Annotated in this window: 42 protein-coding genes, 1 tRNA gene and 1 pseudogene; 28 read left to right on the top strand and 16 right to left on the bottom strand. The window is 51.1% G+C overall.

Going from position 1 to position 48,130, the window contains the following annotated elements:
• Nucleotides 1–198 precede the first annotated feature (198 nt).
• Both tnpA and tnpC read left to right on the top strand, forming a co-directional pair.
• Nucleotides 199–456, top strand: a complete 258-nt coding sequence (tnpA, locus tag FT643_RS21960; RefSeq protein WP_156873567.1) for an IS66 family insertion sequence element accessory protein TnpA — start codon at nucleotides 199–201, stop codon at nucleotides 454–456.
• A gap of 73 nt (nucleotides 457–529) precedes the next feature.
• Nucleotides 530–1,623 (top strand): annotated as a pseudogene (tnpC, locus tag FT643_RS23600) (IS66 family transposase); the annotation flags it as partial.
• A 101-nt stretch (nucleotides 1,624–1,724) separates the two neighbouring features.
• Here the strand turns inward: tnpC and FT643_RS21945 are convergent.
• Nucleotides 1,725–1,801 (bottom strand) — tRNA-Pro (locus tag FT643_RS21945).
• Between the two features lie 21 nt (nucleotides 1,802–1,822).
• Nucleotides 1,823–2,791 (bottom strand): polyprenyl synthetase family protein, encoded by a 969-nt coding sequence (locus FT643_RS21940; protein WP_156873564.1) that lies wholly within the window; start codon nucleotides 2,789–2,791, stop codon nucleotides 1,823–1,825.
• 314 nt (nucleotides 2,792–3,105) lie between these two features.
• Here FT643_RS21940 and rplU point away from each other — a divergent pair, with 314 nt between their 5' ends.
• From rplU to proB, 4 genes are all read left to right on the top strand, one after another.
• Nucleotides 3,106–3,417, top strand: a complete 312-nt coding sequence (rplU, locus tag FT643_RS21935; protein WP_156873563.1) for a 50S ribosomal protein L21 — start codon at nucleotides 3,106–3,108, stop codon at nucleotides 3,415–3,417.
• Between the two features lie 26 nt (nucleotides 3,418–3,443).
• The gene (gene rpmA / locus FT643_RS21930; protein WP_156873562.1) at nucleotides 3,444–3,704 is read left to right on the top strand and encodes a 50S ribosomal protein L27; all 261 of its coding nucleotides are present in this window, start codon (nucleotides 3,444–3,446) and stop codon (nucleotides 3,702–3,704) included.
• A 140-nt stretch (nucleotides 3,705–3,844) separates the two neighbouring features.
• Entirely contained in the window at nucleotides 3,845–5,041 is a 1,197-nt protein-coding gene (gene cgtA, locus FT643_RS21925) for an Obg family GTPase CgtA (protein ID WP_156873561.1), read from the top strand.
• A 48-nt stretch (nucleotides 5,042–5,089) separates the two neighbouring features.
• Nucleotides 5,090–6,211: a glutamate 5-kinase gene (proB, locus tag FT643_RS21920; RefSeq protein ID WP_156873573.1), complete on the top strand. Its 1,122-nt coding sequence runs from the start codon at nucleotides 5,090–5,092 to the stop codon at nucleotides 6,209–6,211.
• A 91-nt stretch (nucleotides 6,212–6,302) separates the two neighbouring features.
• Here proB and rpsT read toward each other — a convergent pair whose 3' ends face one another.
• Nucleotides 6,303–6,569, bottom strand: coding sequence for a 30S ribosomal protein S20 (gene rpsT, locus FT643_RS21915; protein ID WP_156873560.1), 267 nt, complete (start codon nucleotides 6,567–6,569; stop codon nucleotides 6,303–6,305).
• Between the two features lie 251 nt (nucleotides 6,570–6,820).
• Between rpsT and murJ the strand changes: the two genes are divergently transcribed.
• From murJ to ispH, 6 genes are read left to right on the top strand one after another with little or no spacing between them, the layout of a single operon-like run.
• A complete protein-coding gene (murJ, locus tag FT643_RS21910; RefSeq protein WP_156873559.1) occupies nucleotides 6,821–8,392 on the top strand; it encodes a murein biosynthesis integral membrane protein MurJ in 1,572 nt (523 codons plus the stop codon).
• A gap of 59 nt (nucleotides 8,393–8,451) precedes the next feature.
• The gene (gene ribF, locus FT643_RS21905; protein WP_156873558.1) at nucleotides 8,452–9,402 is read left to right on the top strand and encodes a bifunctional riboflavin kinase/FAD synthetase; all 951 of its coding nucleotides are present in this window, start codon (nucleotides 8,452–8,454) and stop codon (nucleotides 9,400–9,402) included.
• A 45-nt stretch (nucleotides 9,403–9,447) separates the two neighbouring features.
• On the top strand, nucleotides 9,448–12,258 hold the full coding sequence (gene ileS, locus FT643_RS21900; RefSeq protein WP_156873557.1) for an isoleucine--tRNA ligase: 2,811 nt from the start codon (nucleotides 9,448–9,450) through the stop codon (nucleotides 12,256–12,258).
• Between the two features lie 43 nt (nucleotides 12,259–12,301).
• Nucleotides 12,302–12,817: a signal peptidase II gene (gene lspA / locus FT643_RS21895; protein WP_198043799.1), complete on the top strand. Its 516-nt coding sequence runs from the start codon at nucleotides 12,302–12,304 to the stop codon at nucleotides 12,815–12,817.
• A gap of 2 nt (nucleotides 12,818–12,819) precedes the next feature.
• The gene (locus FT643_RS21890; protein ID WP_156873556.1) at nucleotides 12,820–13,287 is read left to right on the top strand and encodes an FKBP-type peptidyl-prolyl cis-trans isomerase; all 468 of its coding nucleotides are present in this window, start codon (nucleotides 12,820–12,822) and stop codon (nucleotides 13,285–13,287) included.
• Between the two features lie 39 nt (nucleotides 13,288–13,326).
• Complete coding sequence (ispH, locus tag FT643_RS21885; RefSeq protein WP_156873555.1) at nucleotides 13,327–14,259, top strand: 4-hydroxy-3-methylbut-2-enyl diphosphate reductase; 933 nt, start codon at nucleotides 13,327–13,329, stop codon at nucleotides 14,257–14,259.
• Between the two features lie 13 nt (nucleotides 14,260–14,272).
• Here ispH and FT643_RS23745 read toward each other — a convergent pair whose 3' ends face one another.
• From FT643_RS23745 to FT643_RS21855, 6 genes are read right to left on the bottom strand one after another with little or no spacing between them, the layout of a single operon-like run.
• Nucleotides 14,273–14,686, bottom strand: a complete 414-nt coding sequence (locus tag FT643_RS23745) for a type IV pilin protein (protein ID WP_198043795.1) — start codon at nucleotides 14,684–14,686, stop codon at nucleotides 14,273–14,275.
• A gap of 8 nt (nucleotides 14,687–14,694) precedes the next feature.
• Entirely contained in the window at nucleotides 14,695–19,401 is a 4,707-nt protein-coding gene (locus tag FT643_RS21875) for a PilC/PilY family type IV pilus protein (protein WP_198043793.1), read from the bottom strand.
• A 41-nt stretch (nucleotides 19,402–19,442) separates the two neighbouring features.
• Nucleotides 19,443–19,928: a pilus assembly PilX family protein gene (locus FT643_RS21870; protein ID WP_156873552.1), complete on the bottom strand. Its 486-nt coding sequence runs from the start codon at nucleotides 19,926–19,928 to the stop codon at nucleotides 19,443–19,445.
• Complete coding sequence (locus tag FT643_RS21865) at nucleotides 19,925–21,031, bottom strand: PilW family protein (protein ID WP_156873571.1); 1,107 nt, start codon at nucleotides 21,029–21,031, stop codon at nucleotides 19,925–19,927. Before FT643_RS21865 ends, FT643_RS21870 begins: the two co-directional genes overlap by 4 nt.
• A gap of 7 nt (nucleotides 21,032–21,038) precedes the next feature.
• Entirely contained in the window at nucleotides 21,039–21,569 is a 531-nt protein-coding gene (gene pilV, locus FT643_RS21860) for a type IV pilus modification protein PilV (protein WP_156873551.1), read from the bottom strand.
• Nucleotides 21,560–22,120, bottom strand: coding sequence for a GspH/FimT family pseudopilin (locus FT643_RS21855; RefSeq protein ID WP_156873570.1), 561 nt, complete (start codon nucleotides 22,118–22,120; stop codon nucleotides 21,560–21,562). Before FT643_RS21855 ends, pilV (FT643_RS21860) begins: the two co-directional genes overlap by 10 nt.
• 193 nt (nucleotides 22,121–22,313) lie before the next feature.
• Between FT643_RS21855 and FT643_RS21850 the strand changes: the two genes are divergently transcribed.
• From FT643_RS21850 to FT643_RS21830, 5 genes are all read left to right on the top strand, one after another.
• Nucleotides 22,314–22,790, top strand: a complete 477-nt coding sequence (locus tag FT643_RS21850; RefSeq protein ID WP_156873550.1) for a type IV pilin protein — start codon at nucleotides 22,314–22,316, stop codon at nucleotides 22,788–22,790.
• Between the two features lie 182 nt (nucleotides 22,791–22,972).
• On the top strand, nucleotides 22,973–23,536 hold the full coding sequence (gene pilV, locus FT643_RS21845; protein WP_156873549.1) for a type IV pilus modification protein PilV: 564 nt from the start codon (nucleotides 22,973–22,975) through the stop codon (nucleotides 23,534–23,536).
• Between the two features lie 16 nt (nucleotides 23,537–23,552).
• On the top strand, nucleotides 23,553–24,407 hold the full coding sequence (locus tag FT643_RS21840; RefSeq protein WP_156873548.1) for a PilW family protein: 855 nt from the start codon (nucleotides 23,553–23,555) through the stop codon (nucleotides 24,405–24,407).
• Nucleotides 24,404–24,985, top strand: a complete 582-nt coding sequence (locus FT643_RS21835) for a pilus assembly PilX family protein (protein ID WP_156873547.1) — start codon at nucleotides 24,404–24,406, stop codon at nucleotides 24,983–24,985. The genes FT643_RS21840 and FT643_RS21835 overlap by 4 nt, the downstream gene beginning before the upstream one ends.
• 13 nt (nucleotides 24,986–24,998) lie before the next feature.
• Entirely contained in the window at nucleotides 24,999–28,442 is a 3,444-nt protein-coding gene (locus tag FT643_RS21830; RefSeq protein WP_156873546.1) for a pilus assembly protein, read from the top strand.
• A 10-nt stretch (nucleotides 28,443–28,452) separates the two neighbouring features.
• On the opposite strand, the gene FT643_RS21825 is transcribed toward FT643_RS21830, so the two are convergent.
• Nucleotides 28,453–29,010 carry a GspH/FimT family pseudopilin gene (locus FT643_RS21825; protein WP_156873569.1) on the bottom strand — a complete coding sequence of 186 codons (558 nt, stop codon included), beginning with the start codon at nucleotides 29,008–29,010 and terminating at the stop codon, nucleotides 28,453–28,455.
• A gap of 164 nt (nucleotides 29,011–29,174) precedes the next feature.
• Here FT643_RS21825 and thiO point away from each other — a divergent pair, with 164 nt between their 5' ends.
• Nucleotides 29,175–30,302: a glycine oxidase ThiO gene (gene thiO, locus FT643_RS21820; RefSeq protein WP_156873545.1), complete on the top strand. Its 1,128-nt coding sequence runs from the start codon at nucleotides 29,175–29,177 to the stop codon at nucleotides 30,300–30,302.
• Nucleotides 30,303–30,315: 13 nt separating this feature from the next.
• On the opposite strand, the gene FT643_RS21815 is transcribed toward thiO, so the two are convergent.
• The 3 genes from FT643_RS21815 to FT643_RS21805 are packed head-to-tail and all read right to left on the bottom strand — an operon-like array spanning nucleotide 30,316 to nucleotide 33,559.
• A complete protein-coding gene (locus FT643_RS21815; protein WP_156873544.1) occupies nucleotides 30,316–31,692 on the bottom strand; it encodes a sigma-54-dependent transcriptional regulator in 1,377 nt (458 codons plus the stop codon).
• Nucleotides 31,693–31,707: 15 nt separating this feature from the next.
• Nucleotides 31,708–33,330 (bottom strand): sensor histidine kinase, encoded by a 1,623-nt coding sequence (locus tag FT643_RS21810; protein WP_156873543.1) that lies wholly within the window; start codon nucleotides 33,328–33,330, stop codon nucleotides 31,708–31,710.
• Nucleotides 33,323–33,559 carry a PP0621 family protein gene (locus FT643_RS21805; protein WP_156873542.1) on the bottom strand — a complete coding sequence of 79 codons (237 nt, stop codon included), beginning with the start codon at nucleotides 33,557–33,559 and terminating at the stop codon, nucleotides 33,323–33,325. Before FT643_RS21805 ends, FT643_RS21810 begins: the two co-directional genes overlap by 8 nt.
• A gap of 103 nt (nucleotides 33,560–33,662) precedes the next feature.
• Here FT643_RS21805 and FT643_RS21800 point away from each other — a divergent pair, with 103 nt between their 5' ends.
• Nucleotides 33,663–35,306, top strand: coding sequence for an NAD+ synthase (locus tag FT643_RS21800; RefSeq protein WP_156873541.1), 1,644 nt, complete (start codon nucleotides 33,663–33,665; stop codon nucleotides 35,304–35,306).
• A gap of 31 nt (nucleotides 35,307–35,337) precedes the next feature.
• On the opposite strand, the gene FT643_RS21795 is transcribed toward FT643_RS21800, so the two are convergent.
• Nucleotides 35,338–36,162, bottom strand: a complete 825-nt coding sequence (locus FT643_RS21795) for an outer membrane protein assembly factor BamD (protein ID WP_156873540.1) — start codon at nucleotides 36,160–36,162, stop codon at nucleotides 35,338–35,340.
• 162 nt (nucleotides 36,163–36,324) lie between these two features.
• Between FT643_RS21795 and rluD the strand changes: the two genes are divergently transcribed.
• From rluD to clpB, 3 genes are all read left to right on the top strand, one after another.
• Entirely contained in the window at nucleotides 36,325–37,275 is a 951-nt protein-coding gene (rluD, locus tag FT643_RS21790) for a 23S rRNA pseudouridine(1911/1915/1917) synthase RluD (protein ID WP_156873539.1), read from the top strand.
• Nucleotides 37,265–38,032 carry a peptidoglycan editing factor PgeF gene (pgeF, locus tag FT643_RS21785; RefSeq protein ID WP_156873538.1) on the top strand — a complete coding sequence of 256 codons (768 nt, stop codon included), beginning with the start codon at nucleotides 37,265–37,267 and terminating at the stop codon, nucleotides 38,030–38,032. The genes rluD and pgeF overlap by 11 nt, the downstream gene beginning before the upstream one ends.
• Before the next feature lie 91 nt (nucleotides 38,033–38,123).
• A complete protein-coding gene (gene clpB, locus FT643_RS21780) occupies nucleotides 38,124–40,697 on the top strand; it encodes an ATP-dependent chaperone ClpB (RefSeq protein ID WP_156873537.1) in 2,574 nt (857 codons plus the stop codon).
• 106 nt (nucleotides 40,698–40,803) lie between these two features.
• Here the strand turns inward: clpB and FT643_RS21775 are convergent, their stop codons facing one another.
• The gene (locus tag FT643_RS21775) at nucleotides 40,804–41,268 is read right to left on the bottom strand and encodes a DUF4124 domain-containing protein (RefSeq protein ID WP_156873536.1); all 465 of its coding nucleotides are present in this window, start codon (nucleotides 41,266–41,268) and stop codon (nucleotides 40,804–40,806) included.
• Nucleotides 41,269–41,801: 533 nt separating this feature from the next.
• Between FT643_RS21775 and FT643_RS21770 the strand changes: the two genes are divergently transcribed.
• The 6 genes from FT643_RS21770 to FT643_RS21745 all read left to right on the top strand — a co-directional run bounded on the left by FT643_RS21770 (nucleotide 41,802) and on the right by FT643_RS21745 (nucleotide 47,885).
• On the top strand, nucleotides 41,802–43,523 hold the full coding sequence (locus FT643_RS21770) for an acetolactate synthase 3 large subunit (protein ID WP_317622100.1): 1,722 nt from the start codon (nucleotides 41,802–41,804) through the stop codon (nucleotides 43,521–43,523).
• Between the two features lie 2 nt (nucleotides 43,524–43,525).
• Nucleotides 43,526–44,017 carry an acetolactate synthase small subunit gene (gene ilvN / locus FT643_RS21765; protein ID WP_156873535.1) on the top strand — a complete coding sequence of 164 codons (492 nt, stop codon included), beginning with the start codon at nucleotides 43,526–43,528 and terminating at the stop codon, nucleotides 44,015–44,017.
• A 38-nt stretch (nucleotides 44,018–44,055) separates the two neighbouring features.
• Entirely contained in the window at nucleotides 44,056–45,072 is a 1,017-nt protein-coding gene (ilvC, locus tag FT643_RS21760; RefSeq protein ID WP_156873534.1) for a ketol-acid reductoisomerase, read from the top strand.
• A 129-nt stretch (nucleotides 45,073–45,201) separates the two neighbouring features.
• A complete protein-coding gene (gene pssA / locus FT643_RS21755; protein WP_156873533.1) occupies nucleotides 45,202–46,176 on the top strand; it encodes a CDP-diacylglycerol--serine O-phosphatidyltransferase in 975 nt (324 codons plus the stop codon).
• A gap of 80 nt (nucleotides 46,177–46,256) precedes the next feature.
• Nucleotides 46,257–47,249 (top strand): protein-methionine-sulfoxide reductase catalytic subunit MsrP, encoded by a 993-nt coding sequence (gene msrP, locus FT643_RS21750; RefSeq protein ID WP_156873532.1) that lies wholly within the window; start codon nucleotides 46,257–46,259, stop codon nucleotides 47,247–47,249.
• Between the two features lie 33 nt (nucleotides 47,250–47,282).
• Nucleotides 47,283–47,885: a protein-methionine-sulfoxide reductase heme-binding subunit MsrQ gene (locus tag FT643_RS21745; protein WP_156873531.1), complete on the top strand. Its 603-nt coding sequence runs from the start codon at nucleotides 47,283–47,285 to the stop codon at nucleotides 47,883–47,885.
• On the opposite strand, the gene FT643_RS23585 is transcribed toward FT643_RS21745, so the two are convergent.
• The coding region (locus tag FT643_RS23585) for a hypothetical protein (RefSeq protein WP_232340386.1) at nucleotides 47,886–48,130 on the bottom strand (245 nt) is incomplete at its 5' end.

The following is a 48,130-nucleotide window of genomic DNA, read 5'->3' as shown; positions in this document are numbered from 1 at the left end:
TAGCCCATCAGGGTCCGATGCCTACAAAGACGGCATCATGAAAGAGACCGGATACACGTAGGCAGTCGTACCTATTCGCTATTGATAAAAGTGCTTGCAATAGAGGAGGAGTCCATACACGCCAATAAAACAGCATCTATTAATTAATCTCAGCGCCTGAAACACTGTTCCTGTATTTATTTCAATACGGAGAACAGGATGAAACCCAATGAATCACCCGATACCGCAGTTCAGGATTGGCCGAAGTTGATGACTGCCTGGAAACGATCCGAGCTGAGCGGTGCTGAGTTTTGCAAGCGCCGTGGCCTGACTTATCACAAATTTCTGGAAACGCAAACTGTTCAAGTCCGCTTCCAAGACACCCGCGCAGAGCCCCTTTATAAAAGTAAAATCGCCGCCAACGGTTGCCGCTCCAGATGGTCTCACGGTCACGCTGCCCGGAGGCATCCTGATTGAGGGCGTGAATGAAACCAACGTCAGTTTGTTGCGCGGCATTCTGGAACAACTATGAGACCGCGCTATCTGCGCCCCGCACTGGAAATGCTTCGCCCATACTTCTTTACTGGCTTTCATCATCGTGGCCAAATACGCCGATGGCTTGCCCCTGTATCGACTCGAAGGTATTTTAAAACGTTACGGCAATCCCGTCAGCCACACCAACATGGCCAATTGGATCATCCGTCTGGATGAGGTGTTCAAACCCCTGATAATCCTGATGCGAGAGAGCCAAAATCAGGGCCGATATATCAACGCCGATGAAACCCGGATCCAAGTACTCAAGGAAAATGGCTTCAGTGTTTTATCCGACAGATGGATGTGGGTGACCTGCGGTGGTCCACCGGATCAACCCTCGGTGCTGTTTGAATACGACCCCTCCCGTGCCGGGGCGGTCCCGGAACGACTACTTGCGGATTTTAAGGGCATTCTGCAAGCAGATGGCTATTCCGGCTACGCGAGAATCTGTCAGAAAAACCAATTACAACGCATTGGCTGCTGCACCCAAAGGGCATAAAGGATCACGCCCGACGCAAGTTCGTGGAAGCGGTGAAAGCCGTCGATCCGAAAACGAAAAAGAATAAAGGTAAGGCTTCAGAAGCCGATGTTGCCGTAGCAAAAATCCGACAGCTGTATCGCATTGAAGCAGCCATCTCGGAATGCAGCGAAGCGGATAAATACCTTAAGCGTCAGGAACTGAGCGTACCGATACTCAACGAATTCAAAGCCTGGCTGGAAAAGAACGTCAGCAAAGTGATGAAGGGTTCCCAAACACGCAAGGCCATGGAATACACTCTGAATCAATGGGAATACCTGATTGGCTATTGCGATCACGGCTACCTTAATATCAGCAATGCCAAAGCTGAAAATGCCATCCGTCCGTTTGCAGTAGGTCGTAAAGCCTGGTTATTTGCTGATACAACTCATGGGGCAAGAGCCAGCGCGACCTGTTATTCCCTGATTGAAACCGCGAAGGCCAGCCAGCTGGAACCTTATGCCTACATCCGCTATGTGCTGGAGCATATTGGTTCTGCTGAAACGCTGGAAGAGGTTGAAGCACTGCTGCCGTGGAATGTGCCGCTGGAGAAAAATTCAAAAATTGCAACCGACTACGGTAAGAACAAGTAGGCGGATTTAAGGGCGCTTACGTTTAAATTTGCGCGTGTTAACCCAATCGCTATTTCTGTGTGTTGTGTGAGTTTTGCGGGGGCGTAACTCTCTGTTTTTATTGGTCGGAGTGAGAGGATTTGAACCTCCGACCCCTGCCTCCCGAAGGCAGTGCTCTACCAAGCTGAGCCACACTCCGATTTTTTGAAAACCTTAAAACTTAATGGTTGCGTTGAACAGCCAGATCACACAAAGCCATCAGCGCTTCTTTATATATTGAATCTGAAACATCATCAATAGCTTGCTTGGCCAGGCCTGCTTTTTCCCTGGCTTTTTGTATGGTGTATTCCAGTGCGCCGCATTCTTTCACAGTGTTTGTGATGGCGTCAATATTCTCAAGTCCGCCAGTCAGAATGGCACTGCGGATAAGCTGCTTTTCACTTTCTGAAGCGTGCTGTAAGGCATAGATTAGGGGTAGGGTAGGTTTGCCCTCGGCCAGATCATCGCCTACGTTTTTACCCATGGTGTCAGCAGATCCGTTGTAATCCAGCACATCATCCACTAGCTGAAATGCACAACCCAGGTGATCTGCATAGGTCGCAAAGGCCTGCTCAGTCGCGGAATCCGGTTGCGCCAGTACAGCGCCGGACTGGGCCGAAGCTTCAAACATCTTGGCCGTTTTGTAGCGGATGACCTCCATATATTGATCTTCTGAAGTGTCGGGATTCTTGCAGTTAACCAATTGAAGGACTTCACCTTCGGCAATCAGGTTGGTGGCGTTGGACAGAATCTTTAGAATCTTCATATTGCCCACGTTCACTACCATCTGGAACGAGCGGGAAATCAGAAAGTCACCCACCAGCACGCTAGGGGCATTCCCCCAGACCTCATTGGCGCTGGCTTTGCCGCGGCGAAGGGACGATTCATCGACGACATCGTCGTGCAACAGGGTAGCGGTATGCAAAAATTCTACTACGGCCGCAACTTCAATGTGCTGGTCGCCCTGGTAGCCCAGTGCGCGCGCGCTGAGCAGGCAAACCAGCGGTCGTAGACGCTTGCCACCGCTATCAATGATATAGTTGCCTATCTCTTTGATCAGCGGTACATGGGTATGTAACTGTTTGAAAATGAAGTCATTGACCTTGAGAAAGTCGTCGTCGACCGCTGCGGAGATCGCTTTAAAATCCATAAATACTGACCGTGATGGGGGTGGGGCCAAGCGACCACACAAATACAACGCTTGATAACCCGAATGCTATGGCTTGGGGCTTCTGAGTGTCAAGCTAAAGACTTGATTTTACTGGTTCTGAGGGGCGCGACCAGAAAAGTGGATAGCATTCCAATATCGGGCTTGCGTGCATTAACCGATTCCCTTACAATTGCGCCCCCTGTGACTCGACGCATGTAGCTTTTCTGTGCGCTAGCTCAAAGCAAGCTCAGTCGAAACGTCGGGTTAATCAAAGAATTTTTGTAGCATATAAAGAGCGGTTGGAGTCAGCAGCTATGTACGCGGTATTTGTAAGTGGTGGCAAACAGCATCGGGTCGCAGAAGGCGATATCCTAAAGCTGGAAATGATTGATGCCGAGCCTGGCTCAGCCATCGAGTTTGATCAGGTTTTGTTGGTCGCTAACGGCGACGACGTTAAAATTGGTGCACCTGTCGTTGAAGGCGGCATGGTGAAAGCGGAAGTGGTCACCCACGGCCGTGGCGAGAAAGTTAAAATTATTAAGTTTCGTCGTCGTAAGCACCATCGTAAACAAATGGGCCATCGCCAGTACTTCACTGAAGTGAAGATCACTGGTATCAACGCCTAATCCCAAGTTAGTTAAGGAGAAGCAAAATGGCTCATAAGAAAGCTGGTGGTAGTACCCGTAACGGTCGCGATTCCGAAAGTAAGCGCCTTGGCGTTAAACGGTACGGCGGCCAGGTCGTAAAAGCAGGCAACATTATTGTTCGCCAGCGCGGGACTCAGTTTCACCCAGGTGTGAACACTGGTCTGGGCAAAGATCATACGATCTATGCCAAAGTGGACGGTGTGGTCAAGTTTCAGGTGAAAGGTCCTAAAAGTCGCAGATTCATTACCATCGAACCTGTCGCTTAATTCCTAGCGCTACTTCGAGACAATGCTGAGCCCTGCCGTAAGGCGGGGCTTTTTGCGTTATAGTCCCGGGCGTGTAGGATGGTAATTGAAGGCGTTATGCTTAAGTAGTTTTGCAGTGTTATAGGTGCGGGAGCAACCCCATGAAATTTGTTGATGAAGCCGCAATACGTGTTGAAGCCGGAGATGGCGGGAATGGCTGTTTGAGCTTCCGGCGTGAAAAATACATTGAATATGGCGGCCCTGACGGCGGTAATGGGGGTGTTGGCGGTAGTGTTTTGCTGCAGGCAGATAACGGCCTGAATACCTTGGTCGATTATCGCTATGAGCGCTTATTTAAGGCGCAGCGCGGTGAAGGTGGGGCCGGTCGTAATTGCACGGGTGCCAGTGGCGAGGACCTTGTGCTCAGGGTGCCGGTCGGCACCACCGTTATCGATGAAGATACCGATGAGGTGTTGGGCGATTTGTTGAAGCACGGCGATCAATTCCTGGTGGCCCGAGGCGGTCGTGGTGGTTTGGGGAATACCTGTTTTAAATCAAGCACTAACCGTGCTCCCAGGCGCACGACCCCCGGAACGGAAGGCGAGAAGCGCAATTTACGTTTCGAACTGAAAGTCCTGGCCGATATCGGCTTGCTGGGGATGCCGAATGCGGGCAAGTCCACCTTGATTCGTGCCGTGTCCGCTGCCAAGCCCAAAGTGGCTGATTATCCCTTTACTACGTTGGTGCCCAATCTGGGTGTGGTAAAAGTAGACCGTTTGCGTAGTTTTGTAATGGCGGACATTCCCGGTCTGATTGAGGGTGCAGCAGAGGGCGCGGGCCTGGGAATTCGTTTTCTCAAGCATTTGGCGCGGTGTCGTATCCTGTTGCATGTGGTCGATATTGCGCCCTGGGATCAGTCCAGCCCGGTCGAGTCCGCTGAGGCGATTGCAGGTGAGTTGCAACTATTCAGCCCCACGCTGGCGCAGCGAGAGCGGTGGCTGGTATTAAATAAACTGGATTTGCTGCCGGATGAAGAAGCGGACGTCCGTTGCCAGCAAATTATCGATGATCTGGGTTGGGAGGGGGCAGTTTATCGGGTGTCGGCGGCCAATGGTGCCGGTACGCAGGATTTGGTTTTTGCCATAATGAATCACCTGGAAGAGTTGGATGAGCGTATGGCGGCGGATGAGGAATTCGCGGAGCAGGAGCGAGAGGCCCGGCAGCGCTTGGAGGAAGAGGCGCGGCACAAAATTCAGGAGCAGCGTGAAGAGCGTCGCCGTCTGCGTAAAGAAGCTAAAAACCGCAGTGATGACGATGATGATGACCACGAGGTGGAAGTGGTTTACGCTCCGCATTAATTTAATCTTATTTTGAATATGTCACTTATGAATGCATCCGATCGTCAGATGGCGCGCTCAAAAGTCGCCTTATCTAAACGCTGGGTAGTGAAAATCGGTAGTGCCCTGTTAACCGATGACGGGCGCGGTCTGGATCGTGAGGCGATAGCTGGCTGGGTCGCGCAAATGCACAGCCTCCGTCAGCGGGGGGTGGAGCTGGTGTTGGTCTCCTCCGGGTCCGTGGCTGAAGGTATGGCTCGGCTGGGTTGGAAGCAAAGGCCGAAGGCGATGCATGACTTGCAAGCAGCGGCGGCGGTTGGCCAGATGGGTTTGGTTCAGGCCTGGGAGCAGTCGTTCCAGCGGCATGGTGTTCACACTGCCCAGGTTTTGGTTACTCACGAAGATTTGTCCGATCGCAAACGTTACCTAAATGCGCGTAATACCCTGTTGGCCCTGATTGGGCATGATGTGGTGCCCGTAGTAAATGAAAATGACACGGTTGTTACGGATGAGATTCGCTTTGGTGACAACGACACATTGGGGGCGTTGACTGCAAATCTGGTAGAGGCCGAGTTGTTGGTGATCCTCACTGATCAGGAAGGCATGTTTGATGCTGACCCCCGCCAGAATTCTTCGGCTAAGCTAATATCCTGCGCTAAAGCGTCTGATTCAGCATTGCATTCAATGGCTGGTGGCGGGGCGGGTGTGCTGGGGCGGGGCGGTATGGCAACCAAGCTCAGGGCGGCTCAATTGGCGGCGCGCTCCGGGGCGGCCACGGTTATAGCCGGCGGGCGTCTTCCGGCGGTACTTGAGCGAATTCAGGAGGCTGATGAGGTCGGGACTTTGCTGCTCGCTGATGACACGCCAATGGCTGCTCGGAAACAGTGGTTGGCCGGCCACCTGCAAATGCGGGGTGTGTTGACGTTGGATGCGGGCGCGACCAAAGCGCTCAGGGAAAAAGGTGTGAGTCTGCTGCCCGTTGGTGTGCGGGAAGTGAAGGGGAATTTCTATCGTGGTGAAATGGTGGCCTGCGTAGATCCGGATAACCAGCGGGTTGCTTGTGGTCTGGTGAACTACAGTGCTGAAGAGGCGCGTCAGATTATGGGGCTAGGCAGCGAGAATATTGCTGCGATCTTGGGTTACGTAGACGAGAAAGAGTTGATACATCGGGATAATATGGTGGTTTTGTAGTTCATGTTAAGCTTGTGGGCCCCAACAAAAAAACCGGCAACAGCCGGTTTTTTTGTTGCTTCAGCAAAGGAAGCCAAGAACATATCGCTAATTAAGCGGCCAGACCTTTAATCTGGGCGTTTAAACGGCTCTTATGGCGAGCGGCTTTGTTCTTGTGGATAATGCCTTTAGTTACCATGCGGTCGATAACGGGCACTGCTGCAAGGTACGCTTTCTGGGCGTTTTCCTGGTTGCCGGTAGCAATCTCGTTAATCACTTTTTTGATCTGTGTGCGAACCATGGAGCGCAGACCGGCATTGTGTCTGCGACGCTTTTCAGACTGGCGTGCACGTTTCTTAGCTGATTTGATGTTAGCCAAGGTCTAGCTCCTTTTGAAACGTATAATCTAAACGTAGGTTGATCAGACGGGTAAGTTACAACCCGTCCGACTGAATTTAATTGGTGCGATCGAAAAGCACGTTGGCTTGAAACAACTTGATTTCGAGGACGCAAGATTATTCATGCATAGGCCCCCACTGTCAAGGCCTGAATACTATTTACTGGTTGGGGATAGGGAATATTCAGACAATACGTATAATAGCGGCCTTCATTGTTTAGGGTCATCAGTGCATGAAACAGGAAATAACAGGGCAGAAACAGAAGGGGTTACTCCGTTCCACCGGTATTGTCAGTGTTTTTACGCTGATGTCCCGGGTGCTAGGGCTGGTTCGGGATGTTGTGGTGGCAAATATGTTTGGTGCCGGAGCCGGAGCCGATGCCTTCTTCGTTGCCTTCAAGATCCCTAATTTTTTTCGGCGTCTATTCGCTGAAGGTGCCTTTTCCCAAGCCTTCGTTCCAGTTTTGTCAGAATACCGTGCGCAGCGGGATCTGGCAGAAGTTCGCTTGCTGATTAGCTACACCTCGGGAACGTTAGGGGGAGTGCTGATTGCCGGAACGATTTTTTGCGTTGTGTTTGCTCCAGCGGTGACCTATTTGTTTGCACCGGGCTTTCACGACACCCAGGGGAAGTTTGATTTGGCGGCGGATATGCTCCGGCTCACCTTCCCTTATTTATTGCTGATTTCCCTTACCGCCTTTCTGGGCAGCATCCTCAATAGTTACGGTAAGTTTGCTATTCCTGCTTTTACCCCGGTGATCTTAAACATAGTGTTGATTAGCTTTGCGATTTTTATATCACCGCTAATGGATCCACCTATCCTGTCGTTGGCCTGGGGGGTGCTGGCATCCGGGGTGATTCAGTTGGTATTCCAGATGCCCTTTATTAAGCAAGTGAATTTGTTGGTGCGGCCAAGCTGGGGTTGGAGCGACCCCGGGGTCAAGCGAATTCTAGCGCTTATGGTCCCTGCGCTGTTCGGTGTTTCCGTAGCCCAGATTAACCTGTTACTGGATACGGTGTTGGCGTCCTTTTTGGAAAATGGGAGCATTTCCTGGCTGTATTATTCTGACCGGCTGATGGAGCTGCCCCTTGGCGTGTTTGGTATTGCCATTGCGACTGTGATTCTGCCAAGCCTTTCCCGTAAGCACTCTACTAAATCGTCCGAGTCTTTCTCGGGGACATTGGATTGGGCGGTTCGCATGGTGTTGTTGATTGGCCTGCCGGCCAGCCTGGCGCTGGTGTTGTTAGCTAAGCCGATGCTGATTACGCTGTTCCAATATGGGGAGTTTGCCCCATCGGATGTAGATAAAGCCAGTATGAGCTTGCAGGCGTACAGCCTGGGCTTGCTGGCATTTATGGTCATCAAAGTGCTGGCTCCGGGCTACTTTGCCCGACAGGACACTAAAACCCCGGTGTCAGTCGGTATTAAAGCGCTGGTGGTAAATATGGTGCTTAATTTAGCCTTAATTATTCCTTTGGCGCACGTTGGACTGGCGCTGGCGACCAGCTTGTCTGCAGCGCTAAATGCCGCGCTGCTCTACCTTGGGCTGCGCAAAGAAGGCGTCTATCAGCCTCAGGCGGGGTGGGCAATATATCTGTTAAGATTGGCTGCGGCAGCCGGTTTAATGATTGCGCTTATATTATGGATGGACCGGGACGTTTCCGAGTGGTTAAGCTGGGGCTGGGAAGAGCGGGTCTGGCAGCTGGCACAAGTGGTTGTGTTGGGGCTGCTATCTTATGTAGGTACCTTGTTAATACTAGGGATGCGTCCTCGTGATTTGCTCACAAAGCCAGGTATTGATTAGGTTATATCCGTCCCTTAACTCCGCTATAATGCTGGGCCTTTTGGCAAGATGACAGAAACATGGAGCTGATCCGCGGCGTTCACAATTTACGGCCCCGTCACCAAGGGTGTGTGGCTACTATTGGCAATTTTGACGGTGTGCACCTTGGGCATCGCGCCATAATTCGCCAAGTAACTGAAAAGGCTAAGGTATTAGACTTGCCCTCAGTGGTCATGGTATTTGAACCACAGCCGCGCGAGTTTTTTGCACCGCAGGAAGCACCGGCCCGATTGATGACTTTTCGTGAGAAATGCGAAGTGATTGCTGAATTGGGTGTGGATAAAGTGCTGTGCGTTCGTTTCGATCATCGATTTTGTAATCAGAGTGCTCGACAATTTTGTGACGATATTCTGGTGGCCGGGCTGGGTATAAAACATCTCGTGGTTGGCGACGACTTTCGTTTCGGAAATGATCGTACCGGTGATTTCCGTTTCTTACAAAGTAAGGGCGAAGAGCACGGGTTTACCGTAGAGAACACGCACACCTTTGAATGGCACGGCGACAGAGTGAGCAGTACCCGAGTGCGGGAATGCCTGGAGCAGAGTGATTTCGATTCCGCAGCGGTTATGCTGTGCCAGCCGTTTTTTATGTCGGGACGCGTTATACATGGCGAGAAGCTGGGACGGACTATCGGTGTGCCGACGGCTAACTTTCTACCGAAACGGGTGCGTACGCCGGTCAGTGGCGTTTTTGCCGTGCAGGTGCGTGGTCTGGATCCTGCGCTTCCCGGTGTAAAAAATGGCGTTGCCAACGGAGTTGCCAATCTGGGGACGCGGCCTACTGTCGGTGGCGAAAAAGTGCGCTTGGAGGTGCACTTGCTTAATTTCAAGGGGGATCTTTATGGCCGCCACCTGCGGGTTATGTTCCGCCATAAAATACGGGAAGAAATTAAATTTGATGGGCTGGAAGCCCTGAAAGTCGCCATACAGCAAGATATTGAAACCGCAACACGCTATTTTAAGCGCAATTAACAATAGATCAGAACCAGGACATATTTTAAAGGGCAGTTGAATTTCATGGCCGATTACAAATCCACATTGAATCTCCCCAATACCCAGTTCCCGATGAAGGCGAACTTGGCGCAACGGGAACCGCAATTGCTTAAGCGTTGGGCTAAGCTGGACCTGTACCAAGCCGTACAGAATGCCACAGCCGGGCGTCCGCAATTTATTCTGCACGATGGCCCTCCCTATGCGAACGGCGATATTCATATCGGTCATTCGGTGAATAAAATTCTGAAAGACACAATTATCCGCGCTAAAAGGCTGAGTGGGTTTGATGCTCCCTATGTCCCCGGATGGGATTGTCATGGTCTTCCTATCGAGCATAACGTGGAAAAGAAAATCGGTAAGGCTGGCGTAAAAGTGCCCTACGACGTCTTTCGCAAAAAATGCCGTGAATATGCGACCAAGCAGGTGAATGGCCAACGCGAGGATTTTATGCGGCTGGGAATATTGGGTGATTGGCACAACCCCTATCTGACCATGGATTTTAAAACGGAAGCGGATACTATTCGGGCGTTGGGGCGGATCGCTGAGAATGGTCATCTGGTAAAAGGCTTCAAGCCTGTGTATTGGAGTGTCGTGGGTGGCTCTGCTCTGGCAGAAGCGGAAGTGGAATACCAGGATAAAACCTCTACTCAGGTCGACGTACGATTTCACCCGGTGGACCGCGAGGCCTTTGCGAAGCAGTTCGGTTTGGCGTCCATCAGTCTGCCATTGTCTGTGGTTATCTGGACTACCACGCCCTGGACTTTGCCTGCCAATCAGGCTGTCGCATTAAGTCGGGATTTGGAATACAGCCTGGTAGAGCTGGATGCGGGGAACGGGAACGAGATTATTTTGCTGGCCTCGGATCTGGTAGAAACGGTTTGTAAGCGATACGGCGTGGAATCTTTCGTCGTGCTTGAAACCACCACCGGGATCAACCTGGAAAATACACTGTTGCGTCATCCTTTTATCGACCGGGTTGTTCCGGTTGTCATGGGTGATCATGTAACTACTGATGCAGGTACAGGCGCTGTGCACATTGCGCCGGATCACGGTCTGGACGATTTTAACGTGGGTTTGAAGTACGGCATTAACACTCTGAACTATGTCGCTGCGGATGGCAGCTATGTGGAATCTACGCCGCTGGTTGCAGGGCAGCACGTTTATAAAGTCGAACCCAGAATTCTGGATTTGCTGGAGCAAAACGGGGCTCTGCTGAAGCAGGCAAAAATGGTTCACAGCTATCCCCATTGTTGGCGCACGAAAACGCCATTGATCTATCGCGCCACGCCGCAGTGGTTTATCAGCATGCAGCAGAAGGGCTTGCTGGAAGCCTGTAAGAAAGCGGCCCATCAGGTGGAGTGGTTACCCGAGTGGGGGAAAGCCCGCATTGAAGGTATGCTGGAGCAAAGTCCGGACTGGTGTGTTTCCCGGCAACGAACCTGGGGAGTGCCTATTGCGCTGTTTGTGCATAAAGAAACGTCTGAGCTGCATCCTGATAGCGCAGAATTAATTGAAGCGGTTGCAAAAAAGGTAGAACAGGACGGAATCGAAGCCTGGTTCAAATTGGATGCTGCGGAATTACTGGGCGCGGATGCTGAGCGTTACGAAAAGGTAACCGATACATTGGATGTGTGGTTCGATTCCGGTGTCACCCATTTTTCAGTGCTGGAGCAACGGGATAATCTGCGCGTCCCTGCGGATCTGTATCTAGAAGGTTCTGACCAGCATCGTGGTTGGTTTCAGTCCTCTCTGAAAACCAGTGTTGCGATTCGCGGAGAAGCGCCCTATAAAACGGTGTTAACTCACGGCTTCACCGTGGATGCTCAGGGCAAGAAGATGTCAAAATCCCTGGGCAATGTTATTTCACCCCAAACCGTGGTCAAAAATCTAGGGGCCGATATTATTCGCTTGTGGGTTTCGGCTACCGATTATCGCGGCGAGATGACGGTTTCCGACGAAATTCTGAAACGGACGGCTGACTCCTATCGCCGTATCCGTAATACCGCCCGTTTTTTGTTGTCCAACCTGAATGAGTTCGATCCGCAAACGAATTTGGTTGCCCAGGATGACATGCTTGCATTGGATCGCTGGGCTGTTCATCGTGCGGCAGTTTTGCAGCAAGAAATCATGCGTCATTACGATGAATTTCAGTTTCATGTGATCTATCAGAAGTTGCATAACTATTGTGTAGTGGATTTGGGCGGTTTTTATCTGGACGTGATTAAGGATCGGCAATACACCTGCAAGCAGGACAGTGTGGCAAGGCGTTCGGCGCAAACTGCGTTGTATCATATTGCCGAAGCACTGGTACGCTGGATCTCCCCTATTTTGAGTTTCACTGCCGATGAGTTGTGGGAATTTATTCCGGGTCAGCGTAGTGCCTCGGTGGCACTTGAAACCTGGTACGACGGATTATTTACCTTGCCTCCCAGCGAGTCCATGAGTGCGGATTTCTGGCAGAGCATTCAGGGTGTAAAAACTGCAGTGAACAAGCAATTAGAGGACGGGCGCAAAAACGGCGTCGTCGGCAGTAGTCTGGAAGCAGAAGTGGACATCCATTGCAGCGGTGAATTGAAAGCGGATCTGGATCGGCTGGGTAACGAGTTGCGTTTTGCTATGATCACCAGTGCAGTTCGTGTACATCGCTGGAGTGACGGTGGTGAAATTGCTGAGCTGGATGGTTTGAAAGTGGAAGTGCAAAAAAGCCAACATCCGAAGTGTGTACGGTGTTGGCATCTTCGGCCCGATGTCGGGTCTGATCAGAACCATCCCGAACTGTGTTTGCGTTGTGTCGACAATGTGGAAGGTGATGGTGAAGATCGACACTTTTGTTAGTGAGCCGGATATTCAAGGTACAGGAATTAATTAAGTGAAAACTATGACAGAAACCGCGGATAACAAAGCACCCGCAGAGAATCAGCCCCTCGGTATGTTGTCGTGGTTGTGGCTATCGACGGCGGTGGTGATTCTGGATCAGGCCACCAAATTGTGGGTAGTGGCTGTGTTTGAGAAGTACGAGCGTTTGGCGGTATTGCCATTTTTCAATTTGACCCTGGCTCATAACGAAGGCGCGGCCTTCAGCTTTCTGGCCGGTGCGGGTGGCTGGCAGCGTTGGTTCTTTACGGCTATTGCCGCCGTAGTCAGTGTTGTATTGATTATGTGGTTACGCAAGCTGCCTAAAACCGACAGGCTGATTGCCGTTGCGCTGGCCTTGATTCTGGGCGGAGCGCTGGGTAATTTATACGACCGCGTTACTCTGGGCTATGTTGTCGATTTTCTTGATTTTTATTGGCAGGACTATCACTTTCCCGCGTTTAACGTAGCGGACAGCGCGATTACCGTAGGAGCGGGTTTGATGATTCTAGATATGTTCATTCACCCCGGGAAGCGTTAGCCTTGAGCGAATTTATCCGAATCGGCCCGGACAAACGGGTGACGTTACATTTTTCAGTTTTATTGATGGACGGCGCGGTGGTGGATACCACCAAATCCGGCAACCCCGCTACCTTTACCGTCGGTGATGGTAATTTGTTGCCCGGATTCGAACAATCGATATTCGGCCTTAAAGCCGGTGACAAGCGATCGGTTGTGCTGGAAGCAGAAAATGCATTTGGGCCCTATAATCCTGAAAATATTCAGACAATGCGCCGCGGGTTATTTTCCCGTGATATGGATTTGCAGCCTGGTTTGGTGGTGTCGTTTGCAGATAAAAGCAAAGCAGAGCTGCCTGGTGTCATCAAGGCAGCAGACGACGATCAGGTGGTTGTGGATTTTAACCATCCGCTCGCAGGTAAAGATATTACCTTCCAGGTCGAAATCATTAATGTGGTGGACGCGCAGTCTCAAGCGGTTCAATTACAGTAGCGAATCAACCGAACCATTCAAAACTTAGTCGAGGCACATATGGAAATCAAAATGGCAAACCCCCGTGGATTTTGTGCTGGTGTAGACCGGGCGATTGCCATCGTAAACCGGGCGCTGGATGTGTTTGGAGCACCGATCTACGTACGCCACGAAGTGGTGCATAATAAGTTTGTTGTGGATGGCTTGCGGGATCGCGGTGCCGTGTTTGTGGACGAACTGCAGGAAGTACCGGATGATGCCATTGTGATCTTTAGTGCCCACGGTGTTTCCAAGCAAGTGCAAAACGAAGCGGAAGGCCGTGGGCTCAAAGTGTTCGATGCGACCTGTCCGCTGGTCACCAAGGTGCATATGGAAGTTATGAAATACTCCCGCGACGGTATGGAGTGTGTGCTGATTGGCCACGAGGGGCATCCCGAAGTGGAGGGCACTATGGGTCAGTATGATCACTCGTATGGTGGTGGAATTTATCTGGTGGAAACGGTCGCGGATGTAGCAAAGCTCAAAGTCCATAATCCGGACAAGCTCGCGTATGTAACTCAGACTACACTCTCCGTGGACGACACTTCTGCCATTATCGACGCTTTGCGAATTCACTTTCCCAAAATCGAAGGGCCCCGCAAGGATGATATATGTTACGCCACGCAGAACCGTCAGGATGCAGTGAAAACGTTGGCATTGGAAACTGAAATTGTATTTGTGGTGGGGTCACCCAATAGTTCTAATTCGAATCGTTTACGTGAACTGGCAGAACGCTGTGGTGCGCGGGCGTACCTTGTTGATGAACCGGGCCAGTTGCAAAAAGAATGGTTAGACAATGTGAAAACCATCGGTGTTACTGCTGGAGCCAGCGCACCGGAAGAATTGGTTTTGCGGGTGGTGAACCAGCTAAGAGAGTGGGGTGGGAACAGCCCTGCGGAACTCAGCGGGCGAGAGGAGAACATTGTGTTCTCCATGCCCAAAGCCTTGCGCTAAGAAGTAACAAAAACTAGTCCCAACCGGCGTTACCGTTCCATTTTTTGGCACCGGTGTTTTTCAATTCCAGGGTGCCATCGGCATCTTGTCCGTTTTTGGGTTGCGCCTGCAATGTGTAACTGGTGGCGTCCAAAGCTGTGATTTTCAGGTCATAAAACTTTTTTGACCCGTCTATGGGGGCTTCTGCCGGATAAACACCGGTAGCGCCGACGGTGGCGCCAACGTAAGTGTTATTGGCAGTGTGGTATCGCTCCATAGCCTGAGCTAACCCCATCAACGCGCCTTTAGCATCTGTACGGCGGGTTTTCTTCACTGAGCTATCGTATGCGGGGTAGCCCACCGCAGCGAGAATCGCTACGATGGCCACCACAATCATCAGTTCAATCAGTGTAAATCCCTTTCCCTTTTTAAGTAATGAACCTTGCATCATGCCTCCTAAAAGCTGTACCAGAATGTTTTGGTAACAATATCGCCACTGCTGGCTTTGGTGAACTCGGTACCGACACCGACCAGGTCACTGGTGCCATCATCATCAGTGATTCGCACGTGAACCGGAGCTGAAGGGATCCCGCTCCCCATTAGGGTTGAAGAACCCCAACGGTCGGCGGTATCTGTTCCAACCACGGTGGGTGTAGCATCGATCAGATTAATGCTATAGAGCTTGCGTACAGCGGTGTCCGTTGCTGTACAGCTGGCACTGGCTATAACATCCGGTTGATAGGTTGTGAAGTACAGTACACCGTTGAGTGTTAATGCCCGAGCCAGTGTTTTTTCACCCGGGCCGGTTGTGTTCTTATATTCACCGAATAAATCGATAAACCAACCTTGTGCAGCACTCAAGCTTTCGGCGCTGTCTTCTTGCTGTGTATCGGTACCGTTTTCAATTATATTGTTTGTGGTATCGAAAAGATCGCTATGGGTGAGTTTAACGTAATCAGGATGGCCATCACTGTCCGTATCCGCGGGCGCCGAGGTCAGTGAGTTTTGCAGGACAAGATAAAATCGATCTTCCGTCGCAACGTTGAGCGGGTGCGCCTGAAAACCGGAGCCTATCGCGATTGCTAGTTTTCTCTGGTTATCTTTAACGAGTACAGAGATATCGGGTTCATGGTAGAAGCGTCGGGTATTAGCCGCCGTGGCGCCGCCCAGATCGGCAATCACACCTGCGGTAACCAAGTTGGCGACGGCACTGCCATTATGAACATCGAAGCGCCAGAGCTGGCCTCCCATATCACCTACATAGAATTGGTCTGTAACGCCGTCTGCATCAACGTCGATGGCGCGAACGGTGGAGGGTATGCTGTATTGCATATCAGTCAGATTCAGGTCGTAAGATGCCTGATTGCTGGCAGACCAGATTAACGCACCGGTGCTCGCATTTACAATGTACATGGCGTTTCCGATATCGTCCGCAGTGCGAACGTTGGCACTATCCTGGTCGTCATCGTAGCCCCCGGAGATAATCAATACGTCGGTGATTGTGCCGCCAACGTTGATTTTGGTTTTAATGGGTCTGGCCCAGGTTTGCCCCATTTTAACGAAGTCACCGGAGCCGCCATTGATTGTCCAAAGCATCCGCGGGCTGTTGCGGTTGGTCACGTTCAGCGCGTAATAATTCCTTCCGCCCCGGCGCATGCCCATATAGAGGTAAACATGGTCATTGTCGGCAGTCTCGATGATAGAGTTCGCGTTAACGTCTTTTATCCATGCGGCAATTTGTCCATCCAGGCCGTAGGGGTGATTGCTTTCACCTGTGTTTCGATACAGTTTGTCCAGATTAGGCAATAGTTCATCCGGTATGAAAGCGAAGTGTTCAACACCCGTGCTGGCATTCACTGCATGGAACACACCTTCGTTATCACCATAAAATACACTGATGTCGGGATCTGATTCGGTTCCCCCGTAGGTCACCAGATACGGGGACGAATGCAGCGGATCAGCTAATTGATTACGGCTATCGGTAGTGGAACCGTCCTCATCGGTATCGAGAACGTCTTGTCCCCGAATCCAATTAATCAGGTTTTCATGATAACTGTCGGTTTCTGCTCCGATACCAAGGCGATCTTTGGTGATATTGGTTTTGTTAGCCACCGAGATCGGATTGTCTCCCAATAGGTTTGAAGCTCCAGAATAGTGGGTGTAAATTTTGCGCGCACTATGGGTCGGCAGCTGATGAGCTGCCCCGCCTTTCTGGGTGTCATTTCCATCGGCTATAGAGGCCCAAAAACTAACCGCGTCGTCTTTGAAGAAACCGGTTGTAGGATCGATTGCGTTAGCGCCGCCACTGTCCAAAATGTCCCCGTTGCTGGTCAGTTTGTAGCGTTTGAGATTGCCCGGCCAATATTCGTTTTCTTTCGGTTGAAACAGGGAGAAGTACACTTCATTGCGGTGACTGAGCCGGTTGAAGGAGTTAACAGTTACACCGGGTGAAACGAAGGTTGTATCCAGATCCAGGGCGGGTCCGACGATCTTCTGGAACACGGTCAACAGTTCCGATGATGAGCTAGCAGCGTAAGTGCCGCCACCGCCTTTCGTTGCGATCGAACTCAGGTAACCGCTATCATCGCTGTAATTAAAACCGATGGTGTGGGTTTTTATGTTTTGGCTTCCGATTACTGAACCACTCTGATCGTTTGTGAACAAGTATTTGCTGAGCTCTTCTGCGCAGCTGTAGTCCGAATCACCGTAGGATTTGCAGTTAGAGTCACCGGTCATAGACCGTATTAGACTGGCGGAATCGTTGCGTGTCGGGTCACCGTCTGTAAGTAATACAATGTGGTTAGTTTGACATTGATCTGTAATCGGTGAGGTGTACACCGGAGTACCGGTAATTTGCTCACTAATACAGTCCGAATCGTTCAGGTTGGTCTCGTTGCACCCGGAGGGTAGAGAGTGTGACCCGCCTGTATAGCTGCCCGGATGGGAGACTCGGAAGTATTTCCGTGTGCTGCTGTTCGCACCGGAATCGCCCCGTGATTTCCCATAAAGAACGTTGTTGCCGCGGAAATACAGTGCCGCTTCATAGAGTGCATCGACGATAGGCGTGTTCCCTGCCGGGACGAAGGTGGAGATAACTTCACGTACTGCATCCCGGGTTGTGGGCACAAAATCGTTGGTGCTGCCGGAGGCCCGCAATACTAATCTGGGTGCGTCAAATGCACTTTCATCGAACGAGACTGCATCACGTGAACTTCCGTTTGTGTTGGTTTTTATGATAAGACTGATCGCATTTCCCTGATTCCAGCCAGGGCGGTTAACTATGGCTTGTATCAGTGGGCTTATGTCGGGCGTACGATAGACTTGGCCTTCCGTCCAGGCTTCGACTCCGTTCCAGTTCACTGTCGTTCCTATGGTTGCCAATCCATTGGCCTTACGGGAGTCGCTATACGTGCCCGGATTGTCGGAGCTTTCCGCATAGATGATAAAGTTAGAGGCGACCGAATCAGAGCGACTGGCCTTAAATTCAAGGTAGGCGCTACTGACGGTTGAATTGGCGGCGACCGCCAGGTTATTGAAGCGCAAACCTACAGCCTGTTTAGTGCTGCCGTCATAGCCGAATGTCAGTATTTTACCGGTCGTATATTGTGCCCCGTTACCGCCAACCACATGCTCAACGTCATTGCTTGCGGTATTAATACGGTAACTCAAGGCGGATGAAACGCAGCTTCCGTCTTCCGGGATAGTTGTCGGGTCGTACTCAACAACCAAGCGCGGCGCGCTCCCTCCGGAAGCATCATAAGAAACGGCAGGCCGGGTGCCAGTACCATCGATCAACAAAGTCAGAGCATTGCCACCACACCATCCGGCACGATCCGTAATTTCCTGCACAATGTCGGTGATGTCAGCGGAATCATAAACCTCTCCATTTTGCCAGTTTACTGAAGGGGTCCAGTTGACGGTGTTGGTGGTAAGAGTCCGATTCAGGTTGTTCACGCTGGCTTCCAATGGTGCGGAATTGTCTGCAGCTTCGCCACGTATATTGAGCGTGGTGGGAACATTGGAGTCACGATCTGCAGTAAATTCTACTTTAGCACTGGTGATGGTGACACCCTTAGGAATATCCAGTTCGGAAAAACGTAACCCCACAGTTTGGCTGACTGGCGTGCTCTGAACTTGATAGCTAACGGTTAACCTAGGTTCTTCGTTGCCGTCATCATAGCTGGAAAAATCTCTGGAACCGTTTGGCCTGCTAGTATAGGCATGTTGTAGAAAGAGCGCCGCGTCACTGTCGGTTGACCAGGTTGCTTGCTGCACCAACTCTTGTATTACGTTGGTTATGTCTGAGGACTCTATCTCTCGTCCTGCACGTACTGTCCCTCTGATCGGCCAGACGGCTGTATTCGTGGTTTTTAGGCGGCTGCTAATGTTGTTTGAATTGCTGAATTCTGCAATCGTATTGCCCAGTTGACCCGATATTCTTAAATCAACATCATTTCGTCTAATGGTATTGCGGTCCCCGCGATTTTCAATATCGAAGGTTAGAAAAGCGTTTAGAATAGTGGCGTTTTGAGGGATTCCGAGTTCCCGAAAGATGACCCCTACAAGCTGAAGGTCACGATTGTTTTGGTCATCAGCGGGGACTTCCAGAGAGTGGCTTTCGGTATTGATTTTACCGTCGTCCTCTTCTTCCGCGTCATCCGTACTGCGTTGGACGGACACGGTAATGGTTTCCGCAGTACCGGAACTAGAACGCTGAGTAATCTCTAGAGTGCGATTGTCCAGTGTCACCACGCCGGTTGCATTGTCCTGCTCTGCATCGCCGTCAGTGGAGCTGATACGGGCGGACGTAAAACCGTTATAAGGCGAGGAGTCCGGAATTGGCTCGTCTATATTCGTGATGGGATAAAGAATCGGGCCGCCCGGATCGTTAAAACGCATCAGGCCAATGTTGACATTATTCATTCCACTTAGTAGGTCATAGAACGCATTTTTCATACGGTCCATGCGATGCAAGGTTTCTCCGTCATACGCGTCCATCGATCCTGAAGTGTCCAGAATAAATAGAATGTTCGGTCTGACTGCCGCATTGGCGGCACCACCAAAAAAGATTTCAGTGTCATCCGCATGCGCCGATAACCCCGCCATAGCCGACATCAGAAATACAAACAACCCACTGCCAAATTTATGTTTTAATATTTTCACGGAACACCTCATTGCAACATGGCAACATTTACTAAATCAAATCAATTGTATTCAAAACCCTGTACAACCGTTTTCGCTGCTTTAGAGCCCGCAAGCTCGGATTCGGCTGTCATTTCGTAGACGTAACTCACCAGTTTACTGGTGCCTTCTTCGCTCGACATGGAGTCGCCGATCGACAGTGTACGTTCCTTGATGACGCGTAACGTAATGCCTGAAGTTATATCCGTATCAGAAAGCGCGACGCTCACGGTGGGCCAATTGGTCCCATTGTTCAGGTATTGGTTAATAGAGGAGGTCAGCATCCCGGTAGAGCCGTTCACTACACTGGTTATCTGATTGTCGACGGCACTTTCAGCCGCCTGAAACGCCCGATTGGTGTTTTGCGAGTTTGCCGCCATTTTTTCTTGCAGGTTTGCATCCGTCATTGCGCTCACCGCAACCAGCGTTGCCAATAACAGAATCATTAAGCCGATCACCAGAACGGCTCCGTTTTCTTTTTTTAACGATGCAACTGATTGAGTCTTCATTTGACTACCCTACGATTTCTTATATTGATGTTCATGTTTACTACACGGCGTAAGCGCCGGTCATTGGGATAGGCCAGTGGTGTGGTGGCTTGCGTAATGGTGCGATCCAGCAATTGATAGGTGGATGTGTCATCGGTTGTTAGTACACGGTCACTACTTGCCAGGAGTAACGCGATTTTAATGACGGTGACATCTTCCCATTTGATATCTGTGTCGCTGGCGTTGACATAGCGGATAGTGTTGTTACTGGTGTTGTTATCGACTGCGATTTCCTGTCCGTATAAAATCTGCATGTTCTCAACGCCCTCTACAATCTCTTCGATATCCCCGTTTACATCGCGCCGGTACAAGGCGAAAATTTCATCCCCGGAGTTATTTTTGCGACCGCTTTTACCAACGAAGTAGGTGTTGGAAAGAAAAATTCGCACAAGATCTTCGGAGCTATAGGCCACTCCGAGCTCTGTGGAGGTGTTGGTGGAATCGCCGTGACTAATGGTGACAGGGCTGCCAGCGACTACGCCTGACACCTTAAATACGTCTATAAAGTCACAGCTACCGACGCTGGCAATCGAGCCGTCTTTTAAACCGAAAATATTATTGCTGAGTTCGATGTCGTCACTTTTTGACGACATATCGGAGTTCAATGGAATGCTGGTTTGAGATAAAAACTGAGCCCTGAAGACATCGCTATGCAGGATTGCGTTTTTGTTTGCATCGTTATCAATATCCCCCAGGTCAATCTTTGCAGCATCACCCCACGAATGTGCGGTGATATCCCAGCCGTTCAGGCTGTTGTCCCGAAAATTGGTAATATAGGGAGGGGCGTCTTTATAGATAACGCTGACTCCGGTGCCTGCCTCGTGCGGATCAAGGCAGCCGACGAATCCAATGTGACGGCTATCGGACATAAATATATCATTCACCAAGCGTGAGCTTTCCTGTATGCGTGACAGCGCCCCAGCCACTTTTTCCGTTTGTTTAAACGAAATAAACACTTGAATGATACCGCCGATAAGGAGCGCGCCGATGGCAAGGGCGACCATGATTTCGATTATGGTGAAACCGGTTTCCCTGTTGTCTAATTGCATTTTCAATTTGTTCATTTCAGGCTCACAACAGTATGTTCATTGACAATGTTTGATCCGCTGCCACTTTTTGGGAGGTATCGGTCGCATCCCAGTCGGTTTCACTCCAGGTAATAGTGATAGTGAACAGGTTGTTCTCGCCGCGCGTGATGGTGCCGACCGCGTTAGGCAAAGAAGGGTGGAAATTGGCTACGCTGTTTACATTGACGAAGTTCCCGGCCCATTCCCGAATATCCAGGCTCACGCGCTCTGCTGGGCTGCAGCCTGTAGCGTTGCCGAAACAGGTTGGGGCGGATGGGATGGTGCCACTGGTATCGATAGCGTCGTAACTGTTGTTGGCCAGTGCGCGGGCACTGTTTTTGCGAATCCGATCGGCCATGTCATAGGCATAACTGGACGCCAGCGAACGGTAAAACGCGCTTTGATCGCTTTTAAGGCTGGTTAGCATCATGGTTGCCATTCCCAGGATGCCGATTCCCAGCACCAGTGCGGCCACCAAAACTTCGATCAGGGTGAAACCCTGGCTTTTCGTTGATTTGGATAGGATTACGGACATGCGATGTTTACTCCATCATGATCATTAACAATGGAATCAGCGGGATCGTTTTCATCCATCGCTGAGCGGGTTTGCCCGCTGATATTCAAGATAATGGCTTTAGCGGAGGTCGCACCGCGATCGTCGCAGAAGACAAACGCGCCGGAATTGGTGATGGTGCCCTGGGAGTCAAACCGGACCAGGCTGTTAGAGCTGAAGCCGGTGGTGCGCAACGTGTTGCTACCTGAGAGTGTGCCTTCCACTCTCAGGATGTTTGCTGAGTTGCCTGGCTGACCGTCCCGGTCACCGTCTTTAAATAAAATCCAACCTTGTTCCCATTGGCTCGTATTACAGCTGGTCTGATTCGTCGATCCGCAAAGCGTGACGGCTTGATCGTTCAACTTAACTGCTTCAGTACGTGCGAAACTGATCGCCCCGATCATGGAATTGGCCTGACTGGTGATCCGGTTGTTTTGAATCGAGGTGGAAAACGAGGGCACGCCCAAGGTGATGACCACCGACATTACAAGAATCGTGAGCATGAGCTCTATTATGGTGAAACCGTTCTTCATGGCGTTATCACTGCTTCATTAGTTGTTTGTCGACAACTTTAGTGTAGGAGGGCCGGAACGCTCTGCCAGGCGGTGCTGATAGAGGGCAAGAATCGGAGACGAGCGGTCAAAAAATAACCTGTTTGGTTATAACGATCGGGTGTATTATGCTTTTGGTCCGCGGCAGACCCTGCCGGGTCCGGAAAAGCTTGATTTGGGTCACATTTTGCTCGCCAATATTGGAGTGCGCGCGTTGGTTATGGATTTTCGACTGAAAAATCAATGGATTGAGCGCCGGAATTCCGGTGCCGGCTTTAGTCTGATTGAATTGCTTATTGTAATGGTGATTATCGCCTTGCTCGCTACGATCGGTTACCCCTCCTATACCGAACAAGTGCGTAAAACTGCACGCAAGGAAGCCGTGGGTAAAATACTGGAGACCGCTAGCCGACTGGAGCAATTCCGTACCCAGAAAATGGCATACCCCTCCGCGTCGGAGGTGGACGCATTTGGGTATGATGGCAACAAATACACCATTTCCGTGGAAACGGTGACCGAAGGCGTCGCCGTTAAAGCGACGCCGGTCGCCGACACACTTCAGGCGGACGATAAATGTGGAGAGATGACGTATACGACCCCCGGCATCTGGTCCTTCACCGGCACCGACATGACGGAAAAGGAATGCATATAGGTTAATGTTTGGCCGGGCCGAGTGCGTTTGGCCCATGGTTGTAACCGTTGGTCGAAATTGAATTGGGTCGCCCTGACTGCTGGGTAATAGTCAGGCACAGAAATGGATTTGACTCTTGGGGGCGGACGTCTGAATCCATGTGGGTTCCAGCGCGAGCGCAACAATGGACTGGTTGATCGTTAGTGGTATGGGAGGCTCAATTGGCCATCTCGGGTAAAGTTATCCGGGCGCAATCCGCGTCGGGATTCTCCATCATAGAAGTATTAGTCGCCTTGCTGGTGTTGGGCGTCGGTGTCATGGGATACGCCGCCTTGCAGCTCAAATCCGTTCGTCTAAGCGAAGAGACATACAGCCGTAGTCAGGCCATGTCGGTGGCTCAGGATTTTATTGAGCGGGTACGGGTGAATTTCAATGAGGCTTCAAAAGCGCGCTATGTAGCGGCAGCAAGCTGGACAGGAGAAGTGGCTGAAAGTGCTCCGGTATCCTGTGTTCAGACGCAATCCAAGCCCGGGCTTGACCACTTTTGTACGCAGGCGCAAATGGCAGATCAGGACATATTTGATGCCCGCACCCATGTAGCCCAGGTGTTGGCGGACGGCAAAATGCAATTTAGTCAATGCGATAACGTGTATTGCGTTACGGTAGCCTGGGCCGATACAACCGTCGATACGTGCGATCAGGCGGACTTTGCCGATGGCGCACGGACTGCAAATGCCCATTGCGTAATTGTTGAATTCATTCCTTAACTGTGGAAAAGAACAGATGAAGACACACAAGGGTTTGTCTTTGGTCGAGCTGATGGTCGCACTGGCTTTGGGAAGCCTGGTCACCATTGCGACCACCCAATTGTTTCTGGTGAACCGCCAAACCGAAAATTTGCAGCTGGGTATCGCTTCAGTGCAGGAAAACGGGCGTTTTGTGTTTGACTATTTAAGCCGGCAATTCATGTCTGCGGGGTATTCCGAAGGTGAGCCAATTGTTCCCTTTGTGGTTGACGGAACGTCGTTCAATAACCTGGAAATTGATGACGGTACTAAGTTTGACACGGTAGTTTTCGAAGTGCTTGATGGTCAGGATTGTCTGGGCAATGCGTTAACCGGCTTCAAAAAATTCTATGTTAAGAACGATGCTTTAGGTAACCGCCTGGTGTGTACGGCTTATGAAAAAAATGCGGCTGACCCGGAAGCAGGGACTGATACGGATGAGGGTGCAGGGGAATCCGCCGCCGAAGACGAATGGTCTGCAGACGATTCCGGTCCCCTTGTGGATAACGTAGAGGCATTCCAGGTTTTGTACGGAATCGACTTCGATAGGCAGAGCGACGAAGGCTATGGCTATGCAAACGTATATACCAATGCGCAGCAGACCAAAGCGCTTTTTGATGGCGGTGAAGCGGTTAGAATTGTCAGCGTTCGTTTTGCCATATTAATCGCCAGTGATTCTTTGGTGACTCTGGATAATACCAACGCCAGAGAATCTATCGATGTTCTGGATCAGAGTTATGTACAGGGCGAACAGGACGGCGAAAACTCCAATCAGATTAATTTTGCCGATGGCCGTATGTACCGCACCTACGGTGCGACAGTTGCCCTCAGAAACGTGGTGGAACAATTATGAATACAATGCGGACAGCCAATCCGACAAAGCCCCTATCGGTGTCCACTTTCTCCGGTTCCCAGGGGGCTGCATTATTCGTCGCTCTCATTATTTTGTTGGTGGTATCGCTGATCGGTGTGTCGGCTATCAAAAGTGGGATTTTTCATGAACGCATGGCGTTCAATGCCCAGTCGGAGGAAATGTCCTTTCAGGCAGCGGAAACCGGCATCAATGCGGTAATCGCTGAAGCGGAAGTCAACGGCGGTATGCTGAATACCGTGCTCAAAACCGGTACCCCTTTGGAGCACTGTGTTTCCCGCGCTTCCGGTTTAACAGAAGGTGCATGTGATGATGCAAGCACGATCGATATTCGCGCCAGTGTTAACGCAGATGCGCTTACCGAGTTTGAAGGTAAAAGCCCCATTTTGGGCACGGACGCTGCTGCGTTTATGTATTTTGAATTTTCTACGATCGGTGACGGCAGTTACGCTGACACCAATTTGCCGTTCCGGAATAGAAATTACCAGGGGTGGCGCAAAATCGGTCCCGGTAACGGTCGATTTAGTGACGACAACAATCTGCTTGCCGATTCACTATAAAGGGTAACCCTTAATGGCTAAATATATTCTGCGATTTCTTCTGTGTTGTTTGCCGGCAGTGGCCGTTGCTGATGATACTGAACTGTTTTTTGCGCCAGTGGATGGCACGGTGAAAGTCATGTTGCTGGTGGACACCTCAGGTTCCATGGGGTGGGTGGAAGGCGCCTCCGGATCCAACCAGAATACCTATCGCGGTGATTGCTCGGACGGGGGTGGCAGCAATCGCAAGATCTGCATTTTGAAAAATCAGTTGCGTACATTTTTACAGGCTTCTTCTGCCGATGCCTGGCCGGATAATCTCGAAGTGGGTTTGGCTCAATACGCAGAGCCGGGTGGTATTATTCTGGCACCGCTGGCGCGCCTGGATGCACCCTACAATGCTCAGGGTTCCACTGCAACTACGCAGCGCCAGCATCTGTTGGAAGTAATTGATCGTCTAAAAGTGGGCGAGTATAGCGAGGAAGGCGGAAACAGCACGGATCTGGGTGATTCCACACCCTTAATAGGCAGTTACCTGGAGGTGGCAGAGTATTTAAGGGGTGGCACGCCGGTATCCCCGTTTTCTGTTGATCACAGTGCCGTGTCGAGCTGGGCGGCCGGCTTGGCTGGTGATCAATACGCCGGGGTAGAGCTGACGCCCACCTGTGGTAGCAACCACGTGATTGTATTAACGGATGGAGAATCCACTTGTGAAAAAACCGGGCAGACGGTTCATTCTTCTGCCGAGTTGGGTAATAGCTTTGTTTGTAGCTCCAATTCCTCAAACGTAGTCGGGAGCAATAATGTCAATGGGGTGGAGCAGGGCGATACTCTGGGTAAAAGAGTCGCTTCTTTTTACGGGTCGTTATCCGGTGGCTACGTTGATACCGATAACGATGCTTATCTGGATGTGTGTGCAGATGACATCGTTACGGGTGGGTTCGAATCACAGGGTAGCTATTGGGGGTGTTTGAATGCGGTCGCAGACAAACTGAACCGGCTTAAAAATTCCGCTAACGAATCCACTTCCATAAAGACTCATGTTATTTCCTATGGGCTTAATACCGGAAGCGGTTCCGATCTCACGCCATTGGGTCTGTCCCTGAAAGATTGGGCCGATAAAGGCTCTGGCTCCTTTTTCAGTGCGCAAAGCGGTTCGGATCTAAAACAAGCTTTGGGAGGCATCGTGGAATCCGGTTATGCGTCTGGTTCCTATACGATTGCATCCGGCGCGGTCGGGGTAAATCTTACCAACCAGTTTTCCTATCTGGATGAAATCTATTTCTCGATGTTTACGCCATCCGGTAAACCCTTTTGGTACGGCAATCTGAAAAAATATTTCTACGACTTTGATGAAGATGACGCTATCGGGATTTTTGTTAACCCCGGTAAAACCATAGAAGCAGTCCGTGACGGAGTGTTCCTGCCAAACGTAAACAGCATTTGGTCTGACGTATTCCCCGCTAACTACCACTCTGGCAGTGTGATAAACAAAGACGGCAATATCGCGCACATCGGCGGTGCAGCCAGCCAGATTGAGCCTGCGGTCAGTCGCCGCCTTTACACTTATGTTGATGATACCCGTCACCGGATGCCCGCTATTGATAGCCAGTCCGACTCCGTAGCCGCCATTAAAGCATTTATGGTTGCTGATGCAGGAACCGATGCTCCCGCTGACTACAGTAACAAAGTAGACCGGATATTAAGCTGGCTGCAGGGAGACGATGTGCTGGATGAATGGCTTGATATCAGCGGAGAAAGCAATGATACACGGGCGGGGCTGAGCGGCGTACGCACCTTGTATGGTGCGCCATTGCATGGGTCTCCGGTGGTGGTGAATTATAAAAGTTTTGATAGTGCAGGAGAGGCTTTGAATGATCCTGACGATATTGTGTTCGTGAGCACCAACGACGGCAAGCTATATGCGCTGGACACGGATACCGGCGAAGAGAAGCTGGCCTTTCTTCCGCAAGCGATGCTACGCCGCCAGAATGGTGAGCGCTCAGCGATAGAAAGAATGTACGACGCCATAAATAACGACGTTCCAGGTGGATTGATTTACGGTCTGGATTCTACCTGGACCGTATGGCGGCAGGACATGCCCGATGCGTCGGGCATCCGTGATGGCAACATTTCCTCGGGAGCGGGTTCAGCGGATTTTGTCCGGCTGTTTGGTGGCATGCGCCGGGGTGGCCGTAATTACTATGTACTCGACGCAACCGGCGCGAATAACGCGAACCCGGAAATAGAGCAAATCAAGGTCATTGAGGGTGGCATCGCGGATACGGCGTTTGAAAATATCGGGCAGACCTGGTCTGAACCGGTATTGTCGATCATCAATTATCGCGGCACCAATGCGGCGGTGTTCATCGTGGGTGGGGGTTATGATGTTGCCTACGATAATGGTAGGCCCGCGAGTTTACCGGCACAAGGTGCACAGCTGTTTATCATTGCGGCGCAGGATTTCACCGCAGCAGGCACCGAATATGAGATTGGCGATGTGTTGTGGTGGGCCTCCTCGGAAAACAACAACGATGCAAAGCATGTGGAAATTGAAGCGTTGAAATACAGTATTCCGTCGGCAGTAAAAACTCTGGATAAAGACGGAGACGGCTTCCTGGATCATATTTATGTCGGGGATATGGGTGGGCAGGTGCATCGATTGGATATTGATAATTCAGGCGGTACTGATTTGGTTGCGAATGCGAGCAACGGTTTTGCCGACACGGTAATAGCCCGGCTTGGCTTTGACGGTTCCTCTTTGCAGGACAACCAATACCAGGACGACCGGCGCTTTTTCTATCCTCCCAGCGTAAGTTTGATGCTTGATTCCCGTGGCCGGCGTTATATCGGTGTGGCTTTGGGTAGCGGCTGGCGTTCTAACCCTTTGAACTCAGTAGTTGATGAGAAATTCTATTATCTGATGGATTACGCGCCTTATACGGGGGCCAGTGAAACAGTGGTGACGGACAGCAGCGTGACCCAGTCGCAAAATCTGCAGATACAACCGTTGGCCATGGTCGATGATATCGGCGATCTCGCGGATACCGCTGCCAATATCGCGGCTGATACGGGTATTCGTGGTTACAGTTTTGCGCTGGATAATACCGCCGAGAAATTCCTCGGATCGCCGTTGATACTCAGTGGAAGTGTGTACTTTTCAACCTATTATCGGGACAGTCAGCAGGTGTCTGCCAATGTTTGCCAGGCAACCACCGGAACCGCTGCATTTTACTCATATGTTCCGGGTTCCGGTTCTGCGCTACAGGTGGCTGATCGGTTAAATCAAAACGCGGCGGGCAGCATTCAGGCGATTATCGCCCAGATCGAGGTGCAAGTGACTGGTGAAGGGGAGGCTGGAGATACACCGCAACGCAAAGTGAAAGGGGGATTGTTCTCCGGGCCGGGATCTCCGGGTAGCATACCGATGAATCTGGATGGCATCCGTAAAACCCGCTGGCATCGAATTCAGGAGTAAGGGTGAAGCATCAGGCTTCGGTGCAGGTCCAACCGGCATCGTCGTCGTGTGGCACGGCTCTGATTTTACCCGACATGGCGATATAGATACGGTAAGCGTATTGGTCGTCGCCGCTGTCCGGGCATACAAATAGGCTGCCCTGGTCCCCCGGAGTCCAGCCGTTCGCCTGAAAATCGATAGTATATCCACCTGCGCCGTCAGCGTCGGAGTAGGTGCGGTTGTGGGACAGGGTGACTCCGTCGCCTACGCTCATATTCATAACGGCTTCTGTTCCCGCCCCATTATCGGGATCCGGTCGCAAGGCAATCAGCTTATGATTCCAGTCTGCGGCGGAGTTACTGCAGCTGACTCCGTCTGCACTCGCGCACACTGTCACGGTAGCTAATTGCTCCACCGCAGTGAGGCGGGCTAATCGTAAAAGCTCTACGATGTCTTCCATCGACGTACGGGTGCGTGTTCGCTCAATTAGCGATTTAAACGAAGGTACACCAATGCCCAGCGCGATGGCCACAATGAGCAAAACAACCATGATTTCTACCAGTGTAAATCCTGAGTGAGCGCGTCGCATGGTCCTTATCTGATACCCCGGTTTAGTGAACTTTAAAAGGCCTGGATGTAGGCACCATCGTTAGTCAATGCAGCTGCATGGTTACGCTACAACGCCAACTAGATTACCATTCACACCAATATTCATAAACAGTAATCCAGTGATAGTCTGGATAAGCGAGTGAAATGAGCGAAGTCATTATAGTGGGGGGCGGTATCATCGGCTTGCTTACCGCCCGGGAGTTAGTCCAGTCCGGAGCGCAGGTCAGACTATTGGAGCAAAGCACTTTGGGGCAGGAGGCGTCTTGGGCTGGCGGCGGGATCGTGTCACCACTCTATCCCTGGACCTATAGTGATCCTGTTACCGCATTGGCCAGCTGGGCTCAGGACTATTATCCCGAATTAGTGAGCCGGCTATACCAAGAAACCGGTATAAATGCCGAGCTGAATGCTTGCGGCCTGCTGATGCTGGACGCACCGGATGAAGACGACGCCCTGCGTTGGGCTGAGACGCATAATAAATCAATGCAGCGCTATCCCGGCGCCGATATTCAAGCTATGGAGCCCAATCTGACGGCGCATCCGCAGCAAGGTCTATGGATGCCCTACGTGGGGAATGTACGTAACCCACGGCTGCTTAAAGCGTTGATTGCCAGTTTGCAACAAAGCCCGTTATTTTCAGTTGAAACCCACTCCCGGGTGGTGGGGTTTGAACCCTCCCGGGGTGAACGTCTGCAGGTGCAAGCGAAACAAGGCAAAAGTGCAAAGCAGGTTGTGTTTGAGGCAGACCGGGTCGTGGTTTGCTCCGGCGCCTGGACCCGGCAACTTTTGGAATCCGTGGGCGTCGAAATTCCGGTGGTGCCGGTACGGGGACAGATGTTGCTGTTTGAAGCTCGCCCGGGACTGATCAACCATATTATTCTGCGACAGGGAAAATACCTGATTCCGCGGTTGGATGGGCATATTGTGGTAGGCAGCACCCTTGAGCATACCGGCTTTGAAAAAGCGACGACAGCCGACGCCAAGGCGATGTTATTACAGCACGCCTATAGCATGGTTTCCGCATTGAAAGAGGTGCCGGTTGTCGCGCACTGGTCCGGTTTGCGGCCAGGCTCACCTGCTGGTATCCCTTATATTGGGCTATTGCCGGGTTGGCGGAATTTATACGTAAATGCGGGACATTTTCGGAATGGCTTGGTACTGGCTCCGGCATCAGCCCGTCTAATGGCCGATATTGTGCTGGGGCGTGATCTCATTGTTGACCCCACTCCTTATGATCCGGCAGTAGACAGGTCGTCGGAACCCATGCATTGATTGCTCAAAAGATTTAATCGTCGGTATCCAGGCCCAGTTTTTTCAGGCGGTAGCGTAATGACCTGAAACTCATGCCCAGCTTTTTTGCGGCTGCAGTGCGGTTCCAGCGGGTTTCTTCCAGTGCTTTTAAAATCGCCTGCTTTTCGATATCGGTCAGGTATTCTTCCAGCGAATCCCCTTCCACAAAATCCGGAATAGCGTGGTCGCCCAGGGTGCTGCCCACCTTTGAGACCGGATTGCCATCGGTGGGTAATTGCAGATGCTCCGGGGTTATCACTTCGTCGTCGCACAGTGTGACCGCGCGCTCCAGTATGTTCTCCAGTTCGCGAACATTGCCGGGAAATTGATAATTCTGAAGCGCCTTTTCGGCATTGCTGCTTAGTCTGGGCAACTCCATTTCCCAATCTTTTGCCAAGGCTTTCAGAAAGTACTCAGATAAAAACCGGATATCATCGATGCGATCACGCAGGGGCGGTACGCACATCTGAATCACATTGATGCGATAGAACAGGTCCTGACGGAAATCACCTTGTTCCACCAGTTTGCTTAAATCCTTGTGAGTCGCACTCAGAATACGAACATCGGTGTCTATTTCTTTTTGTGCTCCAACAGGTCGTACAGCCTTTTCCTGGATTGCCCGCAGTAATTTCACCTGCATTTGCATTGGCAGGTCTGCCACTTCATCCAGAAATAAGGTGCCGCCCTTAGCCGCCTGAAACAAACCGGTTTTATCTTCATAGGCACCGGTAAAACTGCCTTTCTTGTGTCCGAAAAATTCACTTTCCATCAATTCGCCGGGAATGGCACCGCAATTCACAGGTACAAAAGGGCATTCGCTACGAGGCCCTAATCTATGAATTTCCCTTGCCACCAATTCCTTGCCGCTACCGGATTCGCCGCTGATATAGACTGGAGCCTGACTGCGCGCCAGTTTCACTATCTGCGTTTGTAACTTCATTATCTGGGGTGAAGCACCCAATATAGGCGAGTCGCTATGTTTGGCCACAATTTCGCGTTTACCTGCATTCAGCTTTAAAGCCGTATTCACCAGATCGCGCAAGCGTTGCAGGTCCACCGGTTTGGTGACGAAATCAAAAGCACCGGCTTTAAGGGAGGTAATGGCGGTGTCCATACTGCCGTAAGCAGTCAGGACTGCAACCGGCGTGTTCGGATAATTCAATTGAATGAATTTCACCAGATCAATGCCGTTACCATCAGGCAGATTCATATCGGTTATACACAAATCAAATTTTTGCTGCTCCAGAGCCGCATGAGCTGAATCGATATCAGCAGCTGAATAGGTTTCTATGTCCATCCGGGACAGCGTCAGATCCAGCAGTTCTCGAATATCCGGCTCGTCATCGATGATCAGTGCTTTATATGAACTCATGGTCAGGATTTACCTTTAAATAGTGACTATTCGGGCCGGGTGCGAAAATGTAATCCGGAAGCAGCTACCGGTTTTGGTTGGCACGTAATCCAGGCGCGCTTGGTTGGCTTCGCATAGCTCTCTTGCAATATACAGCCCCAAACCGGTGCCGCTTTTTTCCGAGGTATAAAAGGGTTCAAAAATTTTATCGCGTCTATCCGGCGGAATGCCCGGGCCATTGTCGATAATATCCAGTGTAGGCTGTTCTGTTTGAATACTAAAGCTGGCCACCACATTCAGGGTTTGCTGCCCGGTATTCTGATAGCTGTAGCGCAAACCATTTTGAAACAGGTTAGTCAGGACCTGCTGAATCTGAGAGGTATCTATGCGGAACATCAGATCCGGATTATTGCCGGTAAAGTGAATGTCGCAGCGCTCGGTTTGGGTGCTTTCGAAGTCCGCAATAAACGATTGTATCCAGTCAACCATATTCAGCAGTTCCGGTTCGGCCTGCTTGCGCCGCGACAGTTGCAACACATTTTCAATTACTTTGTTCATGCGGATGCAGTGTTGATGCACAATTTCGGCTAAGCGCAGGTCTCCTCTATTCAGGGCTTCGGATTCCTGTAGTAATTGCGATGCATGGCTTATCGCCCCGAGCGGGTTACGTATCTCATGGGCAATGCTGGCTGTTAACCCTCCCAAAGAGGCGAGCTTGAGTTGTTGCGCTTGCTGAGCCATGCGGGTGTTGTCGTCCACGAATATCAACGCATTGGAGTGCTCATTGGATTCCATTAACGTGAAGTTTGCCTGTACTTCCGGGCCGGAAATATGAGAGCGGAACGGTTTCGAGCGAACGCAGGGGTCTTTGCGCCAATCGCGTAATTGCTTAGCCAGGTCAGGTGAGATATGTTCCACTTCGGTGTTTTTGGTGATCAGTGGCATGCCAAAGATTTTCCAGCAGGAATCATTGATTAAAACCACTTTTTCTTTTAAGTCCGCCACTATTATTCCGGTGCGCATACGCTGAATAATCAGGTGATTAAGCTCTTCGAGGTTGGCCAGATCCTCCGCCTGTCTGCCTGCTAATTCCGCACTCGCTCGCAGACGATTAGCAATTTGCTGAGCCAGAATCGACGTGGCAAAGAACGCGATACCGATAAACGCACTTTGCAGGAAGTCTTCCTGTTGAAAATGTTGTTGCAGCGCGGCACTGAGTAGTTGCTTGTAGATAACCGCCAGGGTGGCGATTGAGGCGAAAAAGGTTGCCAGTTTACCTTTCACCAGAATGCTGCCCGCCGCCACGGTAACAACCAGTAAAATGGTCAGGTTGGTATTGCTTTCGCCATTGGCGTACTCAAGTAAAGCAATCGAGATGATATCGATCAATATGACAATGCCGACCTGGACCCCAATACGGCCGATGTGCTGGCGGGCGATCAACAGGTTGAGAATTGAAAGCACCAGGTAGGTGACAGCGGTGGCGGCATAGAGGCTATCATCGTCTCCGGGGGAGCGGGTATTGCTGGTGTTTAGAAAGAACGCAGTCACCAGGCTCAACGCCAATAGCAGACGGTAATATAAGTAAACCAGCAACAAGCGCCATTCATTCTGACGCAGTTCTTCGATGGACGTCGTAGGTGGGGAATTTTCAGTCATCGCGATGGTCGTTCAGATAAAGGTCTTTGTGTTGCTGGGAACAAAAAAAGTGTTGCTGATACTCAACAGCTTCATTCGCCGGTAAGTGAATACCACAGTGGCTACACTTTTTCATAGAGGCGGGGGCGGGAGCGGTGGAAGCCCTCGATTTACGAAGGGTTAATTTCCGATAAACGAAAACGACGGCACTGATCAGCACCACGAGAATGATCAAACGAATAATAAACATGGTATAGAATCCCTTTCCCTCGCCAGATCTTTGCGTGTTGCGGCGATTTAGACCACAATACCCGCAATTTTCTGGTGACCAGTAACTATAGAGTTCAAAGTTCATGAAAAACAATGATTTACAAATCATTATAGCGCAGTTGGATTTCATGGTTGGAGATATTGACGGTAATGCGGCACAAATTTTGTCTGCAGCGCAACAAGCGCACGATCAGTATGGCGCGGATTTGATCGTCTTTCCCGAATTAACCCTGACCGGCTACCCGCCGGAAGATCTGCTATTCCGAGACAGTATCCGTATCCGGGTGGAGAAAGCGCTATCCCGTCTTTGCAGTAGCTTGCCCCCGGAACTGTATGTGTTGATCGGCTATCCGCGTAAGGCAGAAGGGACATTGCATAACGCAGCGGGACTGATCTATCAGGGGCGTGTAATTGCCGAATACTTTAAGCAGGAGTTACCAAACTATCTGGTATTCGATGAAAAGCGCTACTTTCAGCCCGGGGATCAACCTTGCGTGGTGGACGTACGTGGGCACCAGATTGCAATCACCATCTGTGAAGATATTTGGCACGCCGGCCCTATGTCGCAGGCCCGGAATGCCGGTGCCGAATTGATGCTTAATTTAAATGCGTCACCTTTCCACTTGAATAAAGAGACGGTCCGCAAGGAATTATTGTTGAAGCGTGCGCAGGAAGGGGGTATGCCCATTGTGTACGCGAACCTGGTGGGGGGGCAGGATGAGCTGGTTTTCGACGGCGGTTCCATGGTGGTTGACGCCCGCGGTGAGCCTACATTCAGGGCGGCAGCATTTAAAGCCGGGCTATTCCCGGTGTTTTTCGACGTCGAAAACAAACTGGCGCCACGCTTGGTTTCGGTCGCTCCTGATCTATCGAAAGAAGCCAGCGCCTATAGCGCACTGGTATTGGCGGTTAAAGACTACGTCAATAAAAACGGCTTTAAAGGAGCGGTGCTGGGGTTGTCTGGTGGGGTCGATTCCGCATTGACTTTGGCAGTGGCTGTTGATGCTCTTGGCGCAGACCGGGTCGAAGCCGTCATGATGCCGTTCCGCTATACCTCGCAAATGAGTCTGGAAGATGCGGAAATGGAAGCGAACGCGCTGGCGGTGAATTATAAGGTGATTCCGATTGAGCCAATGTACGAAGCGTTTATGAATTCCCTGGCAAAGGAATTTGAAGGCACCGAGAAGGACACAACAGAAGAAAATATACAGGCTCGTTGTCGCGGTGTAATACTGATGGCGATCTCCAATAAAAAACGTTTTATTGTGCTTACAACGGGCAATAAAAGTGAGATGTCGGTGGGTTACGCCACCTTGTATGGGGATATGGCGGGCGGCTTCGATGTACTTAAAGATGTGCCGAAGACATTGGTATTTCGTTTGTGTGAATACCGGAACAGTCTGACCCCCGATAATCCCCCCATACCGCAACGGGTGATTGATCGCCCGCCTTCGGCGGAGTTAGCGCCTGACCAGAAAGACGAAGACAGTTTGCCTCCTTATCCGGTGTTGGACGCCATTCTGGAGATGTACGTGGAAAGGGATTTTAGTGCTGATGCGATTGTGGCTCAGGGCTACGATTCGGAAACCGTGCGATGGGTTATCAGGCAAGTGGATTTGAACGAGTATAAACGACGTCAGTCACCGGTTGGCGCCCGCATTACAGCCCGTGCATTTGGCCGCGACCGGCGTTACCCCATCACCTGCAAGTGGCCGGCGGGGGAGTAACGGGGGAAATCGAACCGAAGTGTAAGGGGGGCTAGTCGAAGAGCCCGAAGGTGACAACGTTGAGTAACGATTGCTTGCCGCGACTGGCTTTCTGGTATCGAAAATTGCCGTTCTTGTCCAGCCCGGGGTAGTCGGGGAAGTTGTACTTCAAGACTTTCACAGTGCTATCGCGAAGATCGGGCATATCCAGCTCGGTATAGGCCTGGGCCATTAACACCAAGGCATCCGGAACCGCCGGGCTGGTGTCAAAATTCTCTACTACATAGCGGCCACGGTTAGCGGCAGCAACAAATGCCCCGCGGCGCATATAAAATGAGGCGGCCTGTAATTCGTATGCTGCCAGTAAGTTGCGCAGATAGACCATGCGCTGACGGGCGTCGGCGGCATATTTGCTATCAGGAAAACGGTTGATCAGCCGGTTAAAGTCTTCAAACGATTCCCGGGCCGGCCCCATATCCCGCTCGGTGAAATCACTGGGAATAAAGCGTTCCAGCAAGCCCCTGTCAACACTGTAGGATGCCAGCCCTTTCATGTAATAGGCGTAATCAAGCTGGGGGTGGTCTGGGTTGGTATTGATAAAGCGTTCCGCAGTGGCGGCAGCGGCTTCATAATCCAGCGTGCGGTAATGACAATAGATCAGGTCCAGTTTTGCCTGAGCGGCATAACGACCAAAAGGATAACGGGATTCCAATCCCTCCAAACGCTCGATTGCCAAGCTTAAGCTGTTGTTTTCCATAGCAGTCTGTGCTTCATCATAGAATTGATGTTCAGATAGCTGAGGCGTTTTCGGATCGCTCGCGCAACCCGCGAATAGTACGACCAAAGGAATGAGTAGCCAGTGTTGCCAAATGCGCATAGTGATCTCTGGAATCAATGAAAAGTCAGAATTGACAAGATAAAACTCAATATCGAGCGGCATTATAGCCGGAATCAGTTCGAATAACAGATCGTTAGCTGTGATCTACTTGCACCGAACAGCCTGTTAGAATAACAGACCCAGTGAGTAAGAGTGAGTTCCATGACCCGACAAATACAACTTTCAGCCCAGGTACCGGACAGTCTCGGTGGCCAGCGGCTTGACCAGGCAGCCGCTGAGCTGTTTCCGGACTATTCCCGTTCCCGCTTACAAAGCTGGATAAAAAGTGGCGATCTATTGGTGGATGGAGAGAATCGTAAACCCAGGGAAAAAATCGTCGGAGGCGAAACGATTTCCATTGATGCGGAGCTGGAAGCGGATCAACGCTGGGAAGCGCAGCCAATCGATCTGGATATTGTCTATGAAGATGACCATTTGTTGGTAATCAACAAGCCGACCGGATTAGTTGTGCATCCTGCAGCGGGGAATCGCGATAGCACCTTGCTGAATGCTCTGCTATTTCATGCGCCTGACCTGGCTGGCCTGCCGAGAGCCGGAATAGTGCACCGGATTGACAAAGAAACCACCGGTTTGCTGGTGGTAGCAAAGACGCTGAAAGCGCATCACTCGCTGGTAGCGCAGCTGCAGGCGAAAACCGCTTTTCGTGAATACGAAGCCATAGTCACCGGCGTCATGACCGGTGGAGGCAAGGTGGACGAGCCCATCGGCCGGCACCCGACACAAAGAACCAAGCAGGCTGTCACCTTCAGTGGAAAACCCGCGGTGACCCACTTCCGGCTAATAAAACGATTCCGTGCCCATACCCACATTCGCCTGCAACTGGAAACCGGTCGAACCCACCAGATCCGAGTGCATATGGCCTATATCCGGTACCCTTTGCTGGGTGATCCCACCTACGGCGGGCGCCTGAAAATTCCGAAAGGGGCGGGCGAAGAATTAATGGAGGCCCTACGCAGCTTCAAGCGGCAGGCGTTGCATGCAAAAAAACTGGGAGTCGAGCACCCCGAGACAGGGGAGTATTGCGAGTGGGAAGTGCCATTGCCGGAAGACTTCCGTTCCATCCTGGCCGTACTTGAAAACGATGACGACTAATTTCGGCAACCTGGTAGAACAGTGGCTACAGCCAGATTGGTCTGTACCTGGGGTGCAGGCGTATGTGTCCACCCGTGCGGGTGGTTTTAGTCAGCCGCCTTACGATGGTTTCAATACCGCAGACCACGTGGGCGATGATGCGCAGGCGGTACAGCGTAATCGTGAGCGGGTGAAAAACCACTTTCATTGGCGCAGCCAGCCGCAATGGATGCAGCAGGTGCATGGAATTAACGTCGTCGAGGCTGGATCGGGCGGTGCTTCCAGGCAGGCAGATGCCATTGTCAGCCATTTCCCAGGCGTGGTTTGTGCGTTGCACACAGCGGATTGTTTGCCGGTGTTTTTTGCCCACCATTCCGGCTCTGTGGTGGCATTGGCACATGCCGGCTGGCGTGGACTTGCCGCTGGCGTTGTTGAGGCCTCACTGCACAAAATGGGCGTTCCGGCAAATGAAGTCCGGGTGTGGCTGGGGCCGGCAATCGGCCCGTCGGCGTTCGAGGTGGGAGAAGACGTGCGTTCGGCGTTTATGGCACAGCACCCGCAAACACAAAGGTGTTTTGTGCCGAGCTTGAACGATCGCTGGCTCTGTGATCTATACAGTATCGCGCGGCTGCGTCTGGGGGGCCTGGGTGTCACGCAAATTACCGGCGGCGAGCATTGTACCTATTCAGATCCGCGGTTTTACTCCTATCGGCGCCAAGCGGTCACCGGGCGCATGCTGTCCTTGATTTGGATTGATCCACCTCACTGCAACCCCTGAATCTGTCTCTGTCCTGTATAGTGCTTCTTGAAATCCCGTCTGATCGCCCCCAAATCGTAAAGCAGTTAAGACAATATATTGAGGAATTGAAATGCGAATTGACCGCTTGACCAGCAAGTTACAGCTCGCCCTGTCTGATGCTCAATCTGCGGCAGTGGGGCGTGATCACAATTTCATTGAACCCGTTCACCTCTTGTCCGCGATGCTGGAAGACAGCTCGGGTGGGATAAAGCCGTTGCTGGCTCAAGTGGGCGTGAACGTGGGGCAGCTTAAGGACGAAATTACAGCCCAACTAATCCGCTTGCCTGCCGTTCAGAATTCGGAAGGCGATGTCCACATGTCGAACGATCTCGGACGCATACTCAATGTAGCGGACAAGCTCGCTCAGCAAAAAGGCGACAAATTTATTTCCAGTGAAATGGTTGTGCTCGCCATGGTGGAGGATCGCGGCGCAACCGGTCAGATCTTCAAAAAGCTGGGTGTGTCCAAATCCGATCTTGAAACCGCAATTGAGAAAATCCGTGGGGGCGAACAAGTGATCGACCAAAACGCAGAGGAGTCACGTCAGGCGCTGGAAAAATTCACCATGGATTTAACGGCTCGTGCGGCCGAAGGTAAGCTGGACCCGGTGATCGGACGTGATGATGAAATTCGTCGCACCATTCAGGTATTGCAACGCCGAACCAAAAACAATCCGGTGTTGATTGGTGAACCGGGGGTCGGAAAGACCGCCATAGTCGAAGGATTAGCGCAACGGGTGGTTAATGGTGAGGTTCCTGAGGGCTTGAAAAACAAGCGCGTATTGTCTTTGGATATGGGCTCACTTTTAGCCGGTGCTAAATACCGTGGTGAATTCGAAGAGCGCTTGAAATCCGTATTGAATGAATTAGCGAAAGAAGAAGGCAGTGTCATTCTGTTCATTGATGAACTTCATACTATGGTTGGTGCAGGTAAAGGTGAAGGTGCAATGGACGCTGGAAATATGCTGAAGCCGGCATTGGCTCGCGGCGAGTTGCATTGTGTCGGCGCCACCACCCTGGACGAGTACCGTCAATACATCGAAAAAGACGCCGCGTTGGAAAGGCGCTTTCAAAAGGTCCAGGTTGATCAACCCTCAGTGGAAGATACAATCGCCATTCTGCGTGGATTGAAGGAGCGTTATGAAGTACACCATGGTGTGGATATTACAGACTCGGCGATTGTGGAAGCAGCCAAACTGTCACAGCGCTACATCACAGGAAGACAGCTTCCCGATAAAGCAATTGATCTGGTGGATGAGGCAGCCAGCCGTATTCGCATGGAAATGGACTCTAAACCAGAGGAGCTGGACCGCCTGGAGCGTCGTTTGATTCAATTGAAAATGGAGCGGGAAGCGTTAAAGAAAGAGGTGGATGACGCTTCCCAAAAGCGCCTTCAAAAACTCAATGACGAGATTGATCAGCACGAAAGAAGTTTTGCTGATCTGGAAGAGGTGTGGGTTACAGAAAAAGCGGCGTTGCACGGTAGCCAACAAATAAAAGCAGATCTTGAACAAGCTCGGATTGATCTTGAGCAAGCGCGTCGTATTGGTGATCTAACCAAAATGTCTGAGCTGCAATACGGCCGGATTCCTGAGTTGGAAAAACAATTGGATATGGCTGCGCAGGCCGAAATGATGGAAATGAAATTGCTGCGCAACAAAGTAACGGAAGAGGAAATTGCGGAAGTGGTTTCCAAGTGGACCGGGATACCGGTTGCGAAGATGCTGGAGGGCGAACGGGAAAAATTATTGAAAATGGAAGAAGCGCTGCACCAGAGAGTGGTTGGCCAGCACGAAGCGATAAAAGCGGTCTCCGATGCTATTCGTCGCTCCCGGGCCGGACTTTCCGATCCCAACCGGCCTAACGGTTCTTTTCTGTTTTTGGGCCCGACCGGTGTAGGTAAGACTGAACTCTGTAAAGCGCTGGCCACGTTCCTGTTTGATACTGAGGAAGCGTTGGTGCGGATCGATATGTCCGAGTTCATGGAGAAGCACTCTGTGTCACGGCTGATTGGTGCGCCGCCGGGTTACGTCGGATACGAAGAGGGTGGCTATCTCACGGAAAGCGTGCGACGTAAACCTTATTCGGTGATTTTGCTGGACGAAGTGGAAAAAGCGCACCCTGACGTATTCAATATACTGCTGCAAGTGCTGGAGGATGGCCGTTTAACGGATGGGCAGGGTCGAACTGTCGATTTCCGCAACACGGTGATAGTCATGACGTCCAATATGGGGTCAGACATAATCCAAAGTATGGCCGGTGACGAGAATTACGAGCAAATGAAAAATGCAGTGATGGACATCGTCGGCACACATTTCCGTCCGGAGTTGATAAATCGAATCGATGAAGTGGTGGTGTTCCATCCGCTGCTGAACGAACAGATCCGAGGCATAGCTCGAATACAATTGGCTAACCTCCGTAAACGATTGGCCGATCGGGATTTGATGCTGGAATTGTCTGAAGCGGTTATGGATAAATTGGTTGAAGCGGGCTTCGATCCTGTCTATGGCGCGCGCCCATTGAAACGTGCTATCCAGAGGGAGATCGAAAATCCATTGGCTCAGGATATATTAAGCGGTCGATTCCTGCCGGGAGAAACGATACGGGCTGATATTCTGGATGGGCACATCGCTTTTTCTAAATAAGTTTCCAGAATCGAAGCCGGATTAGCGAGCAGCGAAGTGTGATTAGCAAAACACAAAAAAGCCGGGCAACCCGATTCAGGTAGCCCGGCTTGGTATCGACGTCTTGTTACATGCCCGTGCAGTTTTCGGCCATGTATGTCTGAATTTCTTTGATGCGGGATGCTATTTCTGCTTCATCCAGAAACCGGATCTCTCCGTCCGTACCGGTTTCCTTAACCCGCCGGTTCGCTTTGAGCTGACCCAGGTTGCGTTGTTGATCCTTACAGTTCTGCGCCATAATCGCTTTATTGCGGCGCTCGATCTCAGCGTTTTTATCTTCCCGGCTGAGTTCCTTTGTTTCTGAAGAAGACTTGCGCATGGCTTCCAGGTTGTCCACCGCTTGCTGCTGATCGCTGGACGCGCCTGATTTCACATTAATAGTCTGCGCGGTTTCAGTATCAGGCGGATTCTCGCCGTAATGTGTAACGCCCTGATCGTCGACCCACTTGAAAAACTTGGCTGCATGGAGAGGGGAGGCCAGCATCATCGTGGCCAGGATCGCTACGGGCAAAAGGAATCGTTGTTTAATCATTGTCTTGCCTGACTCTGTGAAAAACTTACTCTAAATATAGTCGGTTAAATGGACTAATCGTAGAAATTCCATAGCAAACTGTGAAATTGAACCAATTTTAACCCTTTTGCCGGTTCCCCAGGCCTAAGTGTCTGGTTTTGAAAGCAATCCCTTTCTATTGACAAAATTTACATCCATGTCAAGATATGCGGCTCACTAAGGTGGGTGCAAATTGGTAAGTGAACCTATGCCAACCTGCGCTAGAGCGAGAGTTTCGCCACTTTTAGGCAAGCATTACCACCCTATATGTTTGCTCTACCCCGTCGATCTCGCTAGATGAATCTGACACCCATAGGTGGAAGAGAAGGCACATCCCGAACCCCGCGGTTGTGGTGCCAAACTAGCTTTAAACCCACAGGACATGCCGGCCGCAGTGAAAATTCGGCAGGTATGACACTGAATTCACAGATTTTAATAAGATCGTAATAGGCTTGAATGCACACTTGCAGGCGGGGCCGCCTGTAAATTGGGCTTTCAAGGTGAGGTGTGAGATCGTGGAACAATTATCAGGCGCAGAGATGCTCGTTCGTGCACTAGCGGACGAGGGCGTTGAAACCATCTTTGGTTACCCCGGCGGCGCAGTACTTCATATATATGATGCGCTGTTCCAGCAAAGTAGAATTTCCCATGTGCTGGTGCGACATGAACAGGCGGCTGCACATATGGCCGATGCTTTTTCCCGCTGCAGCGGGAAAACCGGCGTTGTCCTGGCGACCTCCGGTCCCGGCGCGACCAATACAGTCACTGGTATCGCAACCGCGTATATGGATTCGATTCCTCTGGTTATTATTACCGGCCAGGTGCAGAGCGACTGGATCGGCAATGATGCTTTCCAGGAAACCGACATCGTGGGTGTCACACGGCCGATCGTAAAGCACAGCTTTATGGTGAAGAAAACCGAAGACATCCCCGAAATTATCAAAAAAGCGTTCTACATAGCGGCCACCGGCCGTCCCGGTCCGGTATTGGTGGATATTCCCAAGGATCTCACCAGCCCGGCAGTGACTTACGACTATAGTTACCCGACGAAAGTGAAGATGCGCTCGTACAATGTAGTGAATAAGGGGCACTCCGGGCAGATCAAGAAGGCGGTGGACTTACTACTGGCCAGCAAGCGCCCCGTTTTTTACACCGGCGGCGGCGTGATTCAGGGCAATTCATCAGACCTGCTCACTACTTTGATTCGCAAGCTAGGCTTTCCCTGCACCAACACGTTGATGGGGCTGGGCGCCTTTCCCGGCGATGATCCCCAGTTCCTGGGAATGTTGGGTATGCATGGTACTTATGAAGCCAATATGGTGATGCATCATGCCGACCTTGTGCTGGCAATTGGTGTGCGCTTTGACGACCGGGTTACGAACAGCGAGCCCAAGTTTTGCCCCAACGCAAAAATTGTTCACGTGGACGTTGATCCTGCTTCCATAGCGAAAAACATTCCGGTTGATGTGCCGATCGTAGGACCGGTTGATCAGGTGTTGACGGAAATGCTGGATCAGCTGGAAAAGGTGGAACAAAAACCCGACCAACAAGCTCTGGAAACCTGGTGGAAGCAGATCGATGCCTGGCGTGCTTATCACGGCCTGCGTTATGAAACCAGTCCGGACATTCTGAAGCCCCAGCAGGTCATAGAAGCACTCTACAAAGTGACCAACGGCGAGGCCATCGTAACCTCCGATGTAGGCCAGCACCAGATGTTCGCAGCGCAATACTATAAGTTCAAATACCCCCGTCAGTGGATCAACTCCGGCGGCTTGGGCACGATGGGCTTCGGGTTGCCGGCCGCGATGGGGTGTTTAGCCGCGTTTCCTGAGCGTACCGTGGCGTGTGTAACAGGTGAAGGCAGTATCCAGATGAATATCCAGGAGCTGTCCACCTGCCTGCAATACAATTTCCCGGTGAAAATTGTCAATCTGAACAACCAGGCATTGGGTATGGTGCGCCAATGGCAGGACATGCAATATCAGGGACGTCACTCAAGCTCTACGTACGAAGAGTCTCTGCCGGATTTTGTGAAATTGACTGAATCCTATGGGCACGTCGGTATCAAGGTGACCAAGCCTGAACAGTTGGACGAGGCAATGGAGCGGGCGTTTGCATTGAAAGATCGTTTGGTGTTTCTGGATATCAACGTCGATCCCAATGAGCATGTATATCCCATGCAGATAAAAGAAGGCTCCATGCGTGACATGTGGCTTAGCAAAACGGAGCGTACCTGATCATGCGACGTATTATTTCAATCCTGATGGAGAATGAGCCTGGCGCACTGTCCAGAGTGGTAGGTTTGTTTTCCCAGCGTGGTTACAACATCGAAAGCCTGTGTGTTGCACCCACCAATGATCCAACTTTGTCCCGGCTGACGTTGACGACTACAGGATCCGACCGGGTCATAGAACAAATCACTAAACAACTAAATAAGTTGATAGAAGTGGTTAAATTGGTTGATCTCAGTGAAGGTGCGCACATTGAGCGCGAGCTTATGTTGGTGAAACTAAAAGCAACTGGCGCACAGCGTGCCGAGATCAAGCGTACTACCGATATATTTCGTGGTCAGATCGTGGATGTCACCAGCTCGGTTTATACCGTTCAACTGACCGGTGCCAGCGATAAGCTGGATGCGTTTGTCGAATCCGTCGGTGAAGCTTCCATTCTGGAAGTGGTTCGTTCCGGTGTTTCGGGTATTGCCCGCGGCGATAAGATTCTGACTCTTTAATAATTGAATACACAGCATTAATACATAGAGGAATCCCCATGCAAGTTTATTACGACAAAGATTGTGACCTTTCCATTGTTCAAGGCATGAAAGTTGCGATCATCGGATATGGCTCTCAGGGCCATGCACATGCAAACAACCTGAAAGATTCCGGCGTAGATGTCGTGGTAGCACTGCGTGAAGGTTCGGCAAGTGCACAAAAAGCAGAAGCCTCCGGCTTATCTGTTAAGGCCGTACCTGAAGCGGTTCAGTGGGCTGACCTGATAATGATTTTGACTCCGGATGAATTTCAGTCGCAGCTTTACAAAAACGAAATTGAACCCAACATCAAGCAGGGCGCTACCCTGGCGTTTGCTCATGGCTTTGCCATTCACTACAACCAGGTGGTGCCGCGTGCGGATCTTGATGTCATCATGATTGCGCCGAAAGCGCCTGGCCATACAGTGCGATCTGAATTTGTGAAAGGCGGTGGCATCCCGGATTTGATCGCAATCTATCAGGACGCTTCCGGCAATGCGAAAAATGTAGCGTTGTCCTACGCCAGTGGCGTTGGCGGCGGCCGCACCGGTATTATCGAAACCACATTCAAAGACGAAACTGAAACCGATCTGTTCGGTGAGCAGGCAGTACTTTGCGGTGGTGCAGTTGAGTTGGTTAAAGCGGGCTTTGAAACGCTGGTTGAAGCCGGCTACGCACCAGAAATGGCTTACTTCGAATGTCTGCACGAACTGAAGTTGATCGTGGATCTGATGTACGAAGGTGGTATTGCCAATATGAACTACTCCATTTCCAATAATGCGGAATATGGCGAGTACGTAACCGGCCCCGAAGTCATTAATGATGAATCCCGCGCTGCGATGCGCAATGCATTGAAGCGGATTCAGGATGGTGAATATGCCAAGATGTTCATCGCTGAAGGGGCTCATAACTACCCGTCAATGACGGCTTACCGGCGTAATAATGCGGCACATCCAATTGAAAAAGTGGGTGCCCAGCTGCGTGAGATGATGCCTTGGATTCAAGCCAATAAGATCATCGATAAGGATAAAAACTGATCCGTCCTGAGTCAGTGAATGCGCGGCTTCGGCCGCGCTTTTTGTTTGCGTGCCGGAAACGGAAAGAGTTGAAAAATCTCCGGCCAGGGGCCAAAGTACAGGTGCCAACACTATCTCAAAGGTTGAATCATGGTAGATAAGAAGACGCCATCCGGCGGGCCGGAAGATACAGCAGATCGCAGCAAGCCCGACTCTCATCTCCCGCCATCTGGAAAAGCCAGTTCGGGGAAGCCGGGGGTTACACAGCAAGATAACCCACCCCAGGAAAAAGACGCTGGGTCTGTGGTTAACTTACGCAATAGTAAAGAATCTGATGACGCTGACATTGACGATCATGATGGTGTTACCTTTGAAGTAGTCGAGGGTGAAGAGCTTGAAGGCGGCAAAAAAATCCGCCGTAAAGGGGTGTATCTATTACCGAACCTGTTTACTACCGGTGCGCTGTTTTCAGGCTTTTATGCCATTGTTGCTGCGATGAACGGGGTTTATGAGCATGCAGCAAGTGCAATATTTGTGGCCATGATTCTGGACGGTCTGGACGGCCGGGTTGCGCGCATGACCAATACCCAGAGCGAATTCGGTGAGCAGTACGACAGTCTCTCTGATTGCATCTCGTTCGGGGTCGCACCAGCTTTAGTGTGTTATTCCTGGTCTTTGTCCACGTTAGGTAAATTTGGCTGGATGATTGCGTTTGTTTACGCAGCTTGTGCTGCTCTGCGTTTAGCCCGCTTCAACGTTCAGATTGACACGGCAGATAAGCGCTACTTTACCGGATTGCCCAGCCCGGCTGCTGCCGGGGTGGTTGCCGGAATCGTGTGGTTCGGCACTAATCAGCAAGTGGACGTGGCCGACAGCACGATTTCGTTTCTGGTCGCGGCATTTACAGCCTTTTCCGCAGTGATGATGGTCAGTAACGTGAAATACAACAGCTTCAAGCAGTTGGATTTCAAGGGGAGGGTGCCCTTTATCGCGATTCTTGCCGTGGTGCTGGTACTTGCGGTGATTTCCACGTACCCATCCGGCATGCTGTTGGCGATATTCCTGATTTACGCATTAAGCGGTCCGTTGCTCTCTTTCTGGAGAAAGAAACCGGCAAAAGTGTAACGGCAGAAAAATATCAAAGTCTAGTAACAAACGGGCCGGTATTGCGTCAAAGGAACATGAGGACGACAAGAAGGTGCCCTATGTTAATCAAAAGCAAAGATCCATCTGAGCCCAAGAGTTACGAAATCACGCCTGAGTCAGGCTACCTGAGCCGCAGGGAGTGGTTAAAGCGAGCCGGCTACCTGGGGGTGGGGGCAGCCGCTTTCACTCATTTGGGGGCGCAGGCGAAAACTGACGCCAACTGGCAGGCCATGTTGCGTAGTAAGTTGGCGTCCAGTAACCAATGGCCATCCTCAGCTAAAGATGAGCTGACCCCCTACGACGACATCATAAAATATAATAATTTTTATGAATTCGGCACCGGTAAAGATGATCCCTCCCGTAACAGCAAAGATTTCAAGGTTGATCCCTGGCGCGTCGAAATTGAAGGTGCAGTCAAGCGACCGGGCAAATACACCCTGGAGGATATTCTTAAACCCCACCCACTTGAGGATCGTGTATATCGATTCCGGTGTGTCGAGGCGTGGTCTATGGTCGTTCCCTGGGTCGGTTTTCCTCTGGCGGATTTGATCAAACGGTTTGAACCTACTTCTAAAGCAAAGTATGTACGCTTTGAAACCCTGGTTGATCCTGATCGTTTCCCTGCGCAGCGCTTTGGGCGTTCGACCCTGGACTGGCCCTATGTAGAAGGGCTGACGATGGCCGAAGCCATGCATCCGCTGTCGTTGATGGTTGTGGGAATTTATGGCAAGCCGTTGTTGCCGCAAAACGGAGCGCCTCTGCGTCTGATGCTGCCGTGGAAATACGGATTCAAGAGCATTAAATCCATCGTAAAAATTCAGTTCGTCGAGCAGCAGCCGAGAACAACCTGGCAGCGTATGGCCTCTCAGGAGTATGGTTTTTATGCCAACGTCAATCCGCAAGTGGATCATCCCCGCTGGAGCCAGAAGCGGGAGCGGCGTTTACCGAACAGCCTATTCAACCCCAACTGGGTTGAGACGCAAAAATTCAATGGCTATGAAGATCAGGTCGCTTCGTTATATAAAGATATCGATTTGAGTAAAAATTTCTGATGCTGATTCATTGCGGGTTCCGGTTTTATTAGCATGAAAAAAAACACCATCGTAAAGCTTCGTTGGGGGCTGCATATATTGCTCGCCCTCCCATTCTTCTGGGTGGTTTATCTTGTTGTTAGTGGCGACATAGGCACCGATCCGGCCGAAAAAATCGTACGTGAATTTGGGTTTGACGGTGCCTGTATCCTTTGGCTCAGTCTGGCGATGACCCCCTTGCGCAAGCTTACCGGCAACGCAATATGGATCGCGTTCAGGCGGCCATTGGGACTATGGAGTTTTTTCTATTTGAGTCTGCACCTCTGCTCATTTCTGGTGTTTTGGGCCGGACTCGATTTTCAGGTCATAACGGAAGAGCTTAGCGAGCGTCCGTATATTTACATCGGCGTTGCTGCCTGGGTGTTGTTGGTTCCGCTGGCAGTCACGTCAACACAGCGAAGTCGTCGGCGCTTAGGCAAGAAATGGAATCAATTGCACCGTCTGGTATATCTCAGCGGTGCGTTAGCGGTGCTCCATATTGTGTGGGTGAGCAAACTTGATTATGTACAACCGCTGATTTTCGGGTTCCTGTTTATAGCGTTCATGCTCCTTCGTACTGAAAAGATCAAAAATATTCTGCGTCCTGCAAAATCATAACTACACTGGTTTTACTTTTCTGAAAAACACTTCGGATACGGCTCCAGCCCGCAGGTGCTGCGGGCTGTTTGTTGGAGCGGGGCGAAAGCAAGAAGCGTTTTGCGCGAGTAAAAGTGTTGGAATGGCTAAGGTGTTGAAAAAATTGTTTAAAAAAAGCGTTGACGGGTGAAATGATGTCCCTATAATGCGCACCACTTCGACGGGAAAGGCAGCCGACAAGGAGGCCGGGAAGGTTGGAGTAAAGC

The organism is Ketobacter sp. MCCC 1A13808 (genome assembly GCF_009746715.1).
Taxonomy (GTDB): Bacteria; Pseudomonadota; Gammaproteobacteria; order Pseudomonadales; family Ketobacteraceae; genus Ketobacter.
The sequence above is the reverse complement of the archived record's forward strand: the minus strand, read 5'-3'. Positions and strand labels throughout refer to the sequence as shown.

Excerpts from the sequence above, each read along its gene's own strand:
- ileS (WP_156873557.1), top strand. The coding sequence starts at position 9,448 with ATGGCCGATTACAAATCCACATTGAATCTCCCCAATACCCAGTTCCCG.
- lspA (WP_198043799.1), top strand. The coding sequence starts at position 12,302 with ATGACAGAAACCGCGGATAACAAAGCACCCGCAGAGAATCAGCCCCTC.
- clpB (WP_156873537.1), top strand. The coding sequence starts at position 38,124 with ATGCGAATTGACCGCTTGACCAGCAAGTTACAGCTCGCCCTGTCTGAT.
- ilvN (WP_156873535.1), top strand. The coding sequence starts at position 43,526 with ATGCGACGTATTATTTCAATCCTGATGGAGAATGAGCCTGGCGCACTG.
- pilV (WP_156873551.1), bottom strand. The coding sequence starts at position 21,569 with ATGTCCGTAATCCTATCCAAATCAACGAAAAGCCAGGGTTTCACCCTG.
- thiO (WP_156873545.1), top strand. The coding sequence starts at position 29,175 with ATGAGCGAAGTCATTATAGTGGGGGGCGGTATCATCGGCTTGCTTACC.
- rpmA (WP_156873562.1), top strand. The coding sequence starts at position 3,444 with ATGGCTCATAAGAAAGCTGGTGGTAGTACCCGTAACGGTCGCGATTCC.
- ilvC (WP_156873534.1), top strand. The coding sequence starts at position 44,056 with ATGCAAGTTTATTACGACAAAGATTGTGACCTTTCCATTGTTCAAGGC.
- pssA (WP_156873533.1), top strand. The coding sequence starts at position 45,202 with ATGGTAGATAAGAAGACGCCATCCGGCGGGCCGGAAGATACAGCAGAT.
- cgtA (WP_156873561.1), top strand. The coding sequence starts at position 3,845 with ATGAAATTTGTTGATGAAGCCGCAATACGTGTTGAAGCCGGAGATGGC.
- pgeF (WP_156873538.1), top strand. The coding sequence starts at position 37,265 with ATGACGACTAATTTCGGCAACCTGGTAGAACAGTGGCTACAGCCAGAT.
- FT643_RS21800 (WP_156873541.1), top strand. The coding sequence starts at position 33,663 with ATGAAAAACAATGATTTACAAATCATTATAGCGCAGTTGGATTTCATG.
- FT643_RS21835 (WP_156873547.1), top strand. The coding sequence starts at position 24,404 with ATGAATACAATGCGGACAGCCAATCCGACAAAGCCCCTATCGGTGTCC.
- ispH (WP_156873555.1), top strand. The coding sequence starts at position 13,327 with ATGGAAATCAAAATGGCAAACCCCCGTGGATTTTGTGCTGGTGTAGAC.
- tnpA (WP_156873567.1), top strand. The coding sequence starts at position 199 with ATGAAACCCAATGAATCACCCGATACCGCAGTTCAGGATTGGCCGAAG.
- FT643_RS21795 (WP_156873540.1), bottom strand. The coding sequence starts at position 36,162 with ATGCGCATTTGGCAACACTGGCTACTCATTCCTTTGGTCGTACTATTC.
- FT643_RS21870 (WP_156873552.1), bottom strand. The coding sequence starts at position 19,928 with ATGAAGACTCAATCAGTTGCATCGTTAAAAAAAGAAAACGGAGCCGTT.
- FT643_RS21805 (WP_156873542.1), bottom strand. The coding sequence starts at position 33,559 with ATGTTTATTATTCGTTTGATCATTCTCGTGGTGCTGATCAGTGCCGTC.
- FT643_RS21810 (WP_156873543.1), bottom strand. The coding sequence starts at position 33,330 with ATGACTGAAAATTCCCCACCTACGACGTCCATCGAAGAACTGCGTCAG.
- FT643_RS21865 (WP_156873571.1), bottom strand. The coding sequence starts at position 21,031 with ATGAACAAATTGAAAATGCAATTAGACAACAGGGAAACCGGTTTCACC.
- rluD (WP_156873539.1), top strand. The coding sequence starts at position 36,325 with ATGACCCGACAAATACAACTTTCAGCCCAGGTACCGGACAGTCTCGGT.
- FT643_RS23745 (WP_198043795.1), bottom strand. The coding sequence starts at position 14,686 with ATGCAAGGTTCATTACTTAAAAAGGGAAAGGGATTTACACTGATTGAA.
- rplU (WP_156873563.1), top strand. The coding sequence starts at position 3,106 with ATGTACGCGGTATTTGTAAGTGGTGGCAAACAGCATCGGGTCGCAGAA.
- FT643_RS21840 (WP_156873548.1), top strand. The coding sequence starts at position 23,553 with ATGAAGACACACAAGGGTTTGTCTTTGGTCGAGCTGATGGTCGCACTG.
- FT643_RS21940 (WP_156873564.1), bottom strand. The coding sequence starts at position 2,791 with ATGGATTTTAAAGCGATCTCCGCAGCGGTCGACGACGACTTTCTCAAG.
- FT643_RS21855 (WP_156873570.1), bottom strand. The coding sequence starts at position 22,120 with ATGAAGAACGGTTTCACCATAATAGAGCTCATGCTCACGATTCTTGTA.
- msrP (WP_156873532.1), top strand. The coding sequence starts at position 46,257 with ATGTTAATCAAAAGCAAAGATCCATCTGAGCCCAAGAGTTACGAAATC.
- murJ (WP_156873559.1), top strand. The coding sequence starts at position 6,821 with ATGAAACAGGAAATAACAGGGCAGAAACAGAAGGGGTTACTCCGTTCC.
- ribF (WP_156873558.1), top strand. The coding sequence starts at position 8,452 with ATGGAGCTGATCCGCGGCGTTCACAATTTACGGCCCCGTCACCAAGGG.
- proB (WP_156873573.1), top strand. The coding sequence starts at position 5,090 with ATGGCGCGCTCAAAAGTCGCCTTATCTAAACGCTGGGTAGTGAAAATC.
- FT643_RS21825 (WP_156873569.1), bottom strand. The coding sequence starts at position 29,010 with ATGCGACGCGCTCACTCAGGATTTACACTGGTAGAAATCATGGTTGTT.
- FT643_RS21745 (WP_156873531.1), top strand. The coding sequence starts at position 47,283 with ATGAAAAAAAACACCATCGTAAAGCTTCGTTGGGGGCTGCATATATTG.
- FT643_RS21830 (WP_156873546.1), top strand. The coding sequence starts at position 24,999 with ATGGCTAAATATATTCTGCGATTTCTTCTGTGTTGTTTGCCGGCAGTG.
- FT643_RS21775 (WP_156873536.1), bottom strand. The coding sequence starts at position 41,268 with ATGATTAAACAACGATTCCTTTTGCCCGTAGCGATCCTGGCCACGATG.
- FT643_RS21815 (WP_156873544.1), bottom strand. The coding sequence starts at position 31,692 with ATGAGTTCATATAAAGCACTGATCATCGATGACGAGCCGGATATTCGA.